Source organism: Acinetobacter sp. YH12239, from assembly GCF_013417635.1.
In the GTDB taxonomy this organism is placed as follows: Bacteria; Pseudomonadota; Gammaproteobacteria; order Pseudomonadales; family Moraxellaceae; genus Acinetobacter.
Genome location: NZ_VPDP01000009.1, coordinates 1 through 57,671, shown reverse-complemented (window position 1 = coordinate 57,671; position 57,671 = coordinate 1). Strand labels below are relative to the sequence as shown.

Here is a 57,671-nt window from a genome sequence, read left to right as displayed (position 1 = left end):
TTTAGTTGAGTCAACATTCTTGAAGTAATAAGTACCTTGTACAGAACCAGTGTAGTTATCATTGTTTAATGAGTCATCAAAGTACTCAGCAGCCCCTTGTACTTCAACTTGATATGCGTGTGCCCCAGTCATTGCTACTAATAAAGCAGTGGCTAAACTAATTTTTTTCATAATAGTTACCAAATAAATGTCGAATGAATATGCAGTAAATATTGTATTGTAACAATGTATTAAGTCAATGATCTTTAAGGTAATAGTCTGCTGGTCTAAATTTATTTTGTGTGTTATGTCTTGATACAAGAAGATTAAGAACATGAATTTTTGAACATTTTATTCAAAAATAACAATGTGATAAGGAGATTTTCAAGATCGATTAAGCTTAAAAAATTGCATCGAAATTATACAAAAAAAAGATTATTAGAATCGGATAAAACGTATAAAGAAAATGTTAATTTACATGAAATTTAAGATTTTCGTTTAATTTTAACTCATTTGAAAATAATTAATGTGACTTTTTTCACCTAATTGACAGTAAAGTGTTAGGTCGATTAGGAATTTCAAAGGGTTACGATGTTTGTAATTTAAGTTAATTTTCACATAATTACATGCTTTTTAACTAAGTTTTTTTTTATATTTAAATAAATTGAGTTTTACCTTTTAGATTTACTAAATATTATAGTGGTTATTTCTCTTAAATGCCCAGCTTTCCCCAAGGCTGGATTTTTTTAACTTATATTTATTTGCACCATTATAGTGCATAATTTGGGTGTATTCTTTATCAATACTGAGCAAAAAAAAACCTAGTTTTCATAGAAAACTAGGTTTTTTCGCCAAAACTTGAGGGAAATACAGAAATTCTGCTGAGGTATATTTCTATCTCGCCCTAATGTGGGGCATTATGCACCAGCATATTGCACATGTAAATATTATTTTTAAAAAAAGTGTTAAAAATAGACAAAAAATTTGCAAATAAACTGTCAAAATTGAATCAAATACATTGGTCAAATTGGGAGATTGAATTGAAAGGAATCTATGTTGCTGCACTAGTTTTTACTTCTGTTTTTTTATCAGCCTGTCAGGCCTTAGACCACATTAATCCGAGAACAAAAGCATACGATTTGAAAGAAGATACAATGCTGAATAACTATGAATCAAAGAATCAGCATCATATCAAGACCCTATTTAATCAGCAAAATATTCAAGGTGTATTTATCACCTATGATGGCGAACACGTTAAAACCTATGGTTCTGATCGAACAAGAGCAAAAGAAAATTTTATCCCTGCATCTACTTTTAAAATAGTGAATGCTCTGATTGGATTAGAACATCATAAATCAACTCGGTATGAAGTGTTTAAATGGGATGGAAATAAGCGTTCATTTGATAGTTGGCAACGTGATTTTACACTTGGTGAGGCCTTACAAGCTTCTGTTGTACCTATGTATCAAGCCTTAGCACACCGTATTGGACCAACATTGATGCAACAGGAATTAAGTCGAATTCAGTATGGAAATGCAAAAGTCGGGGATGAGATAGATCAATTTTGGTTAAAAGGTCCTCTAGAGATTACACCTGATCAACAAGTTAAATTTGTTTATAGATTGGCACAGTTGTCATTGCCGTTTCGTAGAGATGTACAACAAGATGTAAGAGACATGATGTATGTCGAATCACGTGGTGCGAATAAGCTATATGCCAAAAGTGGTTGGGGAATGGATATTGAGCCTCAGGTGGGCTGGTATGTGGGTTTTGTAGAACAAGCCAGCGGTCAAGTCACTGCCTTTGCATTAAATTTAGAAATGAAAAATGGTGATAAAATTCAGCAACGGAAGGAAATCACTTTAGATATTTTAGATCGACTCGGTTTATTTCATTATTTACGTTAAAAGTCACATAAAAGATAAAAAAAACCCAGCCGATTGGGATGGCTGGGCTGAAAAAGGATGTTCTATATGTGGGAGAAACATCCGAGGGTAGAGCAAAATTCATTGAGCAAATCTGATATGAATCAGTGTCTTTGCGATGTAAGTATTATGGTTTAAAGGATGAAGTTTGTATAATGATTAAATATTATGCGCGTGATCTATTTTTTCGATGCTGATTAAGTGATCAAAATAATCATCTGATTTTAAGTCAAAAAAAGTAAATACTGCGAAATATATCACTTGTATATTGGTGGAAAAATAATTTAAATATTAAACAAAAAAAATTTACGGCATTACAATAGTGTGATATTTATCACATTGTCTATTAAATAAAAACTTGTGCTTTAAGTGCTTTTTAAGCATGGTTATATTGTAAAATATAACCAAGTTCAAAGAAACTTTATAAATCTCACCGCTTCATACGGTCTTTTATTTTAGAGGTAGTTTGGATGTTAAAATCACATTCCGAGCAAATTGGTCGCCGCCTATTTGTGTTCGTGATGATTATCGTCTTATCTATCCTCTGTATTTCAATCCCATTGGTCATTAGCCATTATCGCGAATATCAGAAATCACAAACAGCATTGATTGAAATTGAAAATCTTCGAGCTGTTGCTGCTCTAGCGAATCGTATTTCACGCGAGCGTGGCCCTGCGAACATGGCAATGTCGAGTTCACAAGAAGAGTTTGAAAAAAATAAACAAGCGCTTATTGAGTATCGCGCGGGAGTAGATGAACAAATTAAGGTCTCGATTCATCGATTAGATCAGTCTGGATATGATGGGTTAGAAGAGTACGTCGCTCAATACCTAAATCCAAAATTAGCGGAAGGTCGCAAACAAGTCGATCACTATATTTCGTTGCCATTTGCAGAGCGTACGTCTGAAGCTTTAGATCAAGCTATTCTTACAATGTTTAATGCGTGGGATAGCAGTCATGATTTACTGAAGAAACTGGTAATTCAGTCTAAAAGTAAAGACAGTTCGATGGGGCATTATTACACCATGATTTTGGTGTTGGCTGATTTGCGAGATCAGGCTGGACGTGTTGCTTCAAATGTAACTGCACATGTGACATTTCAGCAGCCGTTACCAAGTGACAATATTGCACGCGCATTACAAACGCAAAAACAAGTTCGCTATTTGTGGGATTTAGTGAATACTATCCAACCTGAACGCCATCGTACAGCTGAATTCGCTCAATTACACCAAGAGGTGAAAACTCAGTTTATTGATCAGGGCTTACCCATCATCATGCGATTAATTGATGAAAGCCGAAAGGGACAACCTTATTTTTTATCAGGGACTGAATTAAGTGTAGCTGTATCTGGTAAATTCTTAACAGTTATCGATTTACAAGACTATTTGCTCAATAAGAGCGTTGAAATCGCAAAGTCAGAAAAAGATGCGAATCAACTTAATTTTATACTCACATTGATTGTCTCTTTAATTTCACTATTGGCTGCTTTATTTACGATGATTTATGTCCAACGTATAGTTATTTCGCCGCTTATTATGGTGAGAGATAAATTAGTTGAATTGTCGTATGCCAATGCTTTGGTCGATAGTCATTTTATAGAAGATCAGCAGAAGCAAGTACATTCATTACATGAAGCGATGCAAAAACTTCAGAAGATGTTGCATCAACGTGATGAATTTGAGTTTGAATTAAAAAATATTGCCAATACCGATAAATTAACAGGTGTTTCAAATCGTTTTGCTTTAGAAGCCTATACCAAACTTATGGAAGCTCAGCCTAATAAGTTTACCCAAACGTGTTTGATGATTGTAGATATTGATTATTTTAAACAGGTTAATGATCAATATGGTCATGTGGCAGGGGATCAAGTCATTCAGCAGGTGGCAAATTGTTTAAGTCATAATGTTCGATCAACCGATTTAGTCGTTCGCTTTGGTGGTGATGAATTTTTGGTGTTGATTGAAAATTTAGACCTTGAACATGGTTTACGTGCTGCAGAAAAGATGCGTAAGGGTATTGGTGATTTACAATTTACAGATGAGCAAGGTCAATCATTTACGGTTTCGATCAGTGTGGGTGTTGCGGTAGGTGCTGATTCTTGGAAAGCATTATTTGCTAAGGCAGACCAAGCCTTGTTTAAAGCCAAAGCAGCAGGGCGGAATACAGTGTCGAGCTGATTGTTTTTTATTTCTTTTTTATTTATAAGTATATAAAAAAAAGCATGAAGTATTTTAGGCAATGAATATTCAACAAGAACAAAGTTTAGAAACTATTTTTAAAGAGAATCAAAATAAAGGAATCGCAATTGCGATTACGGGATGTTGGGGTGTGGGAAAGACTTATAGTTGGGATAGATTTATCAAAAAAAGAGCTGAACACGAAGAAAATGAAATAAAGCAAAAGCCAAGTTATGAAAGAAAGAATAAAGACAAAATATTTAGTAAAAAATACGCATATGTATCTTTATTTGGAATAGAGAGTCTCTCAGATCTCAAAGCTGCTATTTCAACGAATATGAGTAGTAATTATTTTAATAAAGAGTCCTCTCAGAATTTTGAGATTCCTACTTTTATAAAGAAAGGATTATCAGCACTTCGTGATGTAAAAATGAGTGGAAGTAGTGAAGGATTTAGTATCAATTCATCAGCTAAAATTTTTGAAGCGGTTCTATATTCCCAAGTCAAAGATGCAATTATCTGCTTTGATGACTTTGAACGAATGTCTAAAAAGTTAGATATAAAAGATGTAATGGGTCTAGCAAATCAGCTTAAATTAGAGCGAAATTGCCAAGTTATATTGATTTTAGATGAAACAAAAAATGAAGATGACAATCAAAAAAAATATGCTGAATACAAAGAAAAATTGATTGATGAAACAATCAAAATTAATTCTGTTGAACCTTTACTTCGTGAAAAAACAAAAGAGCTAGATGAGCCATTAGTAGATTTAATGGTAAATTTTGCAAACGAATTAGAAATTCATAATTTTCGATTTTTAAAAAAAGTCATCAAACTTTATAAAAAATTTAGAGAGCAATTACCGCAAGAAGTCGCTGACTCAACAAAAAAGATTATTCTTATTCGTGTTCTACAAGGATATTTTATTGAAGATTTTGGTAAGAAATATGAGTTTGAATGGGAAGATACAAGGCTGGTTATTGAAGAAAAGCAGGTAGGTTGGTCTGAGAGAAAACGTAAAACATATCAAACATTAAAGTCACTAGATTACAAACTTATTCATTCTGATGAGTGGTTCATGGAATTTAAAAAATGGTTTGATCAAAAAGGAGAGCCAAATTGGACTTTATTACATGACCTAGCAAACTCCACGATGATTTCTGAAGAAAATAATAGAATTAAAGATGATTTTCATAAGTTGTGTGAAGAGTTTTGGGGGCTTCAAGCACAGAAGGACTTCCCAAAAAAATTTTATAAAGCAACTAAAGCAGTAGTTGGCTTGGAAACTATTCATAATTTAAGTTTTGCTTTAAAAATTTTAGAATTGTTTAATGAGGATATTACATCCTTAGAGAAAAATATTTGCGAATGGATCAAAGAACAAAAGAATAAAGATCGCCAAAGTTTTTATAATATTCAAGACGATGAAATAAGACCTATCTTTAAAGAATTAATTTTAAATCATCGACCTTCTAAAGAGGAATTACCACAATTGATAGATGCAATTTTTCAAATTTATGTAAATGAAGCTTGGAATGATAGAGATGAATTAGCAATTGAATACGCTAGTAAAGAACAGTGGGAAAAACTTCTTTTTGAAGAAATAAATATAGATGTAAGATTTCAAAATATAAATAGTAGTTATTTGATAAAAAAAATTTTTGATAGAAAACGTAATTTATTAGTAGAACATAAAATTAGAGAGTTTATTACCGAAATATATAAAGAAAAAGCAGAGAAAGAACCTTTCTATGCAGAGTACATGAATTATCTGATTTCAAGATTAGACAATTAAAAAAGGGCTCTTTTGAGCCCTTTCTAAATCATTTAAGCATCGGCTTTAAGAATCTCGCCGTATGCGAAACCTTATTTTTCGCTACTTCTTCAGGTGTCCCTTCAGCAATAATCATACCGCCACCAGAACCACCTTCAGGACCTAAGTCCACAATCCAGTCGGCAGTTTTAATGACATCTAAATTATGCTCAATCACCACAATGGTATTACCCTTATTGCGTAGCTCATGAAGAATATCCAAAAGTTTCGCAATATCGTGGAAATGTAAACCTGTGGTTGGCTCATCAAGCACATACAGGGTTTTACCCGTATCACGTTTGGCAAGTTCACGCGCAAGCTTCACACGCTGTGCTTCACCACCTGAAAGTGTGGTTGCCGACTGACCTAAACGGATATAGCCCAAACCAACTTGATGTAAAGTTTCTAAACGACGGTGAATGACAGGAATCGCATCAAAGAAATGCATGGCGTCTTCAACCGTCATCTCTAACACGTCAGAAATGTTTTTACCTTTATAGCCGACTTCCAAAGTTTCACGGTTATAACGCTTGCCGTGGCAGGCATCGCATGGCACATACATATCCGGTAAAAAATGCATCGCCACTTTAATCATACCGTCGCCTTCACAGGCTTCACAGCGACCACCTTTCACGTTAAACGAGAAACGACCTGCGGCATACCCACGTGCTTTGGCTTCTGGGGTTTGTGCAAACAATTCACGAATAGGCGTGAATAAACCTGTATAAGTTGCAGGGTTTGAGCGCGGTGTACGTCCAATTGGGCTTTGGTCAATATCCACGACTTTATCGAGGAATTGTAAGCCATCAATCGAATCAAATTTTTCTGCCGTTAACGTGGTTGCACCATTCAATTGTGTTGCTGCAAGTGGCAATAAAGTACGGTTAATTAAAGTCGATTTACCTGAACCCGATACACCCGTGACACAGGTCATCACACCTAAAGGAATGGTGAGATCAACATTCTTTAAGTTGTGACCACATGCACCCATCAGCTTAATTTGCTCATCAGGTTTAGGTGGTTGTACACGCGTTTTCGGCACCTCAATTTTTAACTTACCTGAAAGGTATTTGCCGGTCAGAGAATCCTCATTGGCTGCCAATTCATCATAAGTCCCCTCGGCAATGACATGACCACCATGCACACCTGCACCAGGACCAATATCAATAATATGATCGGCTGCGCGAATGGCATCTTCATCATGCTCTACCACTAAGACAGTGTTACCGAGATCACGTAAACGAACCAAAGTCTCAAGCAAACGGTCATTATCACGTTGATGCAAGCCAATTGATGGTTCATCCAGCACATACATGACGCCCATAAGACCTGCACCAATTTGCGAAGCCAAACGGATACGCTGTGCTTCACCACCAGATAAGGTTTCGGCAGAACGAGATAGACTTAAATAGTTCAAGCCGACTGATACAAGGAAGTGCAAACGCTCACGAATTTCTTTAAAAATCTTATCGGCAATTTCACCTTTGGCGCCTTCAAGATTGAGATCTTGATAGTAGCTTTCGGCATCGCCAATCGACATTTTGGTGATTTCGGCAATGGTTTTGTCTTTGACACGCACATGACGTGAAATTTCATTGAGACGTGAACCGCCACAAGCGTCACATGCAGCATTCGATAAATATTGAGCTAAATCATCACGCACATAGTTTGATTCAGTTTCACGGTAACGACGTTCTAAATGTGGTAAAACCCCTTCGAAAGCCATCACACGGTTATGACGGCGACCACGTTCATCGATATAGCTTAAGTCAATTTTTTCTTTGCCTGTACCGTAAAGGAATTTCTTTTTGGTATCCGCATCAAGTTCATTCCACGGCGTATCAAGAGAGAAGTCGAAGTGTGCAGCGACTTTTTCAATCATGCTGTAATAGTATGGACGCTGACGATCCCAACCACGAATTGCCCCTTGGCTAATGCTGACTTCAGGGTTTGAAATGAGTTTGTCAGAACTAAAATGGCTGCGTGTCCCTAAACCATCACAGACTGGGCAAGCACCAAATGGGTTGTTAAAAGAAAACAGACGAGGTTCTAATTCGGCAACGGCACGGTCACATTCAGGACATGAGTGTTTTGCTGAAAACACACGATCAGATTGTTCGCCTTTCATCCATGACAAAATCGCAATATCACCACCTAAACGCAGTGCGGTTTCAAAACTTTCTGCAATACGGTTGCCTAGGTCATCGCGGACTTTAAAACGATCGACCACGACTTCAATGGTATGTTTTTTCTTCTTATCCAGTTCAGGCGGTGGATCAATTTCCATGATTTCACCGTCTACACGTGCACGGACGAAACCTTGGCTTTGTAATTGCTCAAATAAATTGGTGTATTCACCTTTGCGCTCACGTACAACAGGAGCAAGTAACAATAAAGCAGTACCTTCTTCAAGTGCTTTAACCGCATCAACCATTTCCGACACGGTTTGTGCCACCATCGGCAAGTCATGCTCAGGGCAGTAGGGTGTACCCACTCGAGCATACAACAAACGTAAATAGTCATAAATTTCAGTAATCGTACCGACCGTTGAACGTGGGTTATGACTGGTTGATTTCTGCTCGATGGCAATAGCTGGGCTTAAACCTTCAATCGAATCGACTTCAGGTTTTTCCATTTGTGACAGGAATTGGCGTGCATAGGCAGATAAAGATTCAACATAGCGACGTTGACCTTCTGCATATAAGGTGTCGAAAGCCAGTGAAGATTTACCTGAACCTGAAAGTCCCGTAATCACCACGAATTTATCGCGTGGAATATCAAGGTTCACATTTTTTAAGTTATGGGTGCGTGCGCCTCGAATACGGATATGACTTTGGCTCATAAAACATCTCGAAAATATGCTGAGTGAAGGTGATATATGATAGCGATTTAATTTTGTTCAAGCACAAATGAAAAATAAAACACGACAAATTATGTCGGTAAAATTTCATTGAACAGCAAAAGTCCAATGTAAAGTGCTTTGAGAGCTCCTGCAATCTGATTTTAAATAGATGAACAAGACAGAATCAATTCGCAAATTTGATGTCATGATGAGCCATAGGATGTTAAATATAAGTGAATTTCGGGTGAATATTGATCAGCAAGCACGTGAATAGTGACGTTCGAAGATAGAGTCCACTTGTTCAAAACACATTTGTCTTTCGATAGCGTGATGTTGACGTGCGTAAAAATTCACTTCTTTTTCTAAGTGTTGAAGAAAATCGTTATATTTGGCTTCGAAATGTTGTAAATCTAGAAAATCAAAACGTATCGAGCTTGAACAAGAGTATTGTGCAATGAAGTCGAGCATTAAATTTTGAATATGATGATTGGTAAAATAAATGAGATATGTGGCAGCAGATCCACAGTGTATACATCCTTTTTCTAAATAAACTTCTTCATTATTTAACCAACAGCATTGTAAAGTGAAATATGCACGGATTGCTTCTGTTCCCAGTGAATGTTGCATAGAAAACCTCAAGTAAATTTTATTTATGATAATGAGAATTATTATCATAAATAATTGTGCTTGAAGTTTGCTTTAAAATCCAGTCTTAAATCCATTTAAATCGAAATGAGCCTGAAAGTCGGCAATGCAGTTTAGATCACCGACCTTTAATTTGGTTATGCAGGTGATAGCATCATGAGTGATCTAGGCTTAACCATTGACGTTGATGATAGGCACTATCCCAAAATAAATATTCGAGTTCAGCTCCCCGTGTGTAAGCTAGATGCATTTTTTCCATGGTATGTTGATCGCTTTCTGCCGCAACACGGTCAATAATTTCAATGACTTTGCGTACTTCTTCGTTGAAGTGCTCGCCAGCATAAGTGTCAATCCACGCTTGGTAAGGATTATTTGCAATATTACGTTTAAGAATGTCTTTGCCTACTTCCGCATAAATCCAATAGCACGGCAGTAATGAAGCTAAAACGACAGGATAACTCTCTGACCATGCAGTAGCTGTCAGAAATGAGGTGTAATGATGGCAAGCAGCAGTCAAAGGTGTATTTTCAAAATCAGCTTTGGTGATGCCAAATTCGTGCATAAAACCATTGTGCAGTTCACGCTCAACCACAATTGCTTCATTAGCGCCTTGCGTAAATTGAATAATGGCATCGGAGTCATATGCTTTAGCACCACAAATAGCCAATGCTCGACCATAGGCAACCAGGTAATGCGCATCCTGAATGACGTAATGGCAGAAAGCTTCTCGATCGAGTGTTCCAAGCGCCAGTTCTTGGTTAAAAGGGAGTGCTAATGTTTTTTGATATAAATCGTAGTTTCGTTGCCAAACGGCTTCTGAAAAACGCATAAATCCATCCTGAATAAAATCATCTCTATGTATCAGCTAAGATCATATCAATTTGTCGTTACAAAACTAGCTTGAGCGATACATCATCTTCAACAAAAAAATCATACGAAGAACTTTGGATAAATTTTGAAAACTCGTCATAATTAGCACAGTTTAATTGAGTGTCTTTTAGCGCTAGAGATCAGACATTCAATTTATAGAATTTTTACAAATCACTAAGCACAGACTTCACTTAATATTCGTCATATAAAAATCCTAAGTTTATGTTTTGTAAAATTTTTATTGATTCACCTCATTTTTTATAAGGTCGCTAGATTATGTGGAAACATTTTGGTTTCTCTATCGTATTCACGATCGTGTGTCTTGCGCTGTCTGCCTATTGGGGTTATACCCATGGTCCAGAAGCTGGCCTCAAGACCATGTTCACCGTACTGACCATCACTGCAATTTTAGCTGTGATGGAGGTTTCACTTTCTTTTGATAATGCTGTCGTCAATGCTTCAGTGCTTCGTCATTGGGATCACTTTTGGAAAATGCTTTTCCTGACTGTGGGTATTCTCATTGCAGTATTTGGTATGCGTTTAATCTTCCCAATTGTGATCGTCGCGGTCACAGCGGATATGGGCATGATGGAAGTTGTCAATTTGGCATTAAATGACCCTAAAGAATATTCGGCACGACTGATGAATCATCATCCTGAAATTGCAGCATTTGGTGGTGCATTCTTATTGATGGTATTCCTTAACTTTTTCTTGGATGATGGCAAAGACACGCATTGGTTCAAATGGATTGAGCGTCGTTTAGCGAAATTGGCATCTGTACCTGCACTATCTGTATTTGTTGCTTTAGTGGCTTTACTGATCATGGCTGCTAATGTTGATGAAGCTAAACGCTTAGTCGTGACTATGGCGGGTATCTGGGGCATCGTCATTTATATTGGGGTACAAGTACTGAGCCATTTGCTGGGTGGTGAGCCTGAAATTGATGAAAATGGTAATGCAATTGGTCACGATAGTAATGGTGTGCCAACAGGCGTAGTCAAAGCAGGTATCGGTGGGTTCTTGTATTTAGAAGTATTGGATGCATCATTTAGTTTTGATGGTGTGATTGGTGCTTTTGCAATTACTTCAGATGTTGTGGTGATTATGTTAGGTCTTGCGATTGGTGCCATCTTTGTTCGTTCGATTACCATCTATCTCGTTGAGAAAGGCACTTTAGATGCTTACATCTATTTAGAACATGGTGCTCACTATGCAATTGGTGCATTGGCTTTCATTATGATTGCGAGTGGTACGGGCGTACATGTTCCTGAAGTGGTAACAGGTCTGATTGGTGTAGCATTTATTGTTTGGGCAGTGATTGCATCTATTCAATATAAGAAACGTCAAGCGCTACAAGGCTAGATGAACACATCAAAAAAAAGCACAGCACAAGCTGTGCTTTTTTTTGGCTTAAGGCTTTTGCTCTAGGGAAAACAGATGGTGTTGATCTTTATTTCAAATAAAATTCATGCCTGTTCATCAGCCGAATATTCTATAATCAAAGTAGACATAGAAATCACACGATAACCTAAATTTTATGATGAATGCCTTAGAACGCCGTTCCACATTTGCATTGAGCAGCATTTTTGCATTGCGAATGTTAGGTCTGTTTATGATTGTCCCGGTCTTTTCTGTTGCGGGACAGGCTTATGAATATGCAACACCTGCTTTGATTGGTTTGGCCGTAGGTGTGTATGGTTTGACTCAGGCAATACTACAAATTCCTTTTAGTTTGATTGCAGACCGTTATAGCCGAAAGCCGCTGATCGTATTGGGTTTATTGCTGTTTGCCTTGGGTGGTGCAATCGCGGCAATGTCAGACACAATCTATGGTGTGATTATAGGGCGTGCAATAGCTGGGGGTGGAGCTGTCTCTGCTGTCGTCATGGCGTTATTGGCAGATGTTACGCGTGAAGAAAATCGTATGAAGGCGATGGCAATGATGGGGATGAGTATTGGTCTCTCTTTCGTTATTGCATTTAGTTTAGGGCCATGGTTGACCAGCGTGGTGGGTATTTCAGGCTTATTCTGGGTGACCACGCTTATGGGATTACTTGCCATTGCAATGCTATTTCTTGTTCCCAAAACAACACGTCATCATAAAAATTTTCAGCAAGGTTATCTCACTCAGCTAAAACAAGTTTTGAAAATGGGCGATTTAAATCGCTTACATGTTTCTGTGTTTGCTTTGCATTTATTGCTGACGGCGATGTTCATCTATGTGCCTTCTCAATTGATTGACTTTGCAGATATTCCTTTAGCTCAGCATGGTTTGATCTATCTTCCCTTATTGGTAATCAGTTTATTTTTTGCTTTTCCTAGTATCATTCTTGCTGAAAAATATCGAAAAATGCGAGGTATTTTTCTGACTGCGATTGCTGGGATCATCGCCGGTTTGATCGTGATGATTTTTGGATTTGAATCGAAATACATTTTGTTGCTTGGTTTAGGTCTTTTCTTTATTGCCTTTAATGTGATGGAAGCACTACTGCCATCTTGGTTATCGAAGGCAGCACCTATCCAATCCAAAGCGACAGCAATGGGTGTGAATGCCAGTGGTCAATTCTTAGGTGCTTTTTTTGGCGGTATACTGGGTGGTCAATTGCTGATGTTAAATAACACTGCTCTAGGCTGGGGGATACTGACAGGAATTGCCATTCTTTGGTTGTTGATTAGTTTTGGATTGAAGCAGCCACGTTATTTATCATCACTGATTTTGAGTTTGCCTAAAGTCCAAGAAACAGATGAATGGACTTCTCAGTTACTGGCAATTCGTGGTATTGAAGAGGTCGTGGTGATGACTGATCAACAAGTGGTCTATGTCAAAGTTGATAAGCAGCAGTTAGACGAAACTGCGCGACAACATTTAACGCACTTGTTGGGTAAAGAGGTAGCCATTTAATCATAACTCTTATAAAGTAAAACATAGAATCGAATAGGAAGATTAGAGCACATGCGCGGCGTGAATAAAGTTATTTTAGTTGGTACTTTAGGTAAAGATCCTGAGACAAAAACATTTCCCAATGGTGGTTCATTAACGCAGTTTTCAATTGCGACAAGTGAATCTTGGACAGATAAAAACTCAGGTGAACGCAAAGAACAAACAGAATGGCACCGTATCGTCTTACATAATCGTTTAGGTGAAATTGCACAGCAATATTTACGTAAAGGTTCAAAAGTTTATATTGAAGGCTCTTTACGTACCCGTCAGTGGACAGACCAAAATGGTCAAGAACGTTACACGACTGAAATTCGTGGCGAACAAATGCAGATGTTAGATTCTAATAATCGTCAGCAAAGTGAAAATGGTGGTGAAGGTTATAATCAACCGCGTTTTAATAACAACCAAGGCGGTGGTTATGGCAACCAAGGTGGTTATAACAATAATAATCAAGGTAGCGGTTATGGTAACCAAGCTGGTTATGGTAATAACAACGTTAACCAAGGCTTCCAAAAGCCACAAAATCAACCAGCGCCGAAGCCAATGGCGACAGCACCATCTGATTTAGATGATGATTTACCGTTCTAGACTATACAATAATTAAATATTGTATTTATAACGAAAGAAGAACTTGATTTGATTCGAGTTCTTCTTTTTTTGTCTGATTAAAATTAATTTTATAAAAAGTTGAATCTATGATTTATCAGGATAGATCTATTTGATTGATTTTATGTTCTCAATGTTACGTTTATCGATCATTTATTTTTATTATTCGAGGGCTTTGTTGCACAAAGATTTGAAAGGCAAAGCGCCCCTAATTGAGCCAAATTTAAGGCGTAACTTGGGTAAGTGGTCGACCTAATTCCGTAAATCTGTTGAGGACTGCTACACGTGCATGAATCTCATTGACTTGGCTATCAAAGCTCCTTGCACTGAGTTTATCTCCTAATAATTTGATGCAGTGCATTTTAGTCTCAACCAAACTTCGGCGATAATAGCCTGACCATTTTTTCCATAGTGTCCTACCTGAGAAGCATTGCTTCGCAAGATTAACTGTTCGAAGTAATTCATTTCGCTTTAGCAAGCTGCTCTTTGTATCTTTCCATGGTTTCGCATTTTTTCTAGGTGGAATCACCGCATGCGCTTGCCGATCTGCAATGGCCTGACGGCGTTGCTTGGTGTCATAAGCTCCATCGGCATAAACAGAGTCAATCTGCTCATCTTCTGGAATCTGAACAAGTAAATGGCCAAGCACCTGTGAATCACTCACATTGTTGGTTGTGAGCTGAACTGCCCGTATTTGAAGTGTTTCAGCATCTATAGCAATATGTAGCTTACGCCATTGGCGACGATATTCAGGTCCATGTTTCTTGCGTTTCCATTCGCCCTCACCTAGAAACTTCAAGCCTGTAGAGTCCATGATGAGCAATATATTGCGCAAGGTAGTCTATCAATACTTTTTTGGTAGCTGATTGCAATATCAATATACTTTTGTCTTCTACAAAGCGTACTGTAATCTGGCGCTGTCCAATTTAATCCGCAAAGTTTAATCAGACTTTGCACAAAGCCAGTGACCATACGTAAAGACAGACGGAATAAGGATTTAATCATTAAGCAGCATTGGATGGCTGCGTCGGAGTAAGTTTGATTTCGTCCTTGTTTGCCTTTTGATGGAGCATACCATTGCGTAGTAGGATCAAATCAAATGGCAATATTTCCGCGATTAATGAGTGCTCGGTTATATGCGGGCCAATTGGTTGTGCGGTAGATTTTGTTTGTAGGCTTCTTCATTTGAAAATTATATGGCTGAAGAAGCCCTTAAGAATAGCTTTGTGCAACAAAGCCTATCGAACAAGATGATGCTATTTTTAGTAGTAAAACCTTTAAAGATCATTAAGATAAATTTAAGAAAGCGATACAAAATCACAGACTCTGGTCTCGAGAGGATATAGTAGCAAGTATCCCAGCATAAAAATAAGAGAAGCCTAGATTCACTATCTCGGCTCTTTTTTTAGGTAGTCATGATAGGTTTATTGATCGAATTATTTTGATTGGTCTTAAGTAAATATACTGTGAATAATCTGAGCACAGTTCATCATAGAGCTTTTAGACTCGTAATTCGAGCGACGTTAGATCGCTACTTGATTTATTTCTATTGATGACCTTGAGTAATTTGATACAAAGTTAATTTTGATTTGTCTAGAGAATTGCTATTCTTGAGCTAGCGCTTGAAAATTTGAAATGTGAAACCGCCATACATATTTGTTAAAGCTATTCTATGAAAGATAATAAAAATGGGAAACAAACTTTGAGTAATGAACGGTGTCCTTTTGAAACGTCACTCCCGATACTACAAAAATCTAAGTTGGGGCATCATTTCTTTAGAGTGCAAAACTCACATATATCCATGGATCTTATTGAACTGATTCGTGGAAGAAAGTCATAATCGGTGTAATCGATGTGGCAACCAATCAAATTGAAACACTTGACGAAATGTTGAACACTTTGCGTAAAGTTTTGCAATTTGTCGATGCTGATAAGCTATACCCTTCAACCAACTGTGGAATGATACCACTGTCTCGTCACGTGGGACGTGACAAACTTGAAGCCTTAAGTATGGGTTCAGCGATCTTAAACTAAGAAGTTAGTGCTTTAGCTGAGTTTATTTTCTACATTCAAGATGGATCATCTGTGCAATCACCTATATCCTAGGTTCGCACGAGTTTAGCAATTTATATTTGAGAAGAGAAAAATGGTTGAAGCTTCAGACTACAGAAACGCAATGTCTTTATTAACCACTGCAGTCAATATTATTACAACAGCTGGTGAAACAGGACAGCATGGTTTCACGGCTTCTGCTGTATGTAGCGTTACTGATTCACCTGCTACGCTTTTGGTATGTATGAATCAATCATCCCGATCTCATCAGTATTTTATTGAGAACAAAGTTTTATCTGTCAATGTGCTCAGTTCTCAACATGAGTCTCTTTCAAATGCTTTTGCATCGAGTCAATTGAGTGCAGAACAACGTTTTGGATTAGCCCAATGGGGTAAATTGAAAACAGGTTGCCCGGTCTTAAAGGACGCTTTAGTCAGTTTTGATTGTGAGATTGAGCAAATTCAACGAGTGGGCACACACAGTATTTTTATTTGCCGAGTTGTAGCCATTCAACAAAGCTCGCAAGAGGAAAGTCTTGTCTATTTTAATCGATCTTATCATCAGGTGAGTGCAGAAGAGGAAGTTTAATGAGCTAGAGCAGCAAGATTTTCAATCGTTTCTTATAATGATTATAGAAATAGATCAGCGTTTGATTAATGATCTTGGGAAAGATGGTGAATCGTAAGCCTCGATCAGTGAGCTTTCATAGTGTGAGGTTAAACCCAATGGATATTACTCGAATCGTTTATGGTCATACAGAGTGAATAATCTTTCTCTTTGGGATCAAAAAAGAAAAGTATTATTTTCAAAAATTTGAAACCAATTAAATAAGTTTTAAAAAAAATAATCAGTGTTTTATATTTAATTTATTCTCTTAAAGAAATATATTAACTTTTAAATCTAGAAATTCGATTGTTTTTATAAATACTTTCTGTTTTACCAATCCAATCATCTTTTGTATTCTCTATTTCAACGAAGCAACACTCTCACAAAGAAATAGAGGAAAACACATGAGTTTAATCAATACTGAAGTCAAACCATTCAATGCAACTGCTTATCAAAATGGTGAGTTCATTGAAGTTTCTGAGCAAGATTTTAAAGGTAAATGGTCTGTTGTCTTTTTCTATCCTGCAGATTTTACATTTGTATGTCCAACAGAATTAGGCGATCTTGCTGATAACTATGCTGAATTCCAAAAGTTAGGTGTAGAAATTTATGGTGTATCTACAGATACTCATTTCACACATAAAGCTTGGCATGATACTTCAGATGTGATTGGTAAAATTCAGTATCCACTTATTGGTGACCCAACGTGGACATTGTCTAAAAACTTTGATGTATTGATTGAATCTGAAGGTTTGGCAGATCGTGGTACATTTGTAATTGATCCTGAAGGAAAAATTCAAATTGTAGAGATTAATGCAGGTGGTATTGGTCGTGATGCTCAAGAACTTCTTCGCAAAGTGAAAGCGGCTCAATATGTTCATGCTCACCCAGGCGAAGTATGTCCTGCGAAATGGAAAGAAGGTGATGCTACACTTGCACCATCAATCGATCTTGTTGGTAAGATCTAAATTAAGTTGAAAAGTAAAGAACCAGCACGATGTGCTGGTTTTTTATTAAGAGGCATAACCTTCTTGATTTTGTGCTGCTTGTCGTAAACCTTCAACCAAGTGGTCGATGAGTTTTTCCATCACGAGTCGTTGTCCTTTACGTGATGCATAAACGAGTTGCACAGTCCCTATATTTGAGCACCAGTCAGGTAATATGTGTATAAGCCGTCCTGCTGCCAAATCCTTTTGCACTGTAAGATAAGGTAGATCTGCAATACCTAATCCATCCATCACTGAATAATACACACCAGCCAAATCATTACTTTTAATACGTGGTTGTAATGGAATTTCAATGAGATCATGCCCTTCAATTCGGTGCAAATTCCATTGATAATGTGTTTTTTGAGTTCCTAAAACAATTGTTGGAAAATCATTGATTTCAGTTGGATATTCTAAAACGCGACCCTGTAAAAGCTCAGGGGTTGCCACTAAACAATGAGTGGTTTTGATGACATCACGAACCACGATGGTGGAGTCTTCATTGGCAGAAAAATTAGTTCTGATCGCCAAGTCAATATCATCGTGCAATACATCTACGCGTCGGCTGGTTAATTCCATCTCGACTTGAACTTGTGGATAGCGTTTCAAAAAATCATTGAGTAAAGAGCGAATTTGATAACGCATCATTACGGGTGGGCAACTAATTTTAACTAGACCCTGAGGTTCACTTTTCTGTTTAAGTAAAACATTATGAGCGCAATCAACTTGGTTGATTACTTTTTCACATTCTTGAAAAAATTCTTGACCTAAAGGCGTTACTTTGAAATGGCGAGTAGAACGTTGAATGAGTGTGACATTAAATTTTGCTTCGAGTTCTAAAATACGTCGACTAAGCTTTGATTTCGTTATATTTGATGCGTCACTAGCAGCACTGAAACCGCCGTATTTAACGACCAAATAAAAATAGTAATAGTCATCAAATGAATGCAATTTTCACCTCGACGCCTGATCCGATAAAGTTTAAGCATAGGTTAAACTAAGCCGTTCAAGAAATCATCTTGGGTTTTGAATATGGTAAAAAAAAGCGACCCAAAGGTCGCTTTTGTTAAATATTATTCTTTAGTGGTATTCTTTACATAGCTAACCATTAAGTTTTTATAGTCAGGAATATGCTCACCGAATAAAGCACCTAAACCTTCGATATCATTACGCCAATCACGATGTAACTCACCAGCAGCACCAAACCATGTCATAAGTTGAGCACCTGCTTGAGACATGCGGTTCCATGCAGCATCGCGCGTGATTTGGTTGAATGTACCAGATGCATCAGTAATCACGAATACATCAAAGTCTTCAGCAAGAGCTGAAAGTGTAGGGAAAGCAACACAAACTTCAGTCACAACACCCGCAATGATCAGTTGTTTTTTACCTGTTGCTTTAACAGCATTTACAAAATCTTCGTTATCCCAAGCATTGATTTGACCTGGACGCGCGATATATGGAGCATCAGGGAACATTTCAACTAATTCTGGAACGAGTGGACCATTAGGACCATCTTCAAAACTTGTTGTTAAAATTGTCGGCAAATTAAAGTATTTTGCTGCTGCTGCGAGTGCTAAAACATTATTTTTAAATTTATCAGGATCGATATCACGTACAAGAGAAAGAAGACCTGTTTGGTGGTCGACTAAAAGCACTACTGCATTATCTTTATCTAAACGAACGTAAGGTTTGCCCATTATTATTAGCCTCTATGATGTTAGTAAGTGTGAATACGTATCAATGAAATCGTATTCAGTCACCAGTTATATTAGACTGAAAATGAGATAAATTTGTGACAATTTTTAGGATAATTAGTCTTATTAATAGGAATATTGTAATCATAAATTTCAAATTTCAGTGAATAGTCACATATATAAAATTAATTTAGATTATTATAATCATAAAAATAGGAATCTGTGTGGCAGTAAAGCGCTTTTTATTTTCTGTGCAAAGTCTAAAATGAGCGCATGTTCATCCTATCGAATATAGGAGTAAAAGATGAAAAGAGTAATTGGGGTTTATCGTAACCAACATACACATTGGGTTGGTGATGGTCTGCCAGTGCGTAACTTATTTTCTTATGATCGCTTAGGTCAAGCACTTAGTCCTTTTTTGTTATTAGATTACGGTGCACCACATCACTTTGAGCCAACGACACGTCAGTTAGGTGTTGGTTCACATCCTCATCGCGGATTTGAAACAGTGACTATCGCCTATCAAGGTGGTTTGGCACATAAAGATTCCAGTGGCGGTGGTGGTGTTATCGAGGCAGGAGATGTGCAATGGATGACTGCTGGGGCTGGATTGGTTCACGAAGAGTTTCATTCTCCTGAATTTGCTCAAAAAGGCGGAATTCTTGAAATGGCACAGCTTTGGGTCAATCTACCAGCCAAAGATAAAATGACTCAACCACGCTATCAAGCGATCACATCTCATGATATTCCAACAATTACCATGGATGATGACGCTGGCTATATCCGTGTAATTGCGGGTGAGTTTGGTGGTCATCATGGTCCTGCTGAAACATTTACTCCAATAAATGTGTGGGATGGTCAGCTCAAAGCTGAGTATGAAACATTCATACATGTTCCTGTAGATCACAATGTATTGGTTGTAGTGTTGAATGGAGAACTCGTAATTAATGGGACTCAAAAAGTTCTAGACAGTTCAATTGTGATGTTTGCTCGTGATGGTGAGGCAGCAATTCAATTGCAAGCATATAAAGATACACAATTTTTAGTGCTTACAGGTGAGCCACTAAATGAGCCAATTCAAGGGCATGGACCATTCGTCATGAACACCAAAGAAGAAATCATTCAAGCTTTTTATGATTTCAATAATGGTAAATTTGGTGAAATTGCACGTTAATTTGAACGAGAAAAGCGGAAATATCATTTCCGCTTTTTTTGTAATCATCATTTTAAAAAAATAAAGGACCTCTATCCCACACAACAGAGGTCCTTATACGCTGTAATTTATATTTATTTTCTAGATCACATTCTATTTGTGTTTCTTATTAATGTGATGTAGTTCTCATTTTCAAAACAATGATAATGCATTTTTTTTAAGCTGTAAACTAAAAAATTAAATTATTGGTGAAAATATCTATTTTGTTTTTAAACATATTTTTTGATTTCTTAAAAAATACAAGTGTATTAAATATTTAGCGTATGACGAATAGTGTAGCAAGAATTTTACGTAAATTTATTTGATTAAAAATTAATCAAAAACAAATAAAATCTGGAAGTTTTTAATAGCAAGTTTCAAAGTGTTCTATCGCATAATTAAAAAAATTTTTAATGCTTGGATCATAATTTTGAAAATTGCAGTGATTGGAAGTGGTATGGCAGGGTTGGCAACTGCGAGAATTCTCAAGGATGCTGGTCACCAGATCACAGTTTTCGAGGCGCTTCCAGGGCGTGGTATGGATAGTTATAGTCTTGAGTATGAAGGTGGGATTATTGATTCGCCATTACGTGTCATGAATCCAATGCTCTGGAAAAATACATTGAGTCTTGCCACACATTTGGGTCTCAACACTTTTCCGGTACGTACCTATATGTCATGTAGCTGGTTATTTGAAGATAAAATCGATACTTGGCTGACAACATCACGTTCACGCATAGGCAACTTTCCAATCATTAACAATCGAAAAGGATTAAAGCAATATGGCATCCGTTTAGTGAAAGGGATGTTACAACTTAGATCTGCATTGAAGCAGTTTTTTAAATCTAAAAATCAAGATATCACTTTAGATGAGTTCGTTAAATATAACCAAATAGAAGAAGTATTTTGGAATGGGGCAGTCATGCCTGTACTATTTACCATTTGTACATGTGATGCAAAAACCATTGGTGAATGGCCAGCAAAACCATTGTTGATTTTCTTACGCCAACTGACGGATGGAGATGCACTTCTTCGAATCCAAGGTGGGACGCCAGCTTTCGTTGATAAATTGCTGGAAGATATCGATTTAAGAAGTGGGCAGCCTATTACTCGTGTACAAGAGCAGGGTGATTTAGTCTATGTGGAAAATGAAGCAGGTGAATCTGACTTATTTGATCGTGTGATAGTCGCGACACCAACAACAAAAGTTCAGGAGTTTTTAGATGCTGAACAGTTTGCGGATGATATGGCACTCCTAAAACAATTTAAGTTTGTTGATGGTGAGCTGGTCATTCATACTGATTCAGTGGTAATGCCTGTGAAGCGTAAAGATTGGTGCGTATTGAGTTATATGATGGATCGTAAATTTACTAAACAGCATTTCACTGTTTGGCTGAATTCGATTGAGCCAACATTAGTGGGTAAATCTCCTGTTTTTCAAACTTGGAATCCAGTAATTGAGATTGATCCTAAAAAAGTAATACATAAAGTGAAACTCACTAGAGCTGTTGTAGACCGTCATACTCTACCACTAACGCATGAGTTGAGTGCTCGTCACCAACAACAAGGTCGTAAAGTATTTTATTGTGGTTCTTGGTCATGCGATGGATTGCCAATTTTGGAGTCAGCGGTGACTTCAGCAATGGATATAGCAAAATTACTTGATGCGCCGTTACCATTTGTAGGTTTAAAGCCTAAGGTACAGGTTGCACCAGAGTTAGGATATTAAGGGATTGAATGAAGAAGCTCCAAGCATGGATGAAAGCCCCTCGACATAAATATGCGATCAATGCAGCTTTATTGGGGGATCACCGTAATTGTGCTTGGAGTAATTTAGGTCTATGGCAAACTGACCAGCTGAATTATCCACAAGCCTGCGAGTTACTCGCAATAACCCTTGCTCAATCTATTGATTTAAATTCAAAAGATAAATTAATTGATTTAGGTTGTGGGCAAGGTGCTAGCTTAATTTTATGGAAAGAAAAATTTCAAATCGAATACTTGGAAGGAATTGAATTACAAGAATATTATGTAAATCATACGCGTAAGTTTTTACCTCATGTCAATCGGATCTCGCAGGGAACATTTTTAAATTTAGAATCTAGATCATTTGAATTTAAATTTGATGCGGCAATTTGCATCGATGCTGCTTATCACAGTAATTTGAATTTATTTCTTCGTTCTGTAGATGGTATTTTGAATTCAAAAGGACGCTTAGCATTTCATTATCTTATTTTGAATTCAAAGTTCTATACTTTGAGTCCTCTAGCGCAATTGAAAGTTAAATTATTATTAAAAGCAGCTGACGTTAAACTGAACCATTTGCATTCATTCGATGAAACGCAATCAATATTAGCGCAAGCGGGCTTTAGAGATATACATATTCAAGATTTGAGTCACGAGGTATTTGCAGGATTTGTAACGTATATTCAGAGTGATATTTTTAAAAAGAACATCCAAGCTCATTCGTATCACGTTTTAGATTTGGCAAAAATTAAGATGACAGCAAAGTTGTGTGCGAAACTTTATCAAGAGGGAATCGTACGGTATGTACAAGTGAGTGCAATTAAAAAATAAATCATCAAAAACAACAAAGCCTCACTAAAAAGCGAGGCTAAGTATAAAATGGTGCCGGCACACGGATTCGAACTGTGGACCTACTGATTACAAGTCAGTTGCTCTACCAACTGAGCTATGCCGGCAACGTGGAGAGAATAATAGCGTTTTTTCACTAAAACGCAAGTCAAAAATTAATCGATTAATTAAAATTGAGCAGGATGACATGTTTTTGCTTTATTTTTGATCGTCTTTTTTCCTCATTTTATAGTGATGCCCGTCATAGCGTGTACAGGCATCTTTAGAAAATTGTATAGGGTCAGCTATTTGTTTTTTAGAATACGATCAAGGTCTTGTGCACACTCTTCAAGAGTATAAGCCATATCAAATTGCATTTGAGGTTTTAACTCTTGTGCTAATTTTCTCCATTGCTCAATTAATCTTAGCGCTTTTTGAATTTTATGTTTATTCACATCTTTAGCGATAGTGGGTGTATAGCCACCACGTTTTGCATTTTTAATTTGTTTTACATAGTTGGCGCTGTTATTCATATTATCTCCAGAATAGCAGGTTCTATATTTTATAGGTGTGCAAAAATCATCTATTTGAATAACGTTGTTAGGTTGCTCAGCTCCTTAAGTATTGTTTTTATTAACTTAACATGATGTTGATGACAGTAAAATGAAGCGAGATACGTGCCAAAATCGAAATATTAGGTGAAAAAAAACCGAATCATGAGATTCGGTTTTTTAAATTCTGGCGGTGAAAGAGGGATTCGAACCCTCGATACGCTATTAACGTATACACACTTTCCAGGCGTGCTCCTTCAGCCACTCGGACACTTCACCAAGGCGTGCGATGATAACCAAAAAAAAAGCAGATGCCAAGTTGAAACAATTGATTTAAAGAAAAAGTTTTTAGCCAGTGATATGATTGCCGAAAAATTCTGTCGAATGCATGAAGACTAATATATGCAAAGCACTGCAAAAAAAGCCGCACTTCCTGCGGTAACATTGGCAGCATTAGGGGTGGTGTTTGGTGACATTGGAACCAGTCCTCTGTATGCATTGCGTCAATGCTTCCTTACGGCTCATATTGCAATTACTGAGGCAACCGTTCTGGGCATTTTGTCGCTTATTTTCTGGTGCATGATGCTCACCATCAGCTTTAAATATGTCTCAGTCATCATGAAGGCAGATAACAATGGCGAAGGCGGTATTATGTCGCTTCTTGCCTTAAATCTACGTTCAACCCGTATTGCAGATCAGCGCAAAATTTATCTGATTGCCTTAGGTTTTATCGGTGCATCACTGTTTTTTGGTGATGGCATTATTACCCCTGCAATTTCTATTTTATCCGCGATTGAAGGTTTAAGTATTGCGACTCCGATGTTTAATCAATGGTTATTACCATTGGCCGTCGGTATTTTAACAGCACTGTTTTTAATTCAGCGCCACGGCACGGCCACCATGGGTAAGTTCTTTGGACCAATCACCTTATTATGGTTTGCATCCATTGGACTATTAGGCTTATGGAGTGTTATGCAAACACCGTTCGTGTTGGCAATGATCAGTCCGCACTGGGCGTTTGGCTTTATCATCAACCAACCTTTTGTTGCATTCCTCACGATGGGTGCCGTCATTTTAACGATGACGGGGGGGGAAGCACTATATGCAGATATGGGACATTTTGGTCGCATGCCCATTAAGCTTGCTTGGTTTGTGATTGTATTGCCAAGTTTAGTTTTTAACTATGCGGGTCAAGGAGCTTTACTTTTACGAGACCCAAATGCAATTGAGAACCCATTTTACCTGTTGGTTCCTGATTGGGCTTTATTCCCAATGATTGGTCTTGCAACAGCTGCTGCTGTGATTGCCTCACAAGCGGTGATTACGGGCGTATTCTCAATGGTCAATCAAGCGATCCAGTTACGCTATTTACCGCGTTTAACCGTGCAACACACCTCTGATATTGAACAAGGACAAATCTATGTCCCATTCATCAACTGGGTATTATTTATTTCAGTCATTATTCTCATTTTATTATTTGAAAATAGTGCGAATCTTGCCAGTGCCTATGGTGTAGCAGTGACCATGACTATGCTGTGTGGTACGATTTTAATTTCGATTTTAGCTTATGGCGTTTGGCGCTGGCCTGTTTGGAAAGTAGCCCTTTTTGCTGTGCCTTTATTGATCATCGACCTCATTTTTGTTGCTTCGACTTCTTTAAAAATTGTTGGTGGTGGATGGGTGCCGATCTTGATTGGTGCAATTGTATTTACCGTTTTAATGACGTGGAAAGATGGTCGTCAAATCGTACTTAATAAGCTTGAGTCTGATGCGTTACCTATTGATCTCTTTATTCAAAGTGTCAAGATGAGTGATGAAACGCTGATCGTTCCTGGGGATGCAATTTTCCTCACAGGAACACCTAATATCGTTCCACATGCGATGCTGCACAATATTAAGCATAATAAGGTTCTACACGAACGTAATATGATGATTACGGTCATTACTAAAGATGTACCATATGTACCTGATATTGAGAGAATCCGTGTAGAGAAGATGGATAATCGATTCTTTAGGATTTTTGTATATTATGGGTTTAAAGACCAACCCAACATTCCAGTTGCGCTGAAAGCGGCATATGAGCAGTTAAATTTTGAATTTGATATGATGCAAATTAGTTTCTTTATTTCACGTGATCGTCTGATTCATACCGTGGGAGAAGGAATGGCGCCATGGCGTGAAAAATTATTTATTTCAATGCAGCGGAATACCAGTCCTGTGAGTGATTTCTATTTAATTCCACCAAATCGCGTGGTCGAAATGGGAAGCCAGATCGAAATCTGAGTAAGCGTTTGCTAAAATTTTGGATATAAAAAAACCGCCTCAAAGGCGGTTTTTTTATTAAGTCTAATACCTTACTCAGCCGCTGGTGCTTCTACAGGCGCTTCTTCAGTTACATTTACTTCAGGTTGAGCTGGAACTGCAGTTTGTGCTTGAGGAGCAGTTTCTTCTGCTTCAGCAGGTGGTAAGTTTCCAATAGGCGCTTTCGCATCAGCAGGCGCTTGTGTTGTAGCACCTTCAGAAATAACTTTCATCTGACCATTAGCTAATACTTCTTGTAAAGTACCAGGCTGACCATTCACTGTTGTTACGACTTTAGCTTTAGAAAGGCTTTCCAAAGTTTCGCCAGCTTGAACTGGTGGCTCAGCAAATGCACTTGCACTTGCCAAAGATAAACCCATTACTAATGCTGTCAAAGAAGTATGTGCTAATTTCATAGTGTCCTCACTTTCAATTCTTTTAATTTACTAAATAACTTTTATAGCATCTCACAAGTAATTGATGTAATTCAATCAAATACACGTAAAACCTTAAAGAGTATTAAAAAACTATTCTATAAAAACAACAATTTGTTACTTATTTTGAGTGATATTTGAACGGAATGCGAAGATCCTTTATTCACTTGAAAATTCACTTGATGTACTTCAAATTCATAGCTTGTTAAGCTGTGGCCGGTTTTGAATAAAGCCCACGCATTGGGCCAGAAGTTGAACACGGAACGAATAGGTAATCTGAGTTTGAATAATATTGTGGTAAAAGCTGTATTAGGTATTGTTGCAGCAGGAAGCTTTGCAATTGCTTTCGGTCAAGAAAAGTTGTCTTCATATCTGCCATTTTCAGGTTCGGTTAATAATACAGCTTGTCTCAATCAATTTTATCGCCAAGAGCCACCTTATTTAATCAAAGAGAGCTTAAATAAAGATCGCTACCCATTATGCTTTAATGGATTCACCACTATGTATTCTGGTGTCTCAAAAACACCATTATGGGTAGCTGAATATCTGAATCCAGATCGGCTGAGCCAAAAAATAAAAAGAGAAGACAGTTTCCATGAGGAGACTCGTGTAGCAGAAAAGCATCGAGCATTATTATCAGATTATCGTGGGTCGGGATATGACCGTGGTCATATGGCTCCAAATGCTGATATGCCAAATAAAGCTGCACAGTACGACAGTTTTTCTTTAGCCAATATGGTTCCTCAAGCTCCGCAGAATAACCAACAAATCTGGCGAGAAATTGAGGAAGCGACACGTGCAATCGTTACGAAGCAGAAACATGATGTGTATGTGATTACCGGGCCTGTATATAGTGGCAAAAAACTGAAAACCATTGGACGCGGTGTTATTGTTCCAACAGCGGTGTTTAAAGCCGTATATATACCTAAAACAGGTGCTATTGGCGCATATTACGCTCCAAATAATAATTCACTACAGATGCAAGTGGTCAGTGTATGCCAGTTAGAAGAAGTGCTTGGCATGAATCTGTTTCCTCAACTTACATCTGAGCAAAAGCGTAATACTTATAAATTGCCATTAAAAGCCAATCAGGTCAAAGCTCAACAAGCGATAGAGTATTCGCATTGGGATGCCGAAAGCCAATGTGCAGTTGATATCTCAACAGATCAACTCAAAGCGCTGCAAAAAGAGTTTAGTAGCCAAAGCGTACCTGTCAATACAACCGCAACGCATCAAGAGGCTAGGATCGATGAACAAGCACAAGATGCAATCGTGAAAGAGTTGGTTCAAGCGTTGTTGCAATATTTATTACAAATCCTTAAATAAAAAAGCTCGAATTCGCCCTGAAGATTCATTTATCTTCAGGGATTGATATTTATAAACTTAAAGAGATTTGCCATGTTTAAGCCTTTTGAAAATGGGACTGAGTCACATTCGATACATGACCTGACGCTTGAAAATGATCTTGATCGTGTGAGTATTTATGGCAACTTACAAATCACCAAAGATCAAGCCGGTTTAGCCGCTGCGAAAGCGTTAAAACAATATTTAGATGCAATGGTCATCTATTTAGAAGATCAAAAAAATTTAGCAGAAAAAATAGAAACGACGGCTGAGAATGAAATAGAAAATCCTTTCTTGTGACTCATCAATCATCTTTAGACTGAAGACTTAAATTCACAATCATCAAGTGCGAATATGATGTTGAATACGCCACTGTTGGGGCGTCATCTTCATCCACTGACGAAATGCGCGTTGGAATGCACTTTGTTCTGAATAACTGAGCAATAACGAAATCTCATGTAAGCTGAGATAAGGATCTTGTAAATATTGAATCGCTAGAAGTTTGCGGACTTCTTGAACGCGCTGCTGATAGGTATCGCCTTGATTTTGTAAATGGCGCTGAAGTTGTCTGACGGACATTCCTACTTGTTCTGCAACAGTTTGAATTTGATAATTGTGTCTTTGGATTCCAATCAGAATGGCTTGCTGTAAACGCTCATCGATTTGTGTGTTATTAGGGAGTCGACTTAACAAATCTTGAGCTTGTTGCATCAGGAGTTTTTGTAAAGTTTGATCAGCTTGTTTAATCGGTGCTTGTAGGAGCTGGATTGGAAAAGTAAGCTTGACATGAGGCTGAGAGAATTTTACTTTGCTCTGAAAAAAACGTTCATAAATCGCAATATTTTTTGGTGCTGGAAAGCGAAAGTGAATTTCTTGAATATGTAAATGCTCAATACCCGCATAACGTTTTAGAAATTCAACCAATAATGCCATCGCAATTTCATCCGTGATTTGTGTCGACAAATGCATCGGCAAATCTTCCCAACGTACGCTAAATACGCCTTGCTCCAGATCAACGGCGAGAGGTGTACCATCATAAATTAAACGATGATATTCATGATAACGGGTGAGTGCTTCTGCTAGGTTATCGCATGATAAAGCGATATACGCGATAATGCCTAAATGTTGCGGTTTGACCCATTGAGCAATTTCTAACCCTAACGCAGGTTGTGGGTGTACTTCATAAATTTCATTTAATATTTCACGCCAAATGCTAAAGTCAAAGCGTTCGGCTTGCTGAATACTTGCCAATTTTGCAGAAATAGGGAGACCGTTCTCTTCACAATAATTATGTAAGAGATGTCCAAGTCCACCATGAACCGAGCCTGAATAATCCTTTATCTGCTGCATGTGATTAATACTTTTCTTGTTTTATCAATTGAAATCACGATGAGTTATTAAGCCTGTTTTTACAGTGCCATACAAGCGCTTTTTCTACCATACGACATTGAAAAATATGTCGTGATTTGTCAATGAAAATTTTATCTTGCGTCAATGGTTGAGAGCTTGAGTTAGATATATTGAAAGAAAAGAAACAGGGATTTTGAACATGATTAAAGGTTTTATTGCAGGCTTAATCATTGCCAATGGATTTGAATGGGTCGCGCATAAATATGTTCTACATGGTGTACACCGTCCGGGTAAAGCGAGGTTTAGTCCTGTGCCTAAAAATATGGAATCTCATTGGGCACATCACCGTGAAGTTAGAACACAAGATTTCCATGATGAGGGTTATGTAGAGGGAATCTCAAATTGGCGAACAAAAAATGAAATCGTATCATTGGGGATTGTTGCTGCTGTATTTGGAACAGCATTTTATCCAATCTCGAAAGGCATGAGTTTATCCGTGCTTTATAGTGCTTGTAACTACTACTACACGCATCGCAGAGCTCACCTCGAACCTCATTGGGCAAAAAAGAAAATTCCTTGGCACTATGACCACCATATGAACGCCAATCAAGATGCAAATTGGTGTGTCACTAAGCCTTGGTTTGATTACATTTTAGGGACACGTGTCATTTCAATGCCAGATTTGAAGGAAGATAACCCTTTAGGGGTGCAGTTACCGTCTTTTATTTCAAAACGAGTGAATCATATCATTGAACAATATTTCCCCGCAAAGTGGGTTGAGCAGAAAGCAGCGCGCTCCGAGATTTCAAAAAAAGCTTTGGCTATAGTGGAGTAAGTCAGATTAGATATGGAATTGGCTGAATTGACGTCTGATTTGTCATGATTGGTCAATAAAATATGTAGCTTTTGTCAAGATTTCGTGCAGATCTGTCATTTATGATATGAGATGAATAAATCGGAGAATGAAAATCTGATGGTAGAACTCTCCAGTTTATCGCTTTGCATAACGAACCAAGCGCTGTTTTTTCTTGGTTTTTAGGGCCTTCGGGCTCTTTTTTTTGCAAAAAAAAGAGGCATTTGCCTCTTTTTTATGGGGCGTGATTAAAGACGCATTTCAATGCCTTGTTCAGCTAAATATTGTTTTGCTTCCGGGATGGTGTGTTGACCAAAGTGGAAGATAGAGGCTGCCAGCACCGCATCAGCACCCCCTTGTAAAATTCCGTCTGCTAGATGTTGAAGATTACCCACACCACCTGAAGCAATCGTTGGAATCGTTACACGATCATTAATCTGACGCATCAGTGCTAAGTCATAACCAGCTTTTGTACCATCTGCATCCATTGACGTAATGAGCAATTCTCCTGCGCCGTATTCTGCCATTTTCACAGACCATTCAATCGCATCGATACCCGTTGGTTTGCGACCACCATGTGTGAAAATTTCCCACTTATTTTCACCCGTTTTTTTTGCATCAATCGCAACTACAATACATTGTGCACCAAAACGTTGAGAGGCTTCTTGAACGAATTCAGGGTTAAAGACAGCAGCTGAGTTAATACTGACTTTGTCTGCACCAGCGTTAAGCAATAAACGAATATCTTCAACTCTACGAACACCGCCACCTACAGTCAGTGGTACAAATACAGTTTCAGCCATGCGCTCAACCGTACGGTAAGTGGTGTCACGGCCATTAGATGTTGCAGTGATATCGAGAAAAGTAATCTCATCTGCACCTTGTTCGTTATAACGACGTGCTACTTCAACTGGGTCGCCTGCATCACGAATATCAAGGAATTGAACACCTTTTACAACTCGACCGTTATCTACGTCGAGGCAAGGAATAATACGTTTAGCAAGCATAATTTTTTCCAAAAATAACAGCCGATTATGAAACTTACAGACTTTGGTGCTACACCTTGGTAGTCGGAGCAGGTATTCTATCAAAATAATGTAAGTTTTTTCGCAGGTTTTTTTATGTCGGTTTATACCACTTTGACTTTAAAGGAAGTTCAGGATTTTGCTACGCCTTATGGATTAGAGGTGATTGACCTGATTCCGATTCAAGGAGGTATTCAAAATACGAACTATTTTCTAGTTTGTGCAGATCAAACCGAATTTGTTTTAACAATTTTTGAAGATATGGATGAGCAAGGCGCAGGTGAACTCGTCCCTGTACTTGAGCATCTGGGTCAGGCAGGTCTGCCTGTGCCTGTACCTTTGAAACATTCAGGACGTTCGATTCAGATCTTAAAAAATAAACCTGCACAAATTGCGCCTAGAATGCGTGGCAAGCATCCTATGCCTTCATCACTTGAACAGGTTCAGTCCATTGCTATTGCACAGGCTCAAATACATGTGGCTCTCGATAATTTTCCCTTAGAGCGCGCAGAGTATCGTAATCATGATTATTGGTTAAGTGTGGCTCAGCAGCTTCGACCTACGCTAAATCCAGCCGATCAAGTATTATTAAATAGTTTGTTAGGTTTATATGACGCTCTTACCGCAATGTACCCTGATCGTCCACGAGGTTTTATCCATTCTGACCTATTTAGAGATAACACTTTATTTGAAGGGGCTACTTTAAAAGGGATACTCGATTTTTATGAGTTGAATAAAGATGAACTTTTGTTTGATATCGCTATTACGATGAATGATTTCTGTACAGAATATCCAAGTGTTCATTTGAATGAGGAAAAGGCCTTAGCATTCTTGGAGGCTTATCAAAGTGTACGTGAAATGACCAGTGATGAAAAATCATGCCTAGAACTCTATTTAGCGATGGCAGCTGGACGTTTCTGGATGATGCGTTTGCTAGTGGCTCAAAAGAACAAAGAAATGGGGCGTGTTAGCGAGGATATTTTGCAAAAAAATCCTTTAGAAATGCGCAATATGCTGGTTGAAAGATTAAAATTTGTAACAGCTTAAAAATTTAAAAAATCTGGGGGAAATATGCGTGATCAAGGTCGTCTAGTTGAATGGTTTGATGAAAAAGGCTATGGATTTATTCAACCCAATGATTCATCCAAAGATCGCGTTTTCCTTCACATTAAAGATTTTGCCAAACCAGGCCCAAGACCGATTCCAGGTTGTGCTTTGGAGTATATCGTTCAATTGGATGGTCAAGGGCGATTTAAAGCGAAACAAGTAACATACTTAAAAGCGACTCAGGCAAAAAAAGTAAAAACGAAGCCGCGTCATTCACCAGTTACTCAACAAAAAATGCAACCGATGCAAGTAGCGATTATTGCTTATATCTTGACGCTTGCTACATTAGTCCTATTGGGGCTATTGAGTATGATGGTGGTGTTGGTCATTTTATTGATGAACCTGATCACCTATGGCTTATATGCACACGATAAAGCGGCGGCTCAACAGGGGAGTCAACGTGTACCAGAAAATACATTACATGTGGTTTCTATATTAGGAGGATGGCCGAGTGCTTGGCTTGCTCAGCAACGCTTGCGTCATAAAACACAAAAACAACCATTTCGAAAAATTTATTTCTGTACTATAGCGTTTAATATACTGATTATTTTATGGATAATTTCACCATTTAATGGTTTGAAATTATAAAGCCTCAAAAAAATTAAAAAGGTGACTTTATGAATTATACAGCTGATCAAGATCCAAACCGCAGCTTAACGATTTTACTTTATATCCTGTATATCATCGCTATTTTTTCAGCAGGTATTTTGGCGGTTATTGCGCTAATTATTAACTATTGGAAACGATCAAAGGTAAAGGGCTCAATTTTTGAAAGTCATTTTACTTGGCAAATTCGTACTTTTTGGTGGTATTTAATTTGGAATATCATCGCGTTCCTGCCGTTTTTGTTCTTATTCTTCACGGGTGACAATCCTAATGCCTTTGCTGGTGTAGCACTGGGTGCAACAACATTCTGTATCGCAGTGATTGGTTTGTCATGGGTTTGGATTGTTTATCGTGCGATCAAAGGAATTATTAAGGTCAATGATAACGAGCCAATGTATCAATAATTAAAACTCATGAATGAGGTGGTGTCATGATTATTGAGCATGTTCATTTAAATATCAAAATGAACCAGAGTGAGGCATTCGAAAATGCTTTTAAATTAGCTAAAGACATTATTTCACCAATGAAGGGGCTAAATGCCGTTCAGCTGATTAAAAATACGAATAATGAACATGCTTATATTTTACTGATTTACTGGGACAAACTTGAAGGTCATACAGAAGGTTTTAGGCAGTCAGAGGCGTATTTAAAATGGAAGGCACTCTTGCATCCCTTTTATGCGCCTATGCCTGAAGTGCAGTATTTTCAACCATGTATGATGTTAAAGCTAAAAGAGCCCCAATAAGCTTATTCTTTCCTCTTAAATTTTGGTCTCCACTCACTGGTAATTACACCGAGCACAACCAACACGCCACCTAAAATTGAGAGCATAGCTAAACGCTCACCTGCTAATCTCCCAATCAAAGCCGCCCAAACAGGTTCGCCAGAATAAATAATGGCAGCCTGTGAAGGATCAACCACGCGTTGAGCCCAGTTCATGACCAACTGAATGATTGCACTTGCAAGTCCTAAACCTACAATAATCGCAACGAAGATCCAGTTAAACTCAGGGAGTTGTGTTTCACCCACCAATGGTGCCATTAGAAAACAAATTAACGATGCAAAAATGAGTTGTAATATCGTCACTCGGCGTAAATTGACTCGAGGCGCAAAGTAACTAATGAGAATAATTTCAAGTGCAATCGCAATTGATCCTATCAAGGTAATGATCTGACCAAATTCAAGCCGAATAGCACCAAACCCATTGCCTGTTAAGAACACTAAACCTACAAAGGCGAGTCCTGCCCCTATCCATGTCATGACATGTGGCCTTTTGTTAAAGAGCAACCACAATAAGATGGGAACCAACGGCACATAAAGTGCTGTCAAAAATGCAGACTCGCTACTGGTGATGGTCTGTAAGCCAATGGTTTGCGTTCCATAGCCAATTGCAATCACTGTTCCAATGCAAAATCCTGCCCAAATATCTTTGGCACTAAAATTTTTACAATATTGAAGTGAGATGAGACCAACAGCCAGCGCAGCTGCTGCAAATCGAAAGGCAACGAAAAGCACTGGTGTGCTGAAGCTCAATCCATATTTGACTGTTATGAAACTGGCACCCCAAATCATCGTAATTGCAATGAGGGCAAGTTGTGGTGTTTTGGTTTTAAGGGTAGGAGATAAATTCAACATATTTTTTAAGTAAGAAAAAAGAGGTCCTAAGACCTCTTTAGAAACATGCGCTATTAGAGCGCTTGTTCATCAAGTAATAATTGAGCTTCACGAAGATTTAAAGTGCCTTCATAAATTGCACGACCAGTAATCGCACCTAAAATACCAGGCTGACCTTTTAAGTTGCGAACGTCGTCAAGATTGGTCACACCGCCTGAAGCGATCACAGGTAAACCTGAATAAGTCGCAAGATTAACTGTTTGTTCGATATTCACACCTTGCATCATGCCATCACGTGCAATATCGGTATACACGATACTAGATACACCAGCATCTGCAAAGCGTTTAGCTAAATCAGTTGCTTTTACGTCAGTTACATTTGCCCAGCCATCAGTTGCGACCATGCCATTGATTGCATCAATACCGACAATGATGTGACCTGCGAATTTTCTACACGCCTCCTCAACAAACTCAGGTTCTTTGACTGCTTTTGTACCAATAATGACGAATGATACACCTGCATCTAAGTAGTGTTCGATGGTTTCAAGAGAACGGATGCCACCACCAATTTGAATTGGCAGTTCAGGTTGTGCTTTTGCAATCGCTTCCACAACAGGTTTGTGAATAGGTGTACCAGCGAAAGCACCATTTAGATCAACTAAATGTAAACGGCGAGCGCCAGCGTCTACCCAATGTTGTGCTGTTGCCACAGGATCATCAGAGAAAACGGTATCGTCTTCCATACGACCTTGTTTTAAACGGACACATTTACCATCTTTAAGGTCAATTGCAGGGATAATCAGCATGCTTTCGCTCCTTGCCAGTATTCTGGAGTTTATTCGCAGCAATCTTAGCAAAGAAACATCAAATGAGCGAAGTAACAATGAAAAAAAACCGTCAGAACAATGTTGACGGTTTTTAATACGAACTTTGAATTAAATGTATGGTGTTGTATCTAAGTTAGAGATTAGATCAAAGCTAGTTGGTGTGATACTGGTTGGGATTGCACCTAAAGCATTTGTGATCTCTCCCGTGAATCCTACAAGATCACCCACGACAGGAATCGATGATAGAGCATCTGTAACAGGTGCTAAATCATCCAGTAAATTATCTAATGTTCCTGAGACATCTCCTAATGTTCCTGTGACACTGCCTAAAGGATCATCAATGAGACCAGTCACGAGATCAAGAGGTTTGGTACTTGCGACATAATCTCCCGTTTCACTCACGAATCCCAAAAGATTTGAAGAAGTTTCTCCGACAACATCTACGACAGCACCTAAACCTGGCACTTGGCTTAGCAGGTCGGTCACGGGATCGGCTAAACCAGCGACCTCACCTACAACATTTGAAACATCTTTGATGGTTTGGCCTACAGTTGCAGTAGTGCCATTCAATGCAGTATTAATGCCCCCTAATAGATCTCCCTTCGAAAAATCATCAGCGATAGCGTGTAAGCCTCCGCTTAAATTTCCTAGTAAATTATTTTCAAGATTGAGTACCGATTCCACTGTATCTCCGATCAGTGGCAATTCTGTTAACTTATCCGTTAATGGTTTGGTCAGCGTCCCTACTGTGTCAACAACGGTATCTACAACTGTCGTTACGGTTTCTAGAATAAAACCAACTGCTTTCGTAATTCCCTGTAAAGCAAGGCTTAGAACGCCACTGATTTTTCCAGTAAAAAGTTTAAACATGTGCAGATTGCTCCAAAATATATGTGGTTAGTGTTGGATCATTGTTGTTTTAGCAAGCTCATAATTAACAAAGAAAAAAATTTCAGACAAATCGAAAAAAAACAATATAAGTGGAATAATTTTGAAGATATGCCGTAAAAACAGCAACTTAATACAACACAAGAGTAATGTTTAAAAATGTTAACAAAATCAATTATTTATTGTGATTTAATTTGGTGCTTGATAGAATAAATGTACACTTATAATGCATGAATATTATCGAGTAGCATGGTGTAAATACCTAAAATGCCAACTTGTTCGATTCGTTGATTGATTTTGTGAATTTTGTGTATTTTTTTAATGATTAAAATTGGTGCTCATTGTCTTTACATAAGTTAACAATTAATCATTGGGTCAATTTATTTTTCTTTTTTAATTCAAACTGAGTAATGAGAAAAATTAGATCACAGTTTTATTTGTGAATTATCTATATTGAAAATAATTTCAATTTCATCTGATTTGTTTGGCAATATTAGACTCAACTGCATAGGCTTAATGTTAAATTGAAACTGCAGACAGTGAATAAGATTTGGACAGAAGCGATGGCAGTTCAAGAAGATGATTTATTTAGCGAAAGTGCTAAAAAACTTAGAAAATTGATCAAAGAGAAAAACATTAAACCGACTGATGTGGTGAATGCATTGGGAGTCTCTAAGGAAACGCTGTCGAAATGGGTGCAAGAGTCAACTCCTGCCAATGCTCAACATCTAGTTGAATTAGCGAAAGTACTGAGTGCTGCAGAACGATGGGTTTCAGACGCTAAAGATGGTAAAAAATCAGAAAGTTTTAAACAGTATCCTTTGAAGGATGAGTTGGCTTTAAAAGATGCAACGCCAGAACAATTAATTTCAGAGCTTAAAAGTCGTTATGCTGCGCTGAATCTAAAAGCAGAAATTAAAGTAACTGTTGAGCCAATTGAAGGTGGCTTTGTCGTAAAAGATATTTAGAGTAAAGTCTGAAAAAAAGCTCACTGAAAACAGTGAGCTTTATTACGGCTTTAAATTTTCCACTCTACAAAATTTTTCAACAACTGTAAGCCAGCTGTATGACTTTTTTCTGGATGGAACTGCGTAGCAAACAAATTATCTTTATGGATTGCGGTACAGAATTCCAAACCGTAGTTACATGTCGCAGCAATGATCTCAGATTGTTTCGGTTCAACATAGAAACTATGTACGAAATAGAAACGAGCATCTTGATCAATGTTGTTCCACATTGGATGGCTTGGATCTGCTTGGTGTACCTGATTCCAACCCATATGGGGAACTTTTAAACCTTCAATATCTGGAAAGCGTTTAACAGCACCTTCAAAAATGCCTAATGCATCTGCACCACCATTTTCTTCAGAGTGTTGCATCAGAGCTTGCATGCCGACACAAATCGCAAGGACAGGCTTGTTGAAAACGGCATTGCGTACAACCTCGTCAATGCCAGCCTCATGCATACCTTGCATGCAATCACGCATTGCACCAACGCCTGGGAACACAATTTTATCTGCTTGAGCAATAAGCTTAGGATCATTGGTCACATCAACGGTTGCACCAACATGCTCAAGTGCTTTTGCTGCTGAGTGAAGATTTCCCATGCCATAATCAAGAAGGGCAATACGGGTCATTACAAAGTACCTTTGGTTGAAGCTACAGTATTTTCTGCACGTGGATCTACTTCACAAGCCATACGAAGTGCTCGTGCAAATGCTTTAAATACACTTTCAATTTGGTGATGGCTATTTTTACCTTTCAAATTGTCTATATGGAGTGTCATTAATGCGTGATTCACAAAGCCTTGGAAAAACTCAGAGAATAGGTCGACATCAAAAGTACCAATGCGCGCGCGCGTAAATGGAATGTCCATCCATAAGCCAGGGCGGCCTGATAGGTCAACAACGACACGACTCAAGGACTCATCAAGTGGTGCATAGAAGTGACCATAGCGACGTAAACCTTTTTTGTCACCTAAAGCCTGTGCAAATGCCTGACCAAGGGTAATACCACAGTCTTCTACTGTATGGTGATCATCAATTTCTAAATCGCCGTCGCAATGAATATCGATATCAAATAAACCATGACGCTTGATTTGGTCGATCATATGGTCTAAAAATGGAACACCTGTATTGAGGGTGCCTTGACCAGTACCATCAAGATTCACGCGAACACGAATTTTGGTTTCGTTTGTGTTTCTTACCACTTCACTGATACGTTGCGTCATAGACACGTTCCTCAAAAACGTTAAAAATGATGAATGTAGATTTTCGATGTCACGAAAGTGACAGCATATTAGATTGCTCAGGAGGGTTAATCAATGCCTATAACCGTACATGCAATAACTTCGCTTGATAATGTTGAAGTTCGTGAACAGCTTGAGCGCTTATATGACACCAGTCCAGAATTTAGTGACGGACAAGATGCCATTGCACAACTTGAGCAAAACTTAGCTCAGTATACCTTACTTTACACGGCAGAATTTAATACAAAGATCATTGGGGCCATTTGGTCAACTGGACAAGGTGAAAGTCGAACGCTTGAAAATATCGTAGTTCATCCGGCTAACCGTGGACGTGGTGTCGCAGAGCGCTTAGTGAGTGAAGCATGTCGAATGGAAGAAGAGAAAGGCGTTAATCATTTTGAGCCTGGATGTGGTGCAATACATCGTTGTTTAAGTAGTTTGGAAAAAATTTAAAACTATTGTTCGATTTTAAATATTAAAAGTCAGTCAATACTGGCTTTTTTTATTGGATTTGTATGTATTTACATCGAATAATCTAAATGTTGTTTTAAAAACATCCAGTTGTTTAAATATCCCAAAAACTTGCTTGACTATATCGAGATGAAACTGTTTAATACGCGACATCGGCGTGATAGCTCAGTTGGTAGAGCAACGGATTGAAAATCCGTGTGTCCCCAGTTCGATCCTGGGTCTCGCCACCATATTCTTTTAAGAATTTGTATTTTCAATCTCTGATCCCATCAGAGATTTTTTTTGGGTAAAATTTACTCGAACAAATAAAAAATGCATGATTTTTATTGACTATTGAGCTCAGTTACGGCTTAATACACCCCATCGGCGTGATAGCTCAGTTGGTAGAGCAACGGATTGAAAATCCGTGTGTCCCCAGTTCGATCCTGGGTCTCGCCACCATATTCGAAAAAACCTCAACATTGTTGAGGTTTTTTTTGCTTATAAAAAAATACAAAATGAAGTGAAGTCATGCATCATCCATTTTCTTTGATGTGCTAAGGTTGATTTCTCGATCAAATCCAAAATAAAAAATGAAAGACCTATTTTCTGATCAAAGTGAGCTTTATCAACAAGCCCGTCCAAGTTATCCACAAAGTGTGATTGACGAAATCTTAAAATATGTTCAGAACTATGAAATGGCTTGGGACTGCGGGGCTGGTTCAGGACAATTTACTCGGATATTAGCTCCGCATTTTAATCAAATCATTGCAACGGATATAAGCGCAGCACAGCTTCAGCAAGCCCCAGCAATAGATAATGTAATCTACTGAATTGAAAACGCTGAACATAGCAATTTTAAAGCACAATGTTTTGACCTGATTACAGTTGCCCAAGCCATTCATTGGTTTGACTTCGAGTTATTTTTTCAAGAAGTCTATCGAGCACTGAAGCCCCAGGGTGTCTTTGCAGTGATTGGATATGGGCTTATTGAAGTGGAGAATGAGGAGCTCCAGAGCTGTATTGAAAGGCTATATCACCAAGTATTGAAAACATATTGGGAGAGTGAGCGTCACTATATTGATCTGAGATATCAAACGATTCCATTTCCTTTTGAAGAAATCCCGACCTGTGAGCAGCACATGCATTGTAACTGGCGGATTGATAAATTGATTGATTATTTAAATACATGGTCAGCTTTAAAGAAATACTTTAAAGAAAATACGCAAGCCGATAATCAGGCGACACAATTATTAAATCAGATGAGCCAATATGCCTTAGCTTGGGGTGATCATGCAGATCATAAATTTAATATTCGATTCCCAATATTTTTACGGATCGGTAAATTGATAAATGCTCCTGTTTTATAAAATTTCTTAATGGTCGTGAATGAGTCTTTTAGCAAGGCATACAACTTCTTTTTCGTCATATCCCAATTGTTCATAAAAGTTTTGAATATCAATAAATTCTTTTTGCACTAAAAGCTGAACTTCTGGACAACCAAGTGCAATCAATCTTTTTTCCAAATGTTGAATCAACGCTGTAGCAACACCATTCCGTTGGTGATTGGGATGTACAGCGAGGTAATTGATCCACCCGCGATGACCGTCGTAACCACCCATTAATGTGGCGATAATGAACTGATCTTTCACAGCCACCAAGAATAAGTCATCTTTTTGTGCAGCTTTCCTAAAAATATCAATTTCTGGATTATTCCATGGTCGTGTTAGATCACATCTTTCCCAGAGTTGAATAATGTCTTCTAAGTCAGTCTCAATATAAGGACGAATGATAAACATGATGCGCTCAAATGATGGTTAATTTTGATACAGAGATTAGCCTACTCTGATGAAATTGATAACTCATAATCATCTTATGTGTCTATTTTCTGCTTTACATTTATGCAGTCTTTTTTAGATAGGAAGATAAATATCAATAAAAAAGATTTGTCTGTGACGTGAGTCTAATAATGCTTGTTAAGTAAATGATATTTAAGATAAATGGTAGTTGTGTTTGGCTGAAATTTTTTTAAAGATGGCTTTTATTACGTTCAGTGAAAGCGATGGGGAATGAGACAATTTAAGCAAGTTTTGTGGGGAATCTGTGCTTGGGGTCTTTCGAGTATGAGTTGGGCGGCACATCCTAACAATGGGTGTTTTGAATTACTGCCAGACGATCAGTTAAGTTTGGTCAATGCTTTAGGTATTGAGGAATCGCAAATTCGTGAAATTACATTTTTTAAATATCAGGAATTAAATCATTTAGATAATTTCGTGAGTGATAGAAAAAGGATTCATTATACAAACGGTGAAGAGCAACCTTTTAAAGCGCTTATGGATTTAACATCTATGAACTCGTTTCAATTCAATGGACAGGTTCTGGAGCAGCGGTTTGATCTTCAAAATCGGCAGATTTATATTAAATTTGGTCCAATTCGTGTTGACCGAATGGAGATGCAGTTAAATATGAGTGGAGTTTACCAATTAGGTCATATTTTAAATCCGCCACAAGCACTTCTTTCGTCAGCTAAATTTTGACTCCTTTGATATTTATTTGATATCCCATAAAAAGAACCTCTATTAAGATGATTCTTTTGGGATTAAAGCCTGTGCATATCTTCGGTGTTTTTCTTGCTTAATTATTAAAGTAACGCATAAAAAAGAATCCCCAAAGATGGGGATTCTTTTTAGATTAAAGCCTACGCGGACTTCATCCTTATCTTACTTAAAAAAGAAAAGCAGTGCTTTCTTTTTTACTCAGGCTTTAGGCCTTCAGCTTTTTCTAAAGTTTCATCATTGTTGAAGAACTTTTCACGTTGTTCTTCAAGAAATTTCTTTGCATCAGCTTCAAAAACATTTAAACGTTTTTCATTGATTAAAGTAGTTTGATGCTTCAACCATTCGCCCCATGCTTGCTTAGAAACACTATCAAATAGTTCCTGACCTTTAGGACCTGGGAATGGTGCAAAATCCAAACCTTCCATTTCTTTTTGATACTTACGGCAAAATACTTGGCGAGACATATCAATACTCCAAAATTATAATCAGAAATTAAGCGTAAAGAGCTTCTAAACGCGCATGAGCACGCTCAATTGCTGCTTCAACTTGAGCTGGTGCTGTTCCACCGATGTGGTTACGTGCATTGACAGAAGCTTCTAAAGTTAAAGCTTTTTCAAAGACGTCAGCTTGAATTAAATCAGAGAATTGTTGAAGCTGCTCAAGTGTAAGTTCTGATAAATCCTTACCTTCTTGGACGCCAAGCGCAACTGCTTTACCGACGATTTCATGTGCATCGCGGAATGCAACACCATTTTTCACTAAGTAATCAGCAAGGTCGGTTGCTGTTGAGAAACCACGCAGCGCAGCTTCGCGCATCTCAGGAATATTTGGAACAAGTGCAGGAATCATGTCTGCGAAAGCCATTAAAGAGCCACGAACCGTATCAATAGCATCAAATAATGGTTCTTTATCTTCTTGGTTGTCTTTGTTATATGCCAAAGGTTGACCTTTCATGAGGGTAAGTAGACTCATTAAGTCACCATATACACGGCCTGTTTTACCACGAACAAGTTCAGGTACATCAGGATTTTTCTTCTGAGGCATGATTGAAGAGCCTGTGCAGAAGCGGTCAGGAATATTCACAAACTTGAATTGTGCAGATGTCCAAAGAATTAATTCCTCAGACATACGAGATAAATGCATCATGATGAGTGATGCCGCAGCATTAAACTCAATACCAAAATCACGATCAGATACAGCATCTAATGAGTTTTCTGCAACTGCTTCAAATCCTAAAAGTTCTGCTGTATAAGCACGATCGATTGGATAAGTGGTACCTGCAAGCGCAGCAGAACCTAAAGGCATGCGATTAACGCGTTTACGGCAGTCAATCAGACGTTCTGAGTCACGTACCAGCATTTCAAACCATGCCATTAAATGATGTCCAAACGTCACAGGTTGTGCAGTTTGAAGATGTGTAAAGCCAGGCATGATTGTATTTGTATTTTTAGCAGCCAAGCCTAGAATGCCTTTTTGCAGTTTTTGTAATAACCCTAAGATGGCATCAATTTCATCACGTACATACAAACGAATATCCGTTGCTACTTGGTCATTACGGCTACGACCTGTATGTAATTTCTTACCTGTAATCCCAATACGTTGTGTTAATCGAGATTCAATGTTCATGTGAACATCTTCTAAGTCAATACGCCATTCGAAGTTGCCAGCTTCAATGTCCGCTTTAATTGCGGTTAAGCCTGCGATGATGTCATCACGCTCTTGTTCAGTGAGCACGCCGACTTTTGCCAACATCGTTGCATGTGCGATTGAACCTGCAATATCTTGTTTATAAAAGCGTTGGTCAAATTGGACGGATGCTGTAAATTCAGCGACAAAGGCATCAGTTGCTTCGGAAAAACGACCGCCCCACATACCTGAAGTTTGGGCTTGTGACGGATTAGAGGAATTAGAAGATGTGGTCATGTCGGCTCAGTAAAAGAAAAAGCAGTAATTTTGCATCCAGTATAACAAATTCAAATCAAGATGCCGAAGTCTTGCCTATGGATAATTCTTCAAAAGATAAACAAGAATTTATCGATGCCAATTTCTTTGTACGTATTGGGCAGTGGCAATATTTTGCAGAGCTGTTTATTGCCAGTATTTTTTTGGCGTTATTGCTGTGCCTAGCAGAGTCACAGTCTTGGTCAAATTTACAGACATCACAGGTGATCAGGTATGTGCTTTATATCAATTGGGTGGTATTGGTCTTTATCGCTGTAATTGATTTATTTAGGGAGTTTTGGCAAAAATTAACAACTTTGCAGTCTGCGATTTATACATTTGTACTATTAGAACTCATTATCCTGTTCACTACTTGTAGTTTGAATTTCCTGTTTTTTTGGGGAAGTAACTTTTCTTTACAAAAATTTTCATGGTTACTTTTATTTGATCATGTGATTTTACATATGAGCTATGGCGTATTGTTGATCACTTTTTGTTTACGATATATCTATGTTCGTGGTGAGTGGTTAAAGCAGCAACAAGGTGAATTGAATGCTCGAATTCAAGCCATGCAAGCAAGAATACATCCACACTTTCTTTTTAATAGTTTAAATAGTGTGGTGAGTCTGATTGGGAGTGATCCAGATAAAGCAGAGCAAATGCTCATCGATCTTTCAAGGTTGTTTAGAGCAAGCTTTCAAGAGCTTAAAATTGTCACATTAAAAGAAGAAATCCAATTGTGTGAACATTATTTGGCGGTTGAAAAGCTAAGGTTGGGTTCGAGATTAAATGTGGAATGGAATATTTTACAACCAGAGCAGTTGGGCCAAGCAAGTATCCCTTTTTTAACTTTACAGCCTTTAATTGAGAATAGTATCTTTCATGGGGTAGAGAAAAAGTTAATTGATGCAAAGATTGTCATATTGGTTGAAATATTACAAAATCAAGTCACTATAGTCATTACTAACCCTTATATAGCCGATAAAATGGCCAATAGGGAGGGGAATGGTATTGCGATAGAAAACGTGAAACAGCGTTTGAAAGCACACTATGGGTATACGGTACAGTTTAGGAGTCATGCAGGTAATGGAATTTACACGACTGTAGTCCAGTACCAATATAAATAAAATCAAGTTAATACATTAAAATAAGCAACGTTAACTTGAGCAAGGAGGAACAATGGACATCCTAATTTGTGATGATGAGCCACTCGCGGTTGAGCGCTTATCTCGCTTGGTCACTCAATTGGGGCATCAAGTTGTTGCAACTGCGCACCATGGAAAAGAAGCTTTGACCTTAGTGCAACAATATGAGCCTGATGTAATTTTACTTGACATCCAAATGCCTGAAATGGATGGTTTGACATGTGCTCAGCATCTTTCACAGCTAAACCCTATGCCCGCCATTGTTTTTTGCACGGCCTATGATGAGCATGCTTTGACTGCGATTCAGGCACAAGCGAAAGGCTATTTATTAAAACCGATTATCAAATCAGAATTAGAAAATACACTGAATAATTTAACTAAACTTACCCAAGCTCAAATGTCAAATATAGAACAAAAAGAAAATATGGAAGAAAAACATCAGCGTCAGCAAATCGCTGCGAAAACATATCGTGGTCTTGAACTCATTCCCATCGAAAATGTTTACTATTTTCTGGCTGATCAGAAATACGTAACAGTACGACACAAAAACGGCAGTGTGTTGATTGATGAGACCTTAAAAGATTTAGAACGTGAGTTTTCAAATAAATTTATACGAATTCATCGAAATGCGCTGATTGCATTGGATTATTTGGATGGGTTGGAGTTGGTTGCTTCAGGCCAGTATCAAGTTCGTTGTCGTGAACTTGAAGAGAAATTGGCGGTCAGTCGCCGTCACTTACCTTTGCTTAGAGAAAGAATGCAAAATATTTAGTTGCCTAAAATTATAGACATTGCCGAACAATTTACTTGCAATTTTGGGACAGCAGGGTAAGTTTAGGATGTCTAAAGTTTGGCAGCATTAAAATGATCAGAACCTTAAAAATTGCAACTCGTCAAAGTCCATTGGCTTTATGGCAGGCGGAGCATATTCGTGAGCGACTTGAGACCCTACATGCTGGTCTAAAAGTTGAGTTGGTGACGTTTGTGACCCAAGGCGATAAAATTTTAGACACCCCTTTAGCCAAGATTGGTGGAAAAGGTTTATTTGTTAAAGAGCTTGAGGCTGCATTACTTGATGGTCGTGCAGATCTTGCTGTCCATTCAATGAAAGATGTGCCGATGGCGCTCCCAGAAGGATTAAGTCTTGCCGTGATTTGCGAGCGAGAAGATCCTTTAGATGCTTTTGTTTCGAATACTTATAGCAAGTTTGAAGATTTGCCCTTTGGTGCCAAAGTGGGAACTTCAAGTTTGCGTCGTAAATGTCAAATTTTAAAGGCCCGTCCAGATCTTGAGATTATAGATTTACGTGGAAATGTAGGCACACGACTATCTAAGCTTGATGCTGGGCTTTACGATGCCATCATTTTGGCAAGCGCAGGCTTGAAACGTTTAGGTTTAGCAGAGCGTATTCGACACACGCTGGATGCACAGACGAGTTTACCCGCAGTTGGTCAAGGTGCATTAGGTCTTGAATGCCGAGGTGATGATGCACGCGTATTAGAGTTGATTCGACCTTTATTACATACAGAAACTGATGCGTGTGTTCGTGCAGAACGCGCATTTAATGCTTATTTGGAAGGTGGATGTCAGGTACCGATTGCGGGATATGCGACTTTAAATGATCAACAGATTCAATTAGAGGGGCGCGTAGGCAGTGTGGATGGTCAAACATTATTGGTTGCTAAAGTAGAAGGTCCAGTTGAACAAGCTGAAACGTTGGGTATTTCACTAGCAAAAGTTTTGATTGACCAAGGTGCTGCTGATTTATTAAAAGCACTGTATAAATAAAACAATGAAATGAAGTTTATCAATACTCGACCTGCAGATCGTGCTAAGCCTCTCAATGAGGCACTGGCACGTGCAGGATATGAGCCTATCGAGTTGTCTGTACTGGAATTGGCTGCTGTTCATTGGAGTGATGAACTTGATCAGCTCTTTCAGCAATTAATTTCAGCACAAGTGATTGTGGTTGTCAGTCCAACAGCAGTTGAAGTTGGCATGCGGTTTCTTGAAAAATCGGGACTTAGATTGACCGATTTAAATCATATCAAATGGATTGCGGTTGGTCGGAAAACAGCTGAAGCCCTAAGTCGATATGGTGTTAAAAGTTTAGTTCCAGATGTTGAAACTTCTGAAGGAATGTTAAGTCTTCCGGTTTTAACACAAAACGCTGATCTCAAACGTATTGCGTTTTGGCGGGGTGAGGGTGGTCGTCAGTTCATGATGCAGCAGTGTCGTGCTGCTAAAATTCAAGTGCTTAATTTTGTTTTATACTCCCGCTACTGCCCAAGTGATGCTCAAGATAAATTTAAACATCTATTTGAAGCATTCAATGCAAATCCACAACCTTATACTGTATTGATTAGTAGTGAAGCCAGTTGGAAAAATTGGCTGAGTTTATGCAAAAATTATCCTGTATTTATGCAACACGGTCATTACTTGGTTTTGGCGGATCGGTTATATCAGATCGTGTGTATGTATCAACAGACCTCAAATACTAAATTTCAAATCACTCAAATTGCAGACTTAATGCCTGATACGATTCTGTCGCAGCTTGAAAGTGAACATAGGCACTCATGAAGAAAATTTTATATCTATTCATTTTAGGCTTAATCATTTGGTTGATTAAACTCAGCTATGATCATTTTTCATTACAAGAAAAAGTTGAGTTGCTACAACAAACTCAACATAAATCAGAGCAATTGGTGGCAAGTTTGAATGATCAGTTGGTAGCAGTTCAGCGCTCAAATCAGCAGGTTTCATCTCAATCCAATCCACCTCAGCAAAACAAGAATCAACAAGAAGTTCAATCTGAAATCAATCCAATCAAACTCTTAAGTCAAAAATTAGAGTTAATTCAATTTGCCTTAGATCAACATGAGTTTGTATATGCGCTTGAGCAACTCAATCAACTGGATCAACTGGTTGAGCGCTTGGCTTTGGCAGATACATTGCAGGTTTCAATGCATCGAGCTGTTGAGCATGATCAAAAAATGATTCAACAATATGTTGTGGCAAAAAATATTCAAATTGCTCAGTTAGGAGACTTGCTTGAAAATATTGATGCAAATTTGAAAAATGAACAACAAGTACAGCAACTCACGAGTGATAACTCTTCGCAATCCTCATGGTTTGAGCGTGTATTCAAAGTTGAACGCGTTGATGAACAGATGCCGGTATTACTTAATCGAAGATTAGTTTTAAAAGAAGTTCAATTGAGAGTGTTATTTGCTCAAAGAGCACTACAACAAGGACAATACATTGATTATCAAAATGCACTGACCTCAATTATCGATGAACTGGATCAACTGCCTGATGCTGCGGCAATCAAAATAAAAAATAAAGCGAAACATCTCAAACAAGCACAACTTTTACCTGTCCCTAAATTGAACAGTAAAGCAATTTTAGAGGGCTAATCATGAAACATATTTTTATAGTTTATGCATTAGTTGGTTTAATGATATTAGCCGTGTTAAGTGTGCTGAGTTATCAAGAAGGGCCAGGTTATATTTACATGCTTTGGCACGGTATTCAGATTCAAACGAACCTCTGGTTTGTTTCATTTTTTCTTCTATTCGTTGCTTTATCTCTTCATCTTTTATGGTTTTGGGTTGGAAAGATGAGATCAAGAGAGCAGCGTAAAATTCAACAAGTGACAGACTTTTCAAGGTTACATACGTATGAAAAATTAGGTGTTTTGTGGGTTTTGGAGGCCAACACAAAACAGCGAGAATATTTACAACCTGTGTTTGAGAACTCAGGATTACTCAAAGAAGTTATTCAATCTCGTATATGGTTGAAGCAAGATCGTATTGATGATGCGTTGAGTGTTTTACAACAAAGTCCTGCAGATGCTTTTGAATTGGCTGAACTCCAGCGTATTGAAATTTATTTAGCTCAAGGGCTTCCAGATCAGGCTTTAACCCATTTGGAGTTTTTACATGGTCATATGCTGTCACCATGGTTAAAAGATCTTGAAGATGCTTATCAGCATAAGTTGAATCATCTATGGGGCAGATTTGCGATTCAATATCCATGGCATTATTTAAAATCCACGCAATATGGCCATTTAGATTTGGAACATAAAAAGAAATGGCTTTTAAAGCTACTCAATGATTTTGACAACGCTTCAAATACAGATTTAGAGCTTATTCAAATTCGGTATGCTCAAATGAGTGATCAAATTGTGTCGTCTTCATATGGTATTAAATCGTTATGGTTAAAACTTATTTCTCGCATTCCTGAGATGGCTTTTGATGAAACTCAACTTTCTTTGTCTTTATTAGAAGAACGGTTCGATCAGGATATTTTTTATTTATGGTTTCAACAACAATTGTTAAAACAAAATCCTGATTATGAAATGCTTGAAAACCAGATTGATCATTTTGAAATGAAATATCCTGGATTACCGATTTTGAGTTTTTCTAAATGGCATATATATACTGCGACTCATCGTGAACAGGATGCTGAGGCATTATTGCAATTATATCCTGATCACCCTTTAATGAACTATTTAAGAATTAAATCTGTATTAAAAGGCAATGCTGTATTAACTCAGCAATTGAACAGTGTCTTTGAGACCCATAATAAATTTATTCAATTTAAATTATGAGAATGATGAATGAAACAAATGAATGAATATAAAGTCATTACCCATCAAAAAGTCGCTTGGGGTGATATGGATGCTTTTGGACATGTCAATAATGTGATTTATTATCGCTATATTGAAACTGCTCGAATAGAGTATTTGAATCAATTAGAAATCTTAGCGTTAGATATTAATACTGTTGTGGCTTCAAATAGTTGTAAATATCTTAAACCAGTGTTTTATCCGGATTATTTACGCATTGGAACTAAAGTGGTTGAATTGCGTAACTCTGCCTTCAGGATGGAGTATACAGTTTGGAGTGAGCAGCAGAATGAAATTGTGGCAATTGCTGAGGCCGTTATAGTTTGCGTGGATAAAAATACAATGCAAAAGGTTTTGATTCCAGAGCATATTAGAGAAAAAATAATAGAAATAGACTCGGTTAATTAATGTGTTAAATTATTTGTTTTATTTATGTATATTAAATAACATGATGGATTGATTAAAATAATTTATAACAATAAGATGACGCTTTATAAATCTAATAATGATATTGAATTTTTTGGAGTAAATGTTATGCCTGATATTAGTAATTTATCTGTTGAAGAGTTAAGAAAGTTAACTGCTGAAGCCCAAGCTTTGATCGAGTCTAAGAAAGATCAGGAAATTGAAGATGCTTATCATCAGATTACTCAAATTGCTGAATCAGTGGGTATGTCTTTAGAGCAATTCATTGAATATGGTGCACAAAAGCGTAAGAAAAGCACGCGTAAATCTGTAGAGCCTCGTTATCGTAATAAAAATAATACTGCGGAGACTTGGACAGGGCGTGGTAAGAAGCCACGTTGGTTGGTTGCAGAGCTTGAAAAAGGTGCCAAATTAGAAGATTTTCTTATCTAATTTCACTGATTTGTCATGTAATGACACTAATATTAAAAAAACCAAGCAAATCTGCTTGGTTTTTTTATAAGTGAATTGGAGAAGTGTAAAATTTATGCATAATACCAAGATAGAAAATTTTCAAACATTTTGCGGTTAATTAGACTTAGATGTTGGTATACATGGAATGATAAAAAAATCAAAAAAAATGGTGTGGTTAAGCGTCGCTATCTTCGCTTTTTTATTATTTGTTTTTTTACAAGTTCCAGCATCGTGGCTCATCGCTAAATTTTATAAAAATAATCAAATTTTAAAAAATGTCAGTGGCAATATCTGGCAAGGTCAAGCAGATTGGCAAAAAGGAAATCTCGCAGGTTCTGTCATCTGGCAAACACGTCCTTTCGATCTGATTTTATTAAGGGCTGGTGCCAACTTAGAAATACATAGTGGTCAGACTCAACTCAATGGTGTAGTGGGTTATGGGCTTGGGAAAAAAATAATTATCAAAAATATGAGTGGAAATATTGCTCCTGAAACACTTAAAACATTTGTGGATTGGCAATGGCCTCAGAATAGTATTCAGCTGAAGGATGTAGCATTTCAATTCAAACAAAACGATGGTTTTGCAAAAACCGCCGGAGAGATGCAATGGGGTGGTGGTACGCTAACTTATACCTTTGCTCAGAAACAAGAACGAATGAATATGCCATCTTTAAAAGGGCAATTTTCAGACGAAGCTGGAAAACTGCTCATTGATGTACAAGATCAGCGCGGGCAAAAAATGGCCAACCTTAGTTTAGATCCTGCATTAATGTTGGATGCACAGGTGACCCAAAGATTATTAATGAATGTGCCTTCATATGATGGTAAAGCTGGTTTGGATACCTTTGTTGTCAGTACGAGACAGCCACTGCTGAGTGGAGGCTTCTAATGAAGGGATTCCAAGATAAGTTTTCACAAATTTCATTTAAAGATTTAGATCGAATTGCTCCGCTTACTTTATTTATTCTGATTTTAATCATGATGTGGAAGCTCGCTTCATTATTTTGGTTGGTGGTTGCACCACCGCAAGTCATGCAAGTTGAGCAAGTCGCATTAGGTTCGCAGCAACCTCCTGTTCCGAATATATCGAGTTTCTCATTGTTTCAAGAAACAGGTGCGCAAGTGAGTGGTGCTGATGCTAATTTAGCGCTTACGTTGCAAGGGGTTGTGGTTTCGACGCCAAGTAGTCAATCTTCAGCTGTGATTAAAGTGCGAGAGGTTGCTGATCGTTATACCATTGGACAAACCTTAGAAGGAAGTTCTTATCAGCTTTCAGAAGTATATTGGGATCATGTGGTATTGAAACAGCCGAGTGGTGCGACGACTGAGTTGAGATTTACCGGAATAGAAAATCTTAATCAGCCGCTGATACCTGATGCACAGCAAAATTCTGCTAACGCAACTTCGAATTCAGGTCAAACGACTACTCAAAATGCCATTGGTCAAGCAATCAATCAAATTCAAGAAAATCGTGAACAATACTTAAGTAATATGGGTGTCAACACCGATGGTGGTCAAGGTTATGAAGTCACGGATCGTACGCCTGCATTTTTGAGAAGCAAACTAGGATTAAGACCTGGCGATCGCGTTTTATCCTTGAATGGGCAATCGGTAGGTCAAGGACAAAGTGATGCGCAACTGCTAGAACAGGCTAGACGAGAAGGTAAAGTTCGCATTGAAGTAAAACGAGGTGATCAAGTGATGACCTTCCAACAAGAATTTTAAAATGTGTTAATTTGCATAAAGTATTAGGAAATATAACAAGTTATGGATTTTTTAAATCGAAATCGGTCACTTTGGGCGATGGTCGCAGTAGCACCAGTATTGGCTGTCGCAAGTACCGCTGCGCAAGCGCAAACTTGGAAAATTAACCTGCGTGATGCAGATTTAACTGCATTTATTAACGAAGTTGCAGATATCACGGGGAAAAACTTCGCAGTTGATCCGCGGGTTAGGGGTAATGTGACGGTTATTTCAAATAAGGCTTTAAACAAAGCTGAAGTCTATGATTTGTTTTTGGGTGTGTTAAACGTTAATGGCGTTGTTGCTGTACCTGCAGGTAACACTATCCGCTTAGTCCCTGACAATAATGTAAAAAATTCAGGTGTGCCTTTTGATGCCTCTCGGAACGCACGAGGTGATCAAGTGGTCACTCGTGTCATTTGGCTGGAAAATACTAACCCCAATGATCTAATACCCGCGTTAAGACCACTCATGCCGCAATTTGCGCATTTGGCGGCGGTACAAGGAACAAATGCGCTTATAGTCTCAGATCGTGCGAATAATATTGCACAGCTTGAAACGATTATTCGTAATTTAGATGGAACGGGACAAAACGATATTGAGGCTATTAGCTTGCAGTCTAGCCAAGCTGAAGAGCTGATAGTTTTGTTGGATTCAATGTCTTCTACGGGTGGTGCCAAAGACATTTCAGGTTCTCGAGTACGTATTATTGCAGATGCACGTACTAATCGGATTTTGATCAAGGGTGATCCAAGTACTCGTAAACGCATTCGTCAAATGATCGAAATGCTTGATGTTCCTTCAGCTGATCGCTTGGGCGGTCTAAAAGTATTTAAGCTTAAGTATGCAAGCGCAAAAAATTTGGCTGAAATTTTACAAGGTTTAGTATCTGGTCAGGCGGTGAATAGTACCAGTAATTCAAATAGTGCAAGCTCCAATTCAAGTGCTAGTAACTCATTAATTAATAATACCTCGAGTAATACGTCTTCAAATGGGAGTGTGAGTACCCCAGCGATTAATTTGAATAGTGGTTCAAATCAAAATCAACAAGACATTACAAGTTTTAATAGTAATGGCGTGAGTATTATTGCTGATGGTGCACAAAATGCATTAGTGGTAAAAGCAGATCCTCAACTCATGCGTGAAATTGAATCTGCTATTCATCAACTTGACGTGCGTCGTCAACAAATTCTCATTGAGGCTGCTATTGTTGAAGTTGAAGGAAATGACGTAGATCAATTGGGTGTTCAGTGGGCACTAGGTGACATCAGTAGTGGTATTGGTGTAATCAATTTTGATAAAGCGGGTGTAGGGCTGAGTCAATTGGCTTCTGGATTCCTTGGTGATGTAGCTACGGGTGCTGGTTTGATTGGAGCTGGTGCTTCATTGGCCTTAGGTGAATATAAAGAAGGTGCGAATGGATCGCGTAAACTGTATGGCGCACTGATTCAGGCATTAAAGACCAATACCAAGTCGAACTTACTGTCTACACCATCGATTGTCACCATGGATAACGAGGAAGCTTATATCGTTGTGGGTGAGAATGTCCCATTCCAGACAGGATCTGTGACAACAACAGGTGGAACAGCAAACCCTTATACTTCAATTGAGCGTAAAGATGTTGGTGTAACATTAAAGGTTATTCCACAAATTGGTGAAGGTGGAACAGTTCGTCTTGCTGTAGAACAAGAAGTATCCTCAGTGAAGCCAGATAGTGGTGAGGCGAAAGACTTGGTGACCACTAAGCGTGCAATAAAAACCTCGATTTTGGCTGAAAATGGTCAAACAATTGTACTTGGTGGTCTGATTTCAGATGATACTAAGTTAACGCGTCAAGGCGTCCCAGGTTTAAGCTCGATTCCTGGTTTGGGTAGACTGTTTAGAGCAGATGCAAAGAATAATGTGAAACGAAACCTACTCGTTTTTATTCATCCAACAATCGTAGGAGATACGGCTGATATTCGTAGATTGTCACAGCAACGCTATGATCGTTTATACAGTTTGCAGTTAGCACTGGATGGTGATGGGACATTTAAAAAGTTACCGGATAATGTTGATGATATCTTCCAACAGCGGTTGCCTGTATCAAGTACTCCTCAACCCGTCAAGCCTATCGTAGTGCCATCAACGCCTCAAGCAGTAGAGCCGCAGGTACAGCGTTATACTGCTCCAATAGCACAGTCTAAGCCAGTAGGGCGTGTGATTGAACGTCCAAATGTGATCGTGACTCAGGATCCTGTGGTGAAATCAACGCGAGTGCTACCAAAGCCTGTGATTTACAATCAAGTTGCCACAACAAATACAAATAATGCCCAAGTCGTGGTGGAAACCCCTGTCGCGATTGAGCCAAAACAAGATGTGCAAAGAACACAAAATACGGTCACAACCACGACATTGAGACCATCTCGATAACATGCGTTCAATGTGAATCTCGAAAACAGCCATGTTAAAATGTCAAAACTTGAATAATGGATCGAAACTATGACTTGGAAATTACAAACAATTACTGGCGAATTTGCGGGTAAAGAAGTTGATATCGATCGAGACATGTTGGTGGGTCGTCATCAAGATGCAGATATTTTGATTCAGTCTGCAGATGTATCACGTCGTCATGCTGCTTTGTTTCTAAAAGAGCAGGTGCTCACTGTTCAAGACTTAGGTTCGTCAAATGGCACGTTTATTAACGATACAAAAGTTGCTGAAGGCGAAACTATTGTTAAAGATGGCGATATTCTGCAATTTGCTAGCCATAAATTTTCAGTTTTAGCACCTGCGCAATCTGCACAAACATTACAAGATGTTCAGCAGCCTAGCGAAGCAATCGCAACCGCTGAAATTTCTTCAAAGGTTGCAGTAGAGAAGACAGCAGCAGCTGAAATGCTTGAGCAGGGTATGCCTGATCTGAAAGAGCGAGATAGCTCAGTTCAGCTTACTCGAGATGGTATGCCTCAAAATGTAGGAATTCCTAAACCAGCGCCAATTCCTGAGGGGGTTGATGTTAATGCAACTGTCAATAAGCATGAAGCGTGTGAGGTAAATATTCCTGCAGCTTGTACGAAAAAAGAGTTGGAAACTCAAAAAAATGCCAATATTGGCTTAATGGCATTATTGGTGTTAGTGATTGTGGCACTGGTTGCCTGGTTTATTTTCAACTAAGTTGCATGTGATTTTTTAAGGCATGCTTTCGCATGCCTTTTTTGTTAGGTTTAAAATAATGAATATTGCGAATTTGGAACAGCGTGACTTAATTCTTTTTGATCTGGATGGAACCTTGGTTGATTCGGCATTTGATCTATATCGTGCCATGAATATGAGTTTGAATGTATTAGAACTGCCTTTGGTCACAGAAACTCAAGTTCGAAATTGGATTGGTAAAGGGACTTCATTGTTCTGTCAGAGTGTTTTAATGCATCTGACGGGGCGTGTAGAACCTTCTGAGCATCAGCAATTATTAGATACTTTTTTAGAAATTTATAATGCCGAACCGTGCGTGGATACGCGTCCATTTCACGGCATTATCGAATTTTTAGAGTGGGGTCGAGCTCATCAAAAAAAAATGGTGTGTGTCACGAATAAGCCGGAATTACCCGCTAGAAAAATATTAGCTGAATTAAACATGGATCACTATTTTGTGGATACGGTGGGTGGAGATCGTTTTGAGGTGAGAAAACCAGATCCTAAACCTTTGTTACATTGTGTTGAGGCCTTTGGAACTGATGTGGACAATACTTTGATGATTGGTGACTCATCGAATGATGTGGAGGCAGCGCGCCGTGCGGGTATTGATTGTATTGTCGTAAGCTATGGTTATAATCATGGTGAAGATATTCAGTTATGTAAGCCGCAACAAGTAGTTGATGATTTAACTGTGTTGATTTCTAAATAAGTTGTAATAAATAAAGAAGGGTAGAGGAATGAATAGTTTTAATGTTTTTCGATGGCGTCTCTCAGCGCAGACTTTATAGAACATTCAATATGCATCGAAAACTACAGAGAATTCCTCATGACAACGTCAACTCAATTTCAACAACTTCAATCGCAAGGTTTTAACTTAATTCCAGTTTATCGCCAACGCTTAGCAGATACTGATACTCCATTGTCAGTATTTGCACGTTTAAAACAACATCAACAAGCCTATTTATTTGAGTCTGTAGAAGGTGGTGAAAACTGGGCGCGTTATTCCATTATTGGTCTGGGCGAGTCAACGGTATTCTCCTGTAATGAAGGACAGTTAACAATTCAGCATGCTGATGGCCAAGTCGAATCTTTTGAGTGCCAAGATCCTTTCCAGTATATCCGTGACTTTCAATCGCAGTTCAAAGTGCCGTCAAAAGCAGAACTCCCAGATTTACCCAACTTTACAGGGGGCTTGGTGGGCTATTTGGGATATGACGCGGTACGCTATATTGAGCCACGCTTAAATAACGTTCCTGATGCTGATCCTGTTGGATTGCCAGATTTATGGCTCATGTTGTCTAAAACAGTTGTGGTTTTTGATAATTTAAAAGACACGCTATTTATTATCGTACATGCGGATACACAGGATGCAGATGCTTTTAATAAAGCACAAACCCAGCTGGATGAAATCGAATCATTACTTGCCACACCGGTGAGCTTGCAGGCAAAGCCTCACACGGCCCCTCATTTTGAATCATTAACAGGTAAAGAAAAATTCTTAGAATCGATTGAAACTGTTAAAGAGTACATTCGTGCGGGTGATGTGATGCAGGTGGTTCCTGGTCATCGCATGGTATCGGACTTTGATGGTGATCCTTTACAAGTATATCGTGCATTACGTCATCTTAATCCTTCACCATATCTGTTTTTAGTACAAGGAAAGACGCTTAGTGATGAAAAGCCATTTTATATTGTGGGCTCATCACCAGAAATTTTATCGCGTTTAGAAAATGGGGTGGCGACTGTGCGTCCACTCGCGGGAACGCGACCTCGTGGTAAAACAAAAGAAGAAGATCTAGCGCTGGAAAAAGATTTACTTTCCGATGAGAAAGAAATCGCAGAGCACTTAATGTTGATTGATTTGGGTCGCAATGATATTGGGCGTGTATCAAAAATCGGTAAAGTGCAAGTCACTGATCAAATGGTGATCGAACGTTATTCACATGTCATGCATATTGTTTCTAATGTGCAAGGGGAAGTTGCGGAAGGCGTAGATGCTTTGGATGTTTTTAAAGCAACATTCCCTGCAGGAACACTTTCTGGGGCGCCAAAAATTCGTGCTATGGAAATTATTGACGAAGTTGAACCAGTAAAACGTGGAATTTTTGGCGGTGCTGTTGGTTATTTAGGCTGGCATGGTGAAATGGACATGTCTATCGCAATTAGAACCTGTGTTATTCGCGAAAATAAGGTTTATGTACAGGCTGGTGCGGGTCTTGTTGCAGACTCAAATCCTGATTCTGAATGGAATGAAACCCAAATAAAAGCTCGCGCAGTGATCAAAGCGGTTGAATTATCATCAAACGGATTGATTTTGTGAGTTTTTAGGGTTTTTTTTGAAAAAAACACTTGCACGGATTTCAAGTTTTGCTAAACTGCACACCGTTCCGATACGAAACGTACGAAACACTAAGAAGCGCCGGCATAGCTCAGTTGGTAGAGCAACTGACTTGTAATCAGTAGGTCCACAGTTCGAATCCGTGTGCCGGCACCATCTTAGAGGGTTTAAGTAGTCGAGTAAAGAACAACACTGAAGTAAGTGTAAATGGTGAGATTCCCGAGCGGTCAAAGGGAGCAGACTGTAACTCTGCCGCGTAAGCTTCGAAGGTTCGAATCCTTCTCTCACCACCAATTTTAAAACTTCGATCTAGTGTCTTACCAATATGCGGGAGTAGCTCAGTTGGTAGAGCGGCAGCCTTCCAAGCTGCATGTCGCGAGTTCGACCCTCGTCTCCCGCTCCATCGAAGTATTAAATGCTCTTATAGCTCAGTGGTAGAGCACTCCCTTGGTAAGGGAGAGGTCTCGAGTTCAAATCTCGATAAGAGCTCCAGATATACAGTTTAGTAGAAAATTCTACAAAGTTCTAAAGAAAGCAGGCTTATTAGTCTGCTTTTCAAGTATTTAAAGTGTCATTTTTTTGGCGACAGGTCGATACTGAACAATCTTAGAATTGTGTTCGACGTAAACGAGGAAGATCTCATGGCTAAGGCTAAGTTTGAACGTAATAAGCCACACGTTAACGTGGGCACAATCGGTCACGTTGACCATGGTAAAACAACTTTAACTGCTGCTATCGCAACTGTATGTGCGAAGAA

The 57,671-nt window shown here is 38.4% G+C and carries 55 protein-coding genes, 8 tRNA genes and 3 pseudogenes (1 of these 66 running past the window's edge); 45 read left to right on the top strand and 21 right to left on the bottom strand.

What is annotated here, in order from left to right:
* Positions 1-171 carry the beginning of a porin Omp33-36 gene (gene omp33-36, locus FTV17_RS09480; protein WP_035265773.1) on the bottom strand. The gene continues 777 nt to the left of window position 1, outside the view, so 171 of the gene's 948 nt are visible here — the first part of the coding sequence; it begins with the start codon at positions 169-171; its stop codon lies off the left edge, out of view.
* Between the two features lie 848 nt (positions 172-1,019).
* Here omp33-36 and blaOXA point away from each other — a divergent pair.
* From blaOXA to FTV17_RS09465, 3 genes are all read left to right on the top strand, one after another.
* Positions 1,020-1,886, top strand: coding sequence for a class D beta-lactamase (gene blaOXA, locus FTV17_RS09475; protein WP_179999100.1), 867 nt, complete (start codon positions 1,020-1,022; stop codon positions 1,884-1,886).
* Positions 1,887-2,374: 488 nt separating this feature from the next.
* Entirely contained in the window at positions 2,375-4,081 is a 1,707-nt protein-coding gene (locus tag FTV17_RS09470) for a GGDEF domain-containing protein (protein ID WP_179999098.1), read from the top strand.
* Between the two features lie 61 nt (positions 4,082-4,142).
* Positions 4,143-5,876, top strand: a complete 1,734-nt coding sequence (locus FTV17_RS09465) for a KAP family P-loop domain protein (protein WP_179999096.1) — start codon at positions 4,143-4,145, stop codon at positions 5,874-5,876.
* A gap of 28 nt (positions 5,877-5,904) precedes the next feature.
* Here FTV17_RS09465 and uvrA read toward each other — a convergent pair whose 3' ends face one another.
* The 3 genes from uvrA to tenA all read right to left on the bottom strand — a co-directional run bounded on the left by uvrA (position 5,905) and on the right by tenA (position 10,210).
* Positions 5,905-8,736, bottom strand: a complete 2,832-nt coding sequence (uvrA, locus tag FTV17_RS09460) for an excinuclease ABC subunit UvrA (RefSeq protein ID WP_179999094.1) — start codon at positions 8,734-8,736, stop codon at positions 5,905-5,907.
* Positions 8,737-8,991: 255 nt separating this feature from the next.
* Positions 8,992-9,363, bottom strand: a complete 372-nt coding sequence (locus tag FTV17_RS09455; RefSeq protein WP_179999092.1) for a hypothetical protein — start codon at positions 9,361-9,363, stop codon at positions 8,992-8,994.
* A gap of 172 nt (positions 9,364-9,535) precedes the next feature.
* Positions 9,536-10,210 carry a thiaminase II gene (gene tenA, locus FTV17_RS09450; RefSeq protein ID WP_179999090.1) on the bottom strand — a complete coding sequence of 225 codons (675 nt, stop codon included), beginning with the start codon at positions 10,208-10,210 and terminating at the stop codon, positions 9,536-9,538.
* A gap of 317 nt (positions 10,211-10,527) precedes the next feature.
* Between tenA and FTV17_RS09445 the strand changes: the two genes are divergently transcribed.
* From FTV17_RS09445 to ssb, 3 genes are all read left to right on the top strand, one after another.
* Positions 10,528-11,613 carry a DUF475 domain-containing protein gene (locus tag FTV17_RS09445; protein WP_179999088.1) on the top strand — a complete coding sequence of 362 codons (1,086 nt, stop codon included), beginning with the start codon at positions 10,528-10,530 and terminating at the stop codon, positions 11,611-11,613.
* Positions 11,614-11,788: 175 nt separating this feature from the next.
* Positions 11,789-13,153 (top strand): MFS transporter, encoded by a 1,365-nt coding sequence (locus tag FTV17_RS09440; RefSeq protein ID WP_179999085.1) that lies wholly within the window; start codon positions 11,789-11,791, stop codon positions 13,151-13,153.
* 51 nt (positions 13,154-13,204) lie between these two features.
* Positions 13,205-13,780, top strand: coding sequence for a single-stranded DNA-binding protein (gene ssb / locus FTV17_RS09435; RefSeq protein WP_092766486.1), 576 nt, complete (start codon positions 13,205-13,207; stop codon positions 13,778-13,780).
* Positions 13,781-14,021: 241 nt separating this feature from the next.
* Here the strand turns inward: ssb and FTV17_RS09430 are convergent.
* A pseudogene (locus FTV17_RS09430) lies at positions 14,022-14,983 on the bottom strand (IS5 family transposase).
* A 415-nt stretch (positions 14,984-15,398) separates the two neighbouring features.
* Between FTV17_RS09430 and FTV17_RS09425 the strand changes: the two are divergent.
* The 3 genes and pseudogenes from FTV17_RS09425 to ahpC form a co-directional block, all read left to right on the top strand.
* Positions 15,399-15,832 (top strand): annotated as a pseudogene (locus FTV17_RS09425) (methionine synthase); the annotation flags it as partial.
* A 112-nt stretch (positions 15,833-15,944) separates the two neighbouring features.
* Positions 15,945-16,439 carry a flavin reductase family protein gene (locus FTV17_RS09420; RefSeq protein WP_035267597.1) on the top strand — a complete coding sequence of 165 codons (495 nt, stop codon included), beginning with the start codon at positions 15,945-15,947 and terminating at the stop codon, positions 16,437-16,439.
* 422 nt (positions 16,440-16,861) lie between these two features.
* Positions 16,862-17,425: an alkyl hydroperoxide reductase subunit C gene (ahpC, locus tag FTV17_RS09415; RefSeq protein WP_035267594.1), complete on the top strand. Its 564-nt coding sequence runs from the start codon at positions 16,862-16,864 to the stop codon at positions 17,423-17,425.
* Positions 17,426-17,470: 45 nt separating this feature from the next.
* On the opposite strand, the gene FTV17_RS09410 is transcribed toward ahpC, so the two are convergent.
* Complete coding sequence (locus FTV17_RS09410) at positions 17,471-18,394, bottom strand: LysR substrate-binding domain-containing protein (protein ID WP_092766475.1); 924 nt, start codon at positions 18,392-18,394, stop codon at positions 17,471-17,473.
* A 122-nt stretch (positions 18,395-18,516) separates the two neighbouring features.
* The gene (gene ycaC / locus FTV17_RS09405; RefSeq protein ID WP_179999083.1) at positions 18,517-19,143 is read right to left on the bottom strand and encodes an isochorismate family cysteine hydrolase YcaC; all 627 of its coding nucleotides are present in this window, start codon (positions 19,141-19,143) and stop codon (positions 18,517-18,519) included.
* Between the two features lie 301 nt (positions 19,144-19,444).
* Here ycaC and FTV17_RS09400 point away from each other — a divergent pair, with 301 nt between their 5' ends.
* The 3 genes from FTV17_RS09400 (at position 19,445) to FTV17_RS09390 (ending at position 22,909) form a co-directional block, all read left to right on the top strand.
* Entirely contained in the window at positions 19,445-20,314 is an 870-nt protein-coding gene (locus tag FTV17_RS09400) for a pirin family protein (RefSeq protein WP_179999081.1), read from the top strand.
* 448 nt (positions 20,315-20,762) lie between these two features.
* The gene (locus FTV17_RS09395) at positions 20,763-22,061 is read left to right on the top strand and encodes an FAD-dependent oxidoreductase (protein WP_218945324.1); all 1,299 of its coding nucleotides are present in this window, start codon (positions 20,763-20,765) and stop codon (positions 22,059-22,061) included.
* 8 nt (positions 22,062-22,069) lie between these two features.
* A complete protein-coding gene (locus tag FTV17_RS09390; protein ID WP_179999079.1) occupies positions 22,070-22,909 on the top strand; it encodes a bifunctional 2-polyprenyl-6-hydroxyphenol methylase/3-demethylubiquinol 3-O-methyltransferase UbiG in 840 nt (279 codons plus the stop codon).
* Positions 22,910-22,958: 49 nt separating this feature from the next.
* Here FTV17_RS09390 and FTV17_RS09385 read toward each other — a convergent pair.
* From FTV17_RS09385 to FTV17_RS09375, 3 genes are all read right to left on the bottom strand, one after another.
* A tRNA-Thr gene (locus FTV17_RS09385) sits at positions 22,959-23,034 on the bottom strand.
* Positions 23,035-23,211: 177 nt separating this feature from the next.
* The gene (locus tag FTV17_RS09380; RefSeq protein ID WP_035267585.1) at positions 23,212-23,439 is read right to left on the bottom strand and encodes a hypothetical protein; all 228 of its coding nucleotides are present in this window, start codon (positions 23,437-23,439) and stop codon (positions 23,212-23,214) included.
* A 206-nt stretch (positions 23,440-23,645) separates the two neighbouring features.
* A tRNA-Ser gene (locus FTV17_RS09375) sits at positions 23,646-23,736 on the bottom strand.
* A 123-nt stretch (positions 23,737-23,859) separates the two neighbouring features.
* On the opposite strand from FTV17_RS09375, the gene FTV17_RS09370 reads away from it, so the two are divergent.
* Positions 23,860-25,740 carry a potassium transporter Kup gene (locus FTV17_RS09370; protein ID WP_179999076.1) on the top strand — a complete coding sequence of 627 codons (1,881 nt, stop codon included), beginning with the start codon at positions 23,860-23,862 and terminating at the stop codon, positions 25,738-25,740.
* 71 nt (positions 25,741-25,811) lie between these two features.
* Here FTV17_RS09370 and FTV17_RS09365 read toward each other — a convergent pair whose 3' ends face one another.
* Entirely contained in the window at positions 25,812-26,174 is a 363-nt protein-coding gene (locus FTV17_RS09365; protein WP_257219921.1) for a hypothetical protein, read from the bottom strand.
* Positions 26,175-26,474: 300 nt separating this feature from the next.
* Here FTV17_RS09365 and FTV17_RS09360 point away from each other — a divergent pair, with 300 nt between their 5' ends.
* Complete coding sequence (locus tag FTV17_RS09360) at positions 26,475-27,518, top strand: DNA/RNA non-specific endonuclease (RefSeq protein ID WP_179999074.1); 1,044 nt, start codon at positions 26,475-26,477, stop codon at positions 27,516-27,518.
* 72 nt (positions 27,519-27,590) lie between these two features.
* Positions 27,591-27,836, top strand: coding sequence for a hypothetical protein (locus FTV17_RS09355; protein WP_179999072.1), 246 nt, complete (start codon positions 27,591-27,593; stop codon positions 27,834-27,836).
* A gap of 42 nt (positions 27,837-27,878) precedes the next feature.
* On the opposite strand, the gene FTV17_RS09350 is transcribed toward FTV17_RS09355, so the two are convergent.
* Positions 27,879-28,886 carry an AraC family transcriptional regulator gene (locus FTV17_RS09350; RefSeq protein ID WP_179999070.1) on the bottom strand — a complete coding sequence of 336 codons (1,008 nt, stop codon included), beginning with the start codon at positions 28,884-28,886 and terminating at the stop codon, positions 27,879-27,881.
* A 199-nt stretch (positions 28,887-29,085) separates the two neighbouring features.
* Here FTV17_RS09350 and FTV17_RS09345 point away from each other — a divergent pair, with 199 nt between their 5' ends.
* Positions 29,086-29,721, top strand: a complete 636-nt coding sequence (locus tag FTV17_RS09345) for a hypothetical protein (RefSeq protein ID WP_179999068.1) — start codon at positions 29,086-29,088, stop codon at positions 29,719-29,721.
* Positions 29,722-29,987: 266 nt separating this feature from the next.
* Here FTV17_RS09345 and hisF read toward each other — a convergent pair whose 3' ends face one another.
* Entirely contained in the window at positions 29,988-30,749 is a 762-nt protein-coding gene (gene hisF / locus FTV17_RS09340; protein ID WP_373687202.1) for an imidazole glycerol phosphate synthase subunit HisF, read from the bottom strand.
* A 111-nt stretch (positions 30,750-30,860) separates the two neighbouring features.
* Here hisF and FTV17_RS09335 point away from each other — a divergent pair, with 111 nt between their 5' ends.
* Genes FTV17_RS09335 through FTV17_RS09320 form a run of 4 tightly spaced genes read left to right on the top strand, consistent with a single transcriptional unit; the run spans position 30,861 to position 33,222 of the window.
* Positions 30,861-31,811, top strand: coding sequence for a homoserine kinase (locus FTV17_RS09335; RefSeq protein ID WP_179999064.1), 951 nt, complete (start codon positions 30,861-30,863; stop codon positions 31,809-31,811).
* Between the two features lie 24 nt (positions 31,812-31,835).
* On the top strand, positions 31,836-32,459 hold the full coding sequence (locus FTV17_RS09330) for a DUF1294 domain-containing protein (protein ID WP_179999061.1): 624 nt from the start codon (positions 31,836-31,838) through the stop codon (positions 32,457-32,459).
* 29 nt (positions 32,460-32,488) lie between these two features.
* A complete protein-coding gene (locus tag FTV17_RS09325; RefSeq protein ID WP_179999059.1) occupies positions 32,489-32,881 on the top strand; it encodes a hypothetical protein in 393 nt (130 codons plus the stop codon).
* Between the two features lie 26 nt (positions 32,882-32,907).
* The gene (locus FTV17_RS09320; protein WP_179999057.1) at positions 32,908-33,222 is read left to right on the top strand and encodes an antibiotic biosynthesis monooxygenase; all 315 of its coding nucleotides are present in this window, start codon (positions 32,908-32,910) and stop codon (positions 33,220-33,222) included.
* 2 nt (positions 33,223-33,224) lie between these two features.
* Here the strand turns inward: FTV17_RS09320 and FTV17_RS09315 are convergent, their stop codons facing one another.
* The 3 genes from FTV17_RS09315 to FTV17_RS09305 form a co-directional block, all read right to left on the bottom strand.
* The gene (locus tag FTV17_RS09315; RefSeq protein WP_179999054.1) at positions 33,225-34,112 is read right to left on the bottom strand and encodes a DMT family transporter; all 888 of its coding nucleotides are present in this window, start codon (positions 34,110-34,112) and stop codon (positions 33,225-33,227) included.
* Between the two features lie 53 nt (positions 34,113-34,165).
* Entirely contained in the window at positions 34,166-34,897 is a 732-nt protein-coding gene (gene hisA / locus FTV17_RS09310) for a 1-(5-phosphoribosyl)-5-[(5-phosphoribosylamino)methylideneamino]imidazole-4-carboxamide isomerase (RefSeq protein ID WP_035267561.1), read from the bottom strand.
* Between the two features lie 129 nt (positions 34,898-35,026).
* On the bottom strand, positions 35,027-35,788 hold the full coding sequence (locus FTV17_RS09305) for a hypothetical protein (protein ID WP_179999052.1): 762 nt from the start codon (positions 35,786-35,788) through the stop codon (positions 35,027-35,029).
* 557 nt (positions 35,789-36,345) lie between these two features.
* On the opposite strand from FTV17_RS09305, the gene FTV17_RS09300 reads away from it, so the two are divergent.
* Positions 36,346-36,774 (top strand): helix-turn-helix domain-containing protein, encoded by a 429-nt coding sequence (locus FTV17_RS09300; RefSeq protein WP_373687200.1) that lies wholly within the window; start codon positions 36,346-36,348, stop codon positions 36,772-36,774.
* Positions 36,775-36,824: 50 nt separating this feature from the next.
* On the opposite strand, the gene hisH is transcribed toward FTV17_RS09300, so the two are convergent.
* Both hisH and hisB read right to left on the bottom strand, forming a co-directional pair.
* A complete protein-coding gene (hisH, locus tag FTV17_RS09295) occupies positions 36,825-37,442 on the bottom strand; it encodes an imidazole glycerol phosphate synthase subunit HisH (protein ID WP_179999050.1) in 618 nt (205 codons plus the stop codon).
* On the bottom strand, positions 37,442-38,035 hold the full coding sequence (hisB, locus tag FTV17_RS09290; protein WP_035267557.1) for an imidazoleglycerol-phosphate dehydratase HisB: 594 nt from the start codon (positions 38,033-38,035) through the stop codon (positions 37,442-37,444). Before hisB ends, hisH begins: the two co-directional genes overlap by 1 nt.
* Positions 38,036-38,128: 93 nt before the next feature.
* Here hisB and FTV17_RS09285 point away from each other — a divergent pair, with 93 nt between their 5' ends.
* From FTV17_RS09285 to FTV17_RS09270, 4 genes and pseudogenes are all read left to right on the top strand, one after another.
* Positions 38,129-38,506, top strand: a complete 378-nt coding sequence (locus FTV17_RS09285; protein ID WP_179999048.1) for a GNAT family N-acetyltransferase — start codon at positions 38,129-38,131, stop codon at positions 38,504-38,506.
* Between the two features lie 172 nt (positions 38,507-38,678).
* A tRNA-Phe gene (locus tag FTV17_RS09280) sits at positions 38,679-38,754 on the top strand.
* 135 nt (positions 38,755-38,889) lie between these two features.
* Positions 38,890-38,965: transfer RNA gene (locus FTV17_RS09275), tRNA-Phe, on the top strand.
* A gap of 131 nt (positions 38,966-39,096) precedes the next feature.
* Positions 39,097-39,873 (top strand): annotated as a pseudogene (locus FTV17_RS09270) (class I SAM-dependent methyltransferase).
* 6 nt (positions 39,874-39,879) lie between these two features.
* On the opposite strand, the gene FTV17_RS09265 reads toward FTV17_RS09270, so the two are convergent.
* Positions 39,880-40,302: a GNAT family acetyltransferase gene (locus FTV17_RS09265; RefSeq protein WP_179999046.1), complete on the bottom strand. Its 423-nt coding sequence runs from the start codon at positions 40,300-40,302 to the stop codon at positions 39,880-39,882.
* 270 nt (positions 40,303-40,572) lie between these two features.
* Between FTV17_RS09265 and FTV17_RS09260 the strand changes: the two genes are divergently transcribed.
* On the top strand, positions 40,573-41,040 hold the full coding sequence (locus tag FTV17_RS09260; RefSeq protein WP_179999044.1) for a hypothetical protein: 468 nt from the start codon (positions 40,573-40,575) through the stop codon (positions 41,038-41,040).
* A 215-nt stretch (positions 41,041-41,255) separates the two neighbouring features.
* On the opposite strand, the gene FTV17_RS09255 is transcribed toward FTV17_RS09260, so the two are convergent.
* Together FTV17_RS09255 and argH are read right to left on the bottom strand one after the other, a co-directional pair.
* A complete protein-coding gene (locus FTV17_RS09255; protein ID WP_035267550.1) occupies positions 41,256-41,525 on the bottom strand; it encodes an oxidative damage protection protein in 270 nt (89 codons plus the stop codon).
* 28 nt (positions 41,526-41,553) lie between these two features.
* Positions 41,554-42,984: an argininosuccinate lyase gene (gene argH / locus FTV17_RS09250; RefSeq protein WP_179999042.1), complete on the bottom strand. Its 1,431-nt coding sequence runs from the start codon at positions 42,982-42,984 to the stop codon at positions 41,554-41,556.
* Between argH and FTV17_RS09245 the strand changes: the two genes are divergently transcribed.
* The 19 genes from FTV17_RS09245 to FTV17_RS09155 all read left to right on the top strand — a co-directional run.
* Positions 42,975-44,129 carry a sensor histidine kinase gene (locus FTV17_RS09245; RefSeq protein ID WP_179999040.1) on the top strand — a complete coding sequence of 385 codons (1,155 nt, stop codon included), beginning with the start codon at positions 42,975-42,977 and terminating at the stop codon, positions 44,127-44,129. The two genes, argH and FTV17_RS09245, sit on opposite strands and share 10 nt — an antisense overlap.
* 52 nt (positions 44,130-44,181) lie before the next feature.
* A complete protein-coding gene (locus FTV17_RS09240) occupies positions 44,182-44,919 on the top strand; it encodes a LytTR family DNA-binding domain-containing protein (protein WP_092766460.1) in 738 nt (245 codons plus the stop codon).
* Positions 44,920-45,014: 95 nt separating this feature from the next.
* On the top strand, positions 45,015-45,935 hold the full coding sequence (gene hemC / locus FTV17_RS09235) for a hydroxymethylbilane synthase (RefSeq protein WP_373687201.1): 921 nt from the start codon (positions 45,015-45,017) through the stop codon (positions 45,933-45,935).
* A gap of 9 nt (positions 45,936-45,944) precedes the next feature.
* Positions 45,945-46,727 (top strand): uroporphyrinogen-III synthase, encoded by a 783-nt coding sequence (locus FTV17_RS09230; RefSeq protein WP_179999036.1) that lies wholly within the window; start codon positions 45,945-45,947, stop codon positions 46,725-46,727.
* Positions 46,724-47,563 (top strand): hypothetical protein, encoded by an 840-nt coding sequence (locus tag FTV17_RS09225; RefSeq protein ID WP_179999034.1) that lies wholly within the window; start codon positions 46,724-46,726, stop codon positions 47,561-47,563. The genes FTV17_RS09230 and FTV17_RS09225 overlap by 4 nt, the downstream gene beginning before the upstream one ends.
* Before the next feature lie 2 nt (positions 47,564-47,565).
* On the top strand, positions 47,566-48,759 hold the full coding sequence (locus FTV17_RS09220) for a heme biosynthesis protein HemY (protein ID WP_179999032.1): 1,194 nt from the start codon (positions 47,566-47,568) through the stop codon (positions 48,757-48,759).
* A gap of 9 nt (positions 48,760-48,768) precedes the next feature.
* Complete coding sequence (locus tag FTV17_RS09215; protein ID WP_035267539.1) at positions 48,769-49,185, top strand: thioesterase family protein; 417 nt, start codon at positions 48,769-48,771, stop codon at positions 49,183-49,185.
* 126 nt (positions 49,186-49,311) lie between these two features.
* A complete protein-coding gene (locus FTV17_RS09210; protein ID WP_035267603.1) occupies positions 49,312-49,635 on the top strand; it encodes an H-NS family nucleoid-associated regulatory protein in 324 nt (107 codons plus the stop codon).
* 166 nt (positions 49,636-49,801) lie between these two features.
* Complete coding sequence (gene gspN / locus FTV17_RS09205) at positions 49,802-50,545, top strand: type II secretion system protein N (protein WP_179999030.1); 744 nt, start codon at positions 49,802-49,804, stop codon at positions 50,543-50,545.
* A complete protein-coding gene (locus FTV17_RS09200; protein ID WP_179999028.1) occupies positions 50,545-51,381 on the top strand; it encodes a type II secretion system protein N in 837 nt (278 codons plus the stop codon). Before gspN ends, FTV17_RS09200 begins: the two co-directional genes overlap by 1 nt.
* Positions 51,382-51,423: 42 nt before the next feature.
* Positions 51,424-53,811 (top strand): type II secretion system secretin GspD, encoded by a 2,388-nt coding sequence (gene gspD, locus FTV17_RS09195; RefSeq protein WP_373687199.1) that lies wholly within the window; start codon positions 51,424-51,426, stop codon positions 53,809-53,811.
* 69 nt (positions 53,812-53,880) lie between these two features.
* Positions 53,881-54,555, top strand: coding sequence for an FHA domain-containing protein (locus FTV17_RS09190; RefSeq protein WP_179999027.1), 675 nt, complete (start codon positions 53,881-53,883; stop codon positions 54,553-54,555).
* A 58-nt stretch (positions 54,556-54,613) separates the two neighbouring features.
* Entirely contained in the window at positions 54,614-55,285 is a 672-nt protein-coding gene (locus tag FTV17_RS09185; protein ID WP_179999026.1) for an HAD-IA family hydrolase, read from the top strand.
* A gap of 117 nt (positions 55,286-55,402) precedes the next feature.
* Positions 55,403-56,896, top strand: coding sequence for an anthranilate synthase component I (gene trpE / locus FTV17_RS09180; RefSeq protein WP_179999025.1), 1,494 nt, complete (start codon positions 55,403-55,405; stop codon positions 56,894-56,896).
* Positions 56,897-56,994: 98 nt separating this feature from the next.
* Positions 56,995-57,070, top strand: a tRNA-Thr gene (locus FTV17_RS09175).
* A gap of 53 nt (positions 57,071-57,123) precedes the next feature.
* Positions 57,124-57,207: transfer RNA gene (locus tag FTV17_RS09170), tRNA-Tyr, on the top strand.
* Positions 57,208-57,241: 34 nt separating this feature from the next.
* Positions 57,242-57,317, top strand: a tRNA-Gly gene (locus tag FTV17_RS09165).
* A gap of 14 nt (positions 57,318-57,331) precedes the next feature.
* Positions 57,332-57,406, top strand: a tRNA-Thr gene (locus tag FTV17_RS09160).
* Positions 57,407-57,555: 149 nt separating this feature from the next.
* Positions 57,556-57,671: GTP-binding protein (locus FTV17_RS09155; protein ID WP_244782822.1), on the top strand; the 116-nt coding region annotated here is incomplete at its 3' end.

What these genes read in the sequence shown, in the direction of transcription:
- FTV17_RS09470 (WP_179999098.1), top strand. Translation starts at nt 2,375, where the DNA reads ATGTTAAAATCACATTCCGAGCAAATTGGTCGCCGCCTATTTGTGTTC.
- FTV17_RS09465 (WP_179999096.1), top strand. Translation starts at nt 4,143, where the DNA reads ATGAATATTCAACAAGAACAAAGTTTAGAAACTATTTTTAAAGAGAAT.
- uvrA (WP_179999094.1), bottom strand. Translation starts at nt 8,736, where the DNA reads ATGAGCCAAAGTCATATCCGTATTCGAGGCGCACGCACCCATAACTTA.
- FTV17_RS09455 (WP_179999092.1), bottom strand. Translation starts at nt 9,363, where the DNA reads ATGCAACATTCACTGGGAACAGAAGCAATCCGTGCATATTTCACTTTA.
- tenA (WP_179999090.1), bottom strand. Translation starts at nt 10,210, where the DNA reads ATGCGTTTTTCAGAAGCCGTTTGGCAACGAAACTACGATTTATATCAA.
- FTV17_RS09445 (WP_179999088.1), top strand. Translation starts at nt 10,528, where the DNA reads ATGTGGAAACATTTTGGTTTCTCTATCGTATTCACGATCGTGTGTCTT.
- FTV17_RS09440 (WP_179999085.1), top strand. Translation starts at nt 11,789, where the DNA reads ATGATGAATGCCTTAGAACGCCGTTCCACATTTGCATTGAGCAGCATT.
- ssb (WP_092766486.1), top strand. Translation starts at nt 13,205, where the DNA reads ATGCGCGGCGTGAATAAAGTTATTTTAGTTGGTACTTTAGGTAAAGAT.
- FTV17_RS09420 (WP_035267597.1), top strand. Translation starts at nt 15,945, where the DNA reads ATGGTTGAAGCTTCAGACTACAGAAACGCAATGTCTTTATTAACCACT.
- ahpC (WP_035267594.1), top strand. Translation starts at nt 16,862, where the DNA reads ATGAGTTTAATCAATACTGAAGTCAAACCATTCAATGCAACTGCTTAT.
- ycaC (WP_179999083.1), bottom strand. Translation starts at nt 19,143, where the DNA reads ATGGGCAAACCTTACGTTCGTTTAGATAAAGATAATGCAGTAGTGCTT.
- FTV17_RS09400 (WP_179999081.1), top strand. Translation starts at nt 19,445, where the DNA reads ATGAAAAGAGTAATTGGGGTTTATCGTAACCAACATACACATTGGGTT.
- FTV17_RS09390 (WP_179999079.1), top strand. Translation starts at nt 22,070, where the DNA reads ATGAAGAAGCTCCAAGCATGGATGAAAGCCCCTCGACATAAATATGCG.
- FTV17_RS09380 (WP_035267585.1), bottom strand. Translation starts at nt 23,439, where the DNA reads ATGAATAACAGCGCCAACTATGTAAAACAAATTAAAAATGCAAAACGT.
- FTV17_RS09370 (WP_179999076.1), top strand. Translation starts at nt 23,860, where the DNA reads ATGCAAAGCACTGCAAAAAAAGCCGCACTTCCTGCGGTAACATTGGCA.
- FTV17_RS09365 (WP_257219921.1), bottom strand. Translation starts at nt 26,174, where the DNA reads ATGAAATTAGCACATACTTCTTTGACAGCATTAGTAATGGGTTTATCT.
- FTV17_RS09355 (WP_179999072.1), top strand. Translation starts at nt 27,591, where the DNA reads ATGTTTAAGCCTTTTGAAAATGGGACTGAGTCACATTCGATACATGAC.
- FTV17_RS09350 (WP_179999070.1), bottom strand. Translation starts at nt 28,886, where the DNA reads ATGCAGCAGATAAAGGATTATTCAGGCTCGGTTCATGGTGGACTTGGA.
- FTV17_RS09345 (WP_179999068.1), top strand. Translation starts at nt 29,086, where the DNA reads ATGATTAAAGGTTTTATTGCAGGCTTAATCATTGCCAATGGATTTGAA.
- FTV17_RS09335 (WP_179999064.1), top strand. Translation starts at nt 30,861, where the DNA reads ATGTCGGTTTATACCACTTTGACTTTAAAGGAAGTTCAGGATTTTGCT.
- FTV17_RS09330 (WP_179999061.1), top strand. Translation starts at nt 31,836, where the DNA reads ATGCGTGATCAAGGTCGTCTAGTTGAATGGTTTGATGAAAAAGGCTAT.
- FTV17_RS09325 (WP_179999059.1), top strand. Translation starts at nt 32,489, where the DNA reads ATGAATTATACAGCTGATCAAGATCCAAACCGCAGCTTAACGATTTTA.
- FTV17_RS09320 (WP_179999057.1), top strand. Translation starts at nt 32,908, where the DNA reads ATGATTATTGAGCATGTTCATTTAAATATCAAAATGAACCAGAGTGAG.
- FTV17_RS09315 (WP_179999054.1), bottom strand. Translation starts at nt 34,112, where the DNA reads ATGTTGAATTTATCTCCTACCCTTAAAACCAAAACACCACAACTTGCC.
- hisA (WP_035267561.1), bottom strand. Translation starts at nt 34,897, where the DNA reads ATGCTGATTATCCCTGCAATTGACCTTAAAGATGGTAAATGTGTCCGT.
- FTV17_RS09305 (WP_179999052.1), bottom strand. Translation starts at nt 35,788, where the DNA reads ATGTTTAAACTTTTTACTGGAAAAATCAGTGGCGTTCTAAGCCTTGCT.
- hisH (WP_179999050.1), bottom strand. Translation starts at nt 37,442, where the DNA reads ATGACCCGTATTGCCCTTCTTGATTATGGCATGGGAAATCTTCACTCA.
- hisB (WP_035267557.1), bottom strand. Translation starts at nt 38,035, where the DNA reads ATGACGCAACGTATCAGTGAAGTGGTAAGAAACACAAACGAAACCAAA.
- FTV17_RS09285 (WP_179999048.1), top strand. Translation starts at nt 38,129, where the DNA reads ATGCCTATAACCGTACATGCAATAACTTCGCTTGATAATGTTGAAGTT.
- FTV17_RS09265 (WP_179999046.1), bottom strand. Translation starts at nt 40,302, where the DNA reads ATGTTTATCATTCGTCCTTATATTGAGACTGACTTAGAAGACATTATT.
- FTV17_RS09260 (WP_179999044.1), top strand. Translation starts at nt 40,573, where the DNA reads ATGAGACAATTTAAGCAAGTTTTGTGGGGAATCTGTGCTTGGGGTCTT.
- FTV17_RS09255 (WP_035267550.1), bottom strand. Translation starts at nt 41,525, where the DNA reads ATGTCTCGCCAAGTATTTTGCCGTAAGTATCAAAAAGAAATGGAAGGT.
- FTV17_RS09245 (WP_179999040.1), top strand. Translation starts at nt 42,975, where the DNA reads ATGTGGTCATGTCGGCTCAGTAAAAGAAAAAGCAGTAATTTTGCATCC.
- argH (WP_179999042.1), bottom strand. Translation starts at nt 42,984, where the DNA reads ATGACCACATCTTCTAATTCCTCTAATCCGTCACAAGCCCAAACTTCA.
- FTV17_RS09240 (WP_092766460.1), top strand. Translation starts at nt 44,182, where the DNA reads ATGGACATCCTAATTTGTGATGATGAGCCACTCGCGGTTGAGCGCTTA.
- FTV17_RS09230 (WP_179999036.1), top strand. Translation starts at nt 45,945, where the DNA reads ATGAAGTTTATCAATACTCGACCTGCAGATCGTGCTAAGCCTCTCAAT.
- FTV17_RS09225 (WP_179999034.1), top strand. Translation starts at nt 46,724, where the DNA reads ATGAAGAAAATTTTATATCTATTCATTTTAGGCTTAATCATTTGGTTG.
- FTV17_RS09220 (WP_179999032.1), top strand. Translation starts at nt 47,566, where the DNA reads ATGAAACATATTTTTATAGTTTATGCATTAGTTGGTTTAATGATATTA.
- FTV17_RS09215 (WP_035267539.1), top strand. Translation starts at nt 48,769, where the DNA reads ATGAAACAAATGAATGAATATAAAGTCATTACCCATCAAAAAGTCGCT.
- FTV17_RS09210 (WP_035267603.1), top strand. Translation starts at nt 49,312, where the DNA reads ATGCCTGATATTAGTAATTTATCTGTTGAAGAGTTAAGAAAGTTAACT.
- gspN (WP_179999030.1), top strand. Translation starts at nt 49,802, where the DNA reads ATGATAAAAAAATCAAAAAAAATGGTGTGGTTAAGCGTCGCTATCTTC.
- FTV17_RS09200 (WP_179999028.1), top strand. Translation starts at nt 50,545, where the DNA reads ATGAAGGGATTCCAAGATAAGTTTTCACAAATTTCATTTAAAGATTTA.
- gspD (WP_373687199.1), top strand. Translation starts at nt 51,424, where the DNA reads ATGGATTTTTTAAATCGAAATCGGTCACTTTGGGCGATGGTCGCAGTA.
- FTV17_RS09190 (WP_179999027.1), top strand. Translation starts at nt 53,881, where the DNA reads ATGACTTGGAAATTACAAACAATTACTGGCGAATTTGCGGGTAAAGAA.
- FTV17_RS09185 (WP_179999026.1), top strand. Translation starts at nt 54,614, where the DNA reads ATGAATATTGCGAATTTGGAACAGCGTGACTTAATTCTTTTTGATCTG.
- trpE (WP_179999025.1), top strand. Translation starts at nt 55,403, where the DNA reads ATGACAACGTCAACTCAATTTCAACAACTTCAATCGCAAGGTTTTAAC.